This is a genomic window from Kitasatospora phosalacinea, from assembly GCF_000716545.1.
Taxonomy (GTDB): Bacteria; Actinomycetota; Actinomycetes; order Streptomycetales; family Streptomycetaceae; genus Kitasatospora; species Kitasatospora phosalacinea.
The window spans coordinates 57048-114718 of record NZ_JNWZ01000012.1 but is presented as its reverse complement, the minus strand read 5'-3'; the positions used below and the strand labels follow the sequence as shown (position 1 = coordinate 114718).

Sequence of the window (57671 nt, the reverse complement as noted above, 5' to 3'; positions counted from 1 at the left end):
GCCGGCCGCCCCGCCCCACGACCCCGAGGAGTCCCCGTGCCGTCCCCCGTCTACGCCCCGGTCACCGCCCGGGTGGCCGCCCAGGCCCGGCTGACGCCGGACCGGGAGGCCGTGGTCTTCCGCGACGAGCGGATGACCTACCGCGACCTGGACCGCGCCGCCGCCGCGGTGGCGGCCGCGGTGCGCGCCCACGGCCGGGGACCGGACGACCTGGTCGCGGTGTGCCTGCCGCGATCCGCCCGGATGGTCGCGGCGCTCCTCGGGATCCTGCGGGCCGGGGCGGCCTACCTGCCGGTCGACCCCGGCGGCGCGCCCGAGCGCGCGGCCCACCTCCTGGAGACCGGCCGGGTCGGCCTGGCCGTGGTCGCCGGCGGCACCGGGGCGGCCCTGGCCCGCGAGGGCCTGCGCACCCTCGACCTCGACCGGCTCGTCGCCGACGCCGGGCCCGCCGACGCCGGGTTCGTCGATGCGCAGCCCGGCCCGGAGGACCTCGCGTACACGCTGTTCACCTCCGGTTCGACCGGCCGCCCCAAGGGCGTCGCGATGCCGCACCGGGCGCTGTCGAACCTGATCGACCACCAACTCGCCTCCAGCGCCGCCCACCACGGCGGTGCGCCGATGCGCACCCTGCAGTACACGCCGCTCACCTTCGACGTGTCCTTCCTCGACATCTTCGCCACCCTCGCGGCCGGCGGCACCGTCGTCGTCCCCGACGAGGAGCAGCGGCGCGATCCCGGGACCCTGCTCGACCTGATCGCGCGGGAGCGCGTGACGAGCCTGTTCCTGCCGCTGGTCGCCCTCCACGCGATCGCCGACACCGCCGTGCGCACCGGCGCCGCCGCCCCGTCGCTGCGCGAGGTGATGACCGGCGGCGAACAGCTCGTCATCACGCCCGGGGTGACGGCATGGTGGCGCACCATGCCCGACTGCGTGCTGCAGAACATCTACGGCCCCACCGAGGCCCACGTGGTGACCGTGCACGACCTGTCCGGCGATCCGGACGACTGGCCGGTGCTGGTCCCGATCGGCCGGCCCATCGCGGGCGCCGGCATCCACCTGCTGGACGACCGGATGCGGCCGGTGCCGGACGGCGAGCCCGGCGAACTGTGGATCTCCGGGGTGTGCCTGGCCCGCGGCTACCTCGGCCAGCCGGAGCTGACCGCGGACCGCTTCCGCGACACCCCCGAGGGCCGCCGCTACCGGACCGGCGACCTCGCCGTGCGGCTCCCGGACGGCAGCTACCGGTTCACCGGGCGCAGCGACGACCAGCTCAAGATCCAGGGCGTGCTGGTCGAGCCCGCCGAGATCGAGGCCGTGCTGGCCCGGCACCCCGACGTGGCGGCCTGCGCCGTCCTCCCGCAGGCGAGCGCGACCGGCACCGTCCTCGCCGCCTACGTGCAGCCGCGCTCCGGCGGCGGGTCCGCCCCCGTGCGGGACGACGGCCGGGCCTGGCGCGACCACCTGGCGGCCGCCCTGCCGGCGGCCGTGGTGCCGGCGCTGTGGATGCGGATGCCGCGCCTGCCCACCACCAGCAGCGGCAAGGTGGACCGCAAGGCGCTGCCGCCCGTCCCCGCGTCGCGGCCGGCCCTGGCCGTGCCGCTGGCCGCGCCGCTCACCGCCACCGAGCGCACCCTCGCGGCGGTCTGGGAGGAGGTGCTGGAGGTCGCGCCGGTCGGCGTCGACGACGGGTTCTTCGAGCTGGGCGGCACCTCGCTGCGGGCCGGTGCGGTGGTGGCCCGGCTGCACGCCGAAGCGGGCGTCCGGATCCGGGTCGTGCAGCTCTTCGAGAACCCGACGGTGCGCGCCCTGGCCGCCGCCCTCGACGCCGCGGCCGGCGCCTGCGGCCCGGCGGACGCCGCCCCGGCGCCGCGCGCCCCGCGCACCGCCCCGGCGGCCACCGGCCGGATCGCCGTGGTCGGCATGGCCTGCCGCTTCCCCGGCGCCGCCGACCCGGCGCAGCTGTGGCGCAACCTGCTGGACGGCGTCGAGTCGGTGACCCGGTTCGCCCCGGACCCGGACGACGACCCGGACTTCGTGCCCGCCGCCTCCGTCCTGCCGGACATCGAGCAGTTCGACGCCGGCCTGTTCGGCCTCTCCCCCCGCGAAGCGGCCCAACTCGACCCGCAGCAGCGCCTGTTCCTGGAGTGCGCCTGGCAGGCCCTGGAGGACGCGGCGGTCGACCCGCGCCGCTTCCCCGGCCGGGTCGGCGTCTTCGGCGGGGGAGGCCCCAGCACCTACCTGATCAACAACGTGCACCCGTCCCAGGACTGGCGCCCCGACCGGAACTTCCTCGACTCCGCCGCCGACGTGGCCCTGCTGGTCGCCAACGACAAGGACTTCCTGACCGGCCGCACCGCCTACACCCTCGACCTGCGCGGCCCCGCCGTCACCCTCAACGCCGCCTGCGCGACCTCGCTGTTCGCCGTGCACGCCGCCCGCCGCGCCCTGCTGGACGGCGAGGCCGACCTCGCCCTCGCCGGCGCCGCGTGCGTCCCGGTGCCGCAGCTCTCCGGCCACCTGCGCCAGCCCGGCATGCCGTTCTCGCCGGACGGGCACTGCCGCGCCTTCGACGCGGACGCCGCGGGCACCGTCTTCGGCAGCGGCGTCGGCATGGTCGCCCTCAAGCGACTGGAGGACGCGCTCGCCGACGGCGACGACATCCACGCCGTCCTGCTGGGCAGCGCGATCAACAACGACGGCGCGGCGAAGGTCGGCATGACCGCTCCGGGCGTCGACGGGCAGGCCCGCGCCGTGGCCGACGCCCTGCACGCCGCCGGGGTGGCGGCCGCCGACATCCGCTTCGTCGAGGCGCACGGCACCGCCACACCCGTCGGCGACCCGATCGAGGTGGCGGCGTTGCGGCGGGTGTTCGGCACCGGCGACCCCGGCCGGTGCGCCCTCGGCTCCGTCAAGACCAACCTCGGCCACCTCGGGTGGGCCGCCGGTATGGCCGGGCTGATCAAGACCGTCCTCGCGCTGCGGCACCGGGTCATCCCGCCGACCCTGCACTTCACCCGGCCGAATCCCGAACTGGACCTGGAGAAGGGCCCGTTCTACGTCAACACCGAGCCCGTCCCGTTCCCCGCGGCGCCCGGGACGCCGCGTCGGGCCGGCGTCAGCGCCTTCGGCCTGGGCGGCTCCAACGCGCACCTGGTCCTGGAGGAGCCCCCCGCCCCGCAGCCCCCGCGCGCCACGCCGCCCGGCGAGGCGGCCGGCGGCGCGGCCGACGGGACCGACGCCGCACCGCTGGTGCTGCCGCTCAGCGCCCGCACCCCCGCCGCGCTGGCCGCGCTGGCCGCCCGGCACCGCGACGCCCTCGCCGCCGACCCGGACGCCGACCCGGCCGACCTCGCGCACACCCTGCGCACCGGACGGACGGCCCTCGACGTGCGCCGCGCCCTGGTCGCCACCGACCGGGCGGAGGCGATCGCCCGACTCGACGCCCTGGCCGCCGGCCCCGCCCCGGCGGCCGCGCCCGGCAGCCGCCGGGTGGTGGCGCTGTTCACCGGCCACGGACCGGAACACCTCGGAATGGGCCGCGGCCTCTACCTCCACTCCGCGGCGTTCCGGGACGCCCTCGACGCCTTCGACGGGCAGGCCGTCCCGCTGCTCGGCCGCGGTCTCGGCGAGGTGCTCTACGGGCCCGGCACGGCCCCCGGCGCCCCCGTCACCGGGGTGCTGGAGGCCCACGTGCTGGTCTACTCCGTGCAGGTCGCGCTGGCCGCGTTCTGGGCCGCGGCCGGCGTCCGGTTCGACGCCGTGCTCGGCCACAGCCTCGGCGAGTACGCCGCCGCCGCCACCGCCGGCGTCCTCGACCCGCAGGACGGCTTCCGCCTGGTGGTCACCCGCGCCCGGCTGATGCTCGACCGGCCCGAGGACGGCGGCATGGCCGCGGTGCACGCCGACGAACCGACCGTCCGCGAGGCACTCGCCCGCACCGGCGCCGACCTCGACGTCGCCGTCCTCAACTCGCCGACGAACACCGTGGTCTCCGGCCCCCGCGCCGAGGTGGCGAGGTTCTGCGCCGACGCCGCCGCGCTCGGACTGCCCGTCAGGGCGCTGCGCACGCTCCGGGCCGGCCACTCCCGGATGATGGCGCCGCTGTCCGCCCCGATGACCGCGGCCGCCGCCGGCGTCGACCTGCACCCGCCGACCCTGCCGTTCTTCTCCGGCCTCACCGGCGGCCCCGACGACACCCGGATCGGCACCCCCGCGTACTGGGGCGACCAGATGCGGGCCACCGTCCGGTTCGCCGAAGCCCTGCGGGCCGCGGCCCGCCCCGGGGCCGCCGCGTTCGTCGAACTCGGCGCCTCGCCGACCCTGCTGACGATCGGCCAGGACCTGCTGCCGGACCTCCCGGCCCGCTGGCTCCCGACCCTCGACCGGCACCGGGACGCCGCCGCCACCGCCGCGGCCGCCCTCGGCGGCCTCTGGGAGGCCGGCGTGGACGTCGACCTGACCGCCGCCGGCCACCGGCCCGGCCGCCCCCGCCACCTGCCCGGCTACCCGTTCCAGCGCGAACGCCACTGGATCGACGCCCCGCAGCGGCCCGCCGCGCCCGGTACGGCCCCCGCCCGCCGGCGCACCGCGCTGCGCCACTGGTCGCAGCTGCGGCACGAGCAGGTGTGGCGCCCCGTCACGCCCGCGGGCCCGCCCCGCGCGGCGGCCGGCTGGATCGTGGTGGCGCCCGACGACCTGGCCGCCCGCCTGGCCGCCGCCGGCCTGCCGTGCCGGGCGGCCACCGCCGCCGAAGCGCCCGCGCTGCTCGCCGCGCTCCCGGGCCACGGCCTGCTGCACACCGCCGCCACCGAGGGCGACGACCCGCTGGACGCCGTCCGTCCCGGCCTGCGCGACGCCCTCGACCTGGCCCGGGCCGCGGCCCGGCACGGCGCGCCGCTGTGCCTGGTCACCCGGGCCGCCCAGGCCGTCCGCCCCGGCGACCCGGTCACCCCCGCGCAGGCCCCGCCGTGGGGCCTGGGCCGGGTGGTGGCCGTCGAACACCCCGAACTCGCCTGCACCCTGGTCGACCTGGCGGCCGAACCGGCCCCCGACGAGGCCGCCCGGCTGGCCGCCGTGCTCGCCGCCGCCGGCCCGGAACGGCAGCTGGCCCTGCGCGACGGCGGCTGGTACGCGCCCCGCCTGGTCCCGGCCCCCCGCTCCGGCACCGCCCCGGCGCCCGCGCCCCGCCCGGACGCCGGCTACCTGATCGTCGGCGGCCTCACCGGACTCGGCCTGTGGGCCGCCCGCCGCCTCGCCGAGCGCGGCGCCCGCCACCTGGTCCTGGCCGGCCGCCGGCCGCCGTCACCCGAGACCCTGGCCGTCCTCGACGAGCTGCGCGGGCGCGGCGTCCACGTCACCGTGCACGCCGCCGACGTCACCGACCCGGCCCAGGTCGACGCCCTGCTCGACGCCTGCGCCCCCGCGCTCGCCGGCGTGCTGCACTGCGCGGGCGCCCTGGACGACGCGCTCCTCGCCGACCAGGACTGGGACCGCTTCGAAGCGGTGCTCGCGCCGAAGGTGCGCGGCGCCTGGCTGCTGCACCGCGCCGTGCAGGACCGCGGCCTGGCCCTGGACTGGTTCGCCACCTACTCCTCCGCCACCTCGGTGCTCGGCAACTTCGGCCAGGCCAACTACGCCGCGGCCAACGCCTTCCTGGACGCCCTCGCCTGGCACCGCCGGGCCGCCGGCCTGCCCTCGCTGACGGTCAACTGGGGCGCCTGGACCGGCGTCGGCGAACTCGCCAACCGCCCCGAGCTGCTCGCCCAGGTGCTGCGCCGCGGCATGGGGCGGTTCTCCGCCGAGGACGGGGCCGAGCTGCTGGAGCACGCCCTCGGCGACGGCAGCACCCAGGTCTGCGCCCTGCCCAACGACTGGCCGGTGTTCCTGCCCCGGCACAACCTGGCCGACGACCCGCGGTTCGCCGAACTGCTGCCCGCCGAACCGGCCCGCCCCGCCCGCCGCAGCCTCGACCCGGCCGAGCTGGCCGCCGCCGACCCGGCGCGCCGCCGCGACCTGCTCACCGCCGAGGTCACCGAGGTCCTCGGCCTGGTGACCGGCGTCGCGGCCGACGCCCTCGACACCGCGAGCCCGTTCGCCGGCCTCGGCGTGGACTCGCTGAGCGCCGTCCAGGTGCGCAACGAGCTGCAGCGGCGGCTGCGCTGCACGCTGGAGGCGAAGCTGCTGTTCGTCCACCCCACCGTGGAGCAGCTCACCGCCCACCTGGACACCGTCCTCGACGAGGACTGGGCCCGCACGGTCGCACCCGACGCCCCGGCCGCCGACGCCGCCGACGCCGCGCAGCCCGCCGCGCCCGCGCAGCCCGTCGCGGACGCCCCCGCGCCCGCGCCCACCGTCCAGCAGCGCCGCTGGCTCCGGCTGGTCCGCGACGTCCGCTACGGGCAGCGCGCCGTCCCGGTGATCTTCCACGCGCCGCTGGACCGGGCGGCGTTCCGCCGCGCCCTGGAGACCGTCGTCGGCCGCCACGAGCTGCTCCGCTACCGGTACCCCGGGGGCCGCGTCGAACTGCTGCCGCCCGCCCGGGTGCTGCCCGGCGACGACGAGCTGTTCGGCGACCTCCGGGCGCTGGCGGCCGGGGAACGGGCGGCCGCGGTCGCCGCCGAGGTGGACCGCTGCCGCGACCGGATGCCCGACCCGTACCTCGCACCGTCCTGGACGGTGCGGGCGATCGCCCTCACCGACGACCGCTTCCTGGTCCTGGTCGGCGCCCAGCACCTGGAGTTCGACGGCTCCGCGCTGTCGTACTTCCTCACCGAGCTCAAGACCGCCTACAGCGGCGGCGACCTGCCCGCGCCGGCCGCCCCGTACCGGGAGTACGCCGAGCAGCAGGCCCGCTACCTGGCGGGCCCGGTGGAGAACGACCGGGCCTGGTTCGGCGGGCTCTTCGCCGGCGTGGAGCGCACCACCGTACTGCCCGGCCACCCCGGCTTCGGCACCACCACCGCCCTGCCGGCCCGCCGCCACTCCGCACCGCTCGCGCCGTTCGACCGGGTGACGGCCGTCGCCGACGCCCTCGACACCTCCCCGTTCGCGCTGGTCCTGGCGTCCTACGCGCGGCTGGTCGGGCAGGTCGCCGACACCGTCGAACCCGTCGTCGCGGTCATCCGCAGCGCCCGCTCGCAGGCCGCGTTCGCCTCCACCATCGGTCCGTTCACCACACCGTTCCCGCTGCCGGTGCGCACCGCCGGCCGCACCGGGCGGCAACTGGTCGAGCAGTGCCGGCGGCTGGTCGAGGCGATGACCACCCGCGCCGACTACCCGCCGACCGACCTGATCGGCACCGCTCCCGCGTTCGCCGGCTTCCCGGAGGACACCTACTTCACCGACACCACCGTCAACTTCCTCAACTACCGCCGCACCGAACGCGACAGCGGCGGCATCCGGGTCGAGGTGCCGGAGATCCTCGGCGAGGTCGTCCACCCGGACCTGGCCGCCGCCGACTTCGGCTCGCTGCGCCGCATCCCGGGCCTGCACCTGGTCGCCGACGTGTCCGACGGCGTGCTCACCGCCAACTACTGGTACCACCGCGACCGGTTCACCCCCGACACCGTGCGCGGCTGGGCCGACGACCACCGTCGCCTGATGGCGGCGCTCCTCGACGAATGCAGCGACGGACGCGGCGACGCAGACACCCCCGGAGACCCCCGATGAGCAGCCCGCACACCCACTACTCCGACCGCGTCGACCGCTACCTGCGCGGCCGCCCCGGCTACCCCGACGCCGTCCTGGACGCGCTGCCCGGCGGCCGGCCGCCGGCCGACGCCGTGATCGCCGACATCGCCGCCGGCACCGGACTGCTGGCCGAGGTCGCGCTGCGCAACGGCAACCGGGTGCTGGCCGTCGAGCCCGACGCCGCGATGCGGGCCGCCGCCCGGGCCAGGTTCGCCGGCCGGCCCGGCTTCCGCTGCACCGCCGGCACCGCCGAGGCCACCGGCCTGCCCGACGCCTGCGCCGACCTGATCACCGTCGGCCAGGCCCTGCACTGGTTCGACCTGCCCGCCGCCCGCGCCGAGTTCGGCCGGATCCTGCGGCCGGGGGGACGGGTGCTGCTGGCCTGGAACGAGCAGGTGCCGGGCCGCTCGCCCCTGCAGAGCGGCATCGACGCGCTGCTGCGCGCCGAACTGCCCGGCTACGGCGCGGCCGCCGACGGCACCCCGTCCGTCACCGAGCTCGCCGCCGCGTTCTTCGGCCGCCCCGTCCCGGGCCGGGTGCTGCCCAACCGGCAGGCCCTCGACGCGGCCGGCCTGCTCGGCCGGGTGCTGTCCAACTCCTACGCGCCCGCGCCCGGCGACCCCGCCCACGACCGGCTCCGGACCGCCCTGCTCGACCTGCACGCCGAGTGCGCCGTCGACGGCCTGGTGCACATCGACTACGACACCTGGGTCTTCCAGGACGCACTGGAGAGGACCCGCGCATGACCGCCCCGCCCGCGACGACCGAGCTGACCGGGTTCGGCCTCGCCGCAGCCCTGGAGCTGACGCCCGACGCCGACCGCGACCCCGCCACCGCCGACCTGGTCCGGCGCGCCCTGGACGACCACGGCGTCCTCGTCCTGCGCGGCCTGCACCTCGACAACGCCCGCTACCGGGACTTCGCCGGGGCCTTCGGCACCCGCGAGGCGGTCTTCCCCGCCGCCCACCGGGACCCGGGCTGGCCGGAGATCCGCCTGCAGTCCAACGTGGCCGGCGAGGGCGTGGCCGCCGGCGGCGAGTACTGGCACGCCGACGGGCCGCTCACCGAGGTGCCCACCGCGCTGACCTTCCTGCTCTGCGAACGCGCCCCCGCCGACGGCGGCGAGACCCTCTTCGCCGACATGCGCCGCGCCCTCGACCTGCTCGACCCGGCCGACCGCGAACGCGCCGGAGGAGCCCTGGGCCGCTACCCGTGCCGGGAGATCGCGGTGCGCGAGATGCGCGACGCGGGCGTCCCGCCCGAGGAGCAGGCCGCCAAGCTCGCCGAACTGCGCGACCTCACCCACCCCGTGGTGCGCACCCACCCGCGCACCGGCCGGCCCGCGCTCTACCTCAACCAGCAGTGGATGACCGCCGTCGTCGGCGAGCCCGACGACGCCCTCCTGCAACGGCTGTACGCCGCCGCCACCGCCCCCGGCAACGTCTACCGGCACCGGTGGCGCCCCGGCGACCTGCTGCTGTGGGACAACGCCGCGGTCATGCACCGGGCGCTGCCGCCCGGCCCCGGCAGCCTCAAGACCACCCGGCGGATCACCATCGCCGGGGCCCCCGTCCCGTCCCCCCGACCCTCGGAAGCGGCCTGACCATGACCGACACCGCCCTCACGGACGTCCCCGGAAGACGCGTGGCGCCCCTGCGCACCGGCTTCCTCGGCCACCCGCGCGCTCTGAGCGCCCTCGCCTTCACCGAGACCTGGGAGCGCTTCTCGTACTACGGGATGCGCGCCATCCTCGTCTACTACCTGTACTACCCGCCGGCCAAGGGCGGTTACGGCGTGCCGAAGGCCTCGGCCGCCGCCCAGGTGTCCGCGTACGCCGCGATGGTGTACATGCTCGGCGTGCTCGGCGGCTGGATCGCCGACCGGCTGGCCGGCACCCGCCGGACGGTGCTGTACGGCGGCGTCGTCATCATGTGCGGCCACATCGTGCTGGCCCTCGCCGCGGGCCTGTCCGTCACCTACGCGGGCCTGATGCTCGTCGTGCTCGGCACCGGCCTGCTGAAGACCAACGTCTCCACCCTGGTCGGCGAGCTGTACGAGCCGTCCGACGAGCGGCGCGACGCCGGCTTCTCGCTGTTCTACGTCGGGCTGAGCCTCGGCGGCTTCGCCGGGCCGCTGGTGGTCGGCTGGATCCAGGACAACGCCGACTTCCACCTGGCGTTCGCCAGCACCGCCCTCGGCATGGCGATCGGCCTGCTGGTGTACGTGCTGTCCGGCCGCGCGTTCGGCTCGGCCGGCCAGCGGCCGCCGAACCCGCTGGGCGCCGGGGAGCGCGGCCGGGTCTGGACGCGGGTCGGCGGCGTCGTCGCGGGCATCGCGGTGTTCGTCGGCGTGCTCGCCGCCACCGACTGGCTGACCGTCGACCGGGTCGTCGACCTGGTCACCTGGGTGAGCTGCGTGCTGCCGGTGCTCTACTTCCTGATGATCGTCCGCAGCCCCCGCACCGCGCCGCAGGAGCGCCGCCGGATGTTCGGCTACATCCCGATCTTCTTCGCCGCGGTGATCTTCGCGCTGCTGTCGAACCAGCAGTTCTCCGTCCTCGCCGTGTACGCGGCCGACCGGGTCGACCTGGACATCCTCGGCTGGTCGTTCCCGCCGTCCTGGTTCGGATCGGTCGACGTGCTCGCCATCGTGCTGCTCGCCCCGGTCGCGGCCGCGGTGTGGGCCCGGCTCGGCCCGCGCCAGCCCAGCCCGTACCGCAAGATGTCCGGCGCGCTGCTGCTGGTCGGCGTCTCCTTCCTGGTGGTCATGCTCGCCAGCGGCGTCTCCGGCCCGCACGGCAAGGTCAACGCCCTCTGGATCATCGGCGTCTACCTGATCATGGCGCTGGGCGAGGTGCTGCTCTCGCCGATCGGCCTGTCCGCGTCCACGAAGCTCGCCCCGGCCGCGTTCATGTCCCAGACCATGAGCCTGTGGTTCCTCAGCGGCGCCGTCGGCAACGGCATCGGCGCCCAGGTGGTCAAGTTCTACGACCCCGCCCACGAGGTCCGCTACTTCGGACTGCTCGGCGCGCTCGCGGTGCTCGGCGCGGTGGCGCTCTACGTCGCCGCCCCCCGCCTGCGCCCCCTCGTGCACGTACTCGACTGACGCTTCCGTCCCACCCGACGGGCCCCCGCACGCACCCAGCGAAAGGAAGCACCGACCAGTGCCCACGTCCACCCGCCGCCCAACCGGATCACGGGGAAACGCATGACCGACCACCTGCCGACCGGCACCGCACCCGGCCTCGACGAACTCGACCGGCTGCTGTCCTCCGCCGACGTCAGCCTGCTGCCGCCGGCCGAGGCCGACGCCTTCCGGCTCGAACACATCCGGGCCGCCGTCGCCTGGCACATCGAACGCAACGAGCGCTACGCCCGGTTCTGCGAACTGCGCGGCTTCGGCGTCGACCGGCTGAAGACCGTCGAGGACCTCGCCGCCGTCCCGCTGCTGCCCGCCGCGCTGTTCAAGCGCGGCGCGCACGTCGTGGCCAGCCGCCCCGCGGACGACGCGGTGCTGCACACCACCTCCAGCGGCACCCAGGGCACCGTCTCGGTGGTCCCGCGCGACGACCGCACCCTCAACCGGTTCTTCGCCACCTGCGGCATCGGCGCGTACGAGGTGCTCGGCCAGCAGCGGTCCGAGCTGCGGCTGTTCAACCTCGGCCCGCTGGAGGCCGGACACCTGTGGATCGCCTACGTGATGTCCGGCATCTCGCTGTTCACCGACGGCGACTGCTACGTCGAGGACGACACGTTCCTGCTCGACGCGCTGCTGCGCGACCTGACCGCCCACACCGGCTCGCCGGTGATGCTGGTCGGGCCGCCGCCGCTGCTGATGGACGCCGCCGAGGCCGCCCGCGAGGCCGGGCTGCGGCTGCACCCCGACTCGCTGGTCGCCACCATCGGCGGCTGGAAGCGGGCGAGCGGCCGGAGCATCCCGCGCGCCGAGTTCGTCGGGCTGATGCTCGACGCCTTCGGCCTCGCCGACGCCGCCCGGGTGCGCGACACCTTCAACATGGTGGAGCTCAACACCGTCATGTTCGAGTGCGCGCACCACCGCCTGCACGTGCCGCCCTGGCTGTACGCCGACGCCAAGGACCCGCGCACCCTCGAACCCGCCGAGCCCGGCGAGACCGGCGTGCTGGGCTTCGTCGACGCCACGCCCACCAGCTACCCCGGCTTCGTGCTGTCCGACGACTTCGGCCGCGTCGACCGGGGCGTGGAGTGCGGCTGCGGCCGCACCGGCGACGTGCTGCACCTGGAACGGCGCATCAACCGAGTGGAAGGGCGCGGCTGCGCCCTCAAGCTGGACCGGAGGACGAACCGATGACCGACCTCACCGCGCTGCGCGGCCGCCACGAACTGGCCGGCCTGGCCGCCCAGTTCGACCTCCCCGAGGGCGAGCCGCGGGGCACCGTGCTGCTCGTGCCGCCGTTCGGCGTCAGTGCCGACAGCCTCTTCATGCCCGCCTACGTGCTGACCGCCAACGGGTTCCGGGTGATCCGCTTCGACCCGCGCAACCACGTCGGCCACAGCGCGGGCGACATGTACGACTTCACCCTCACCTCGTGCGCCGAGGACGTCGCCGCCGTCCTCGCGGCCGCCGACGTCGACGTGATCGTCGGCTTCAGCCTCGCCGCGCCCTCGGTGCTGCGCGCCTGCATCCGCCTGGACGTCGAGACCCCGGTCGTGATGGCGGCCGGCGTCGTCAACATGCGGCACACCCTGCGCGAGGTGCTGGACACCGACTACTTCACCGAGCAGGCCTCCGACCACGTCCTGGTGCTCGGCGAGGACGTCAACGGCGCCGCGTTCATCGACGACTGCCGGGCCTTCGGCGCCGTCGAGTGGAAGGACACCGTCGCCGACGGCGAGAAGGTCCGCTCCCCGCTGACCTGGATCGCCGGCACCGAGGACCCCTGGGTGCTGTTCGACGAGGTCACCGAGTTCGCCCGCGGCCGCACCGCGGGGACGACCGAGGTCGTCCCGGTGCCCGTCGGCACCCACCAGTTCAACCTGAACCCCACCATCGCGTTCACCTACACCAAGGTGATCCTGGACGCCTGCCTGCGACTGACGGGCAGCGAGGAGGAGGGCCGGATGCCCCCGCTGCACGAGGCCATCGCGGCCCGCAAGGCCCAGGCCAAGCTGGAGGCCGCGCAGGCGCGGACCGAGGAGCTGTCCGCATGAGCGAGATCCTCGACCTGCCGCTGATCGTCGCGGGCACCAAGCGCTACGCCGCCGCCGGCGACGACGCGATCACCTTCGCCACCGAGAGCGGCACCACCGTCCGGGTGCCGCGGCTGACCAGGGACGACCTGGCGGCCATCGACGCCCGCCGCGAGGAGGCCGGCGACCGGCTCGCCAAGCTCACCCTGCGCGAGCTGTGCACCTTCCTCTCCGAGGCCGGCCGGCGCTGGATGGACGCCAACTCCGCGGGACGCCGGTTCGTCACCGAGCACGCCGCGAAGTTCGCCCAGCTCGCCCCGAACATGATCGACTACGACTGCTACCTGATGGGCGCCATCCTGGCCGGCCACCACTTCACCTACGACGCGATCGCCAGCGAGTTCGGCAGCGAGCGCTTCCTGGACGAGTGGATGCCCGAGCAGATGTGCTTCCGCCGCGGCTTCCCGCGCGGCCTGGTCCTGCACTACCTGGTCGGCAACATCCCGATGGCCTCCCAGTACAGCCTGATCCGCGGCATCATCACCAAGAACATGAACCTCGCCAAGTGGGCCCGGCGCGATCCGATCACCCCGCTCGGCCTCGCCGAGTCCTTCCTGGAGACGGACCCGCAGCACCCCGTCTCCCAGTGCCTGTCGATGGCCTACTGGAACCACGGCGACCCGATCGGCGACGAAGCCGTGGACGCCGCCGACGCCATCTGCGTGTGGGGCGGCGAGGAGGCCGTGCAGACCGTCAAGCGCAAGGTCCGCGGCGGCGTCCCGATCGCCGAGTACGGCCCCCGCTGGAGCGCCGCCGTCATCGACCTCGACCGGGTCGAGGCCGAGGAGGCCGCCTACCGGCTCGTCGAGGACGTCGCCTACTACGACCAGGAGGCCTGCCTCAACGTGCAGCGCGCCTTCGTCAAGGGCGACGTCAACGACCTGGTGCACCGCCTGCGCCGGCACTTCGAGACCTTCCAGAAGGTCTTCCCGCTCGGCACCAACAGCCAGGACGCCTTCGCCCACCGCGCACTCTCCCTGACCGAGGCCGAGTACCTCGGCTGGGACGTCCGCCGCGGCACCGACTGGGCGGTCGTCGTCGTCGACGACCCGGCCGAGGTGGTCGGCCACCCGCTGGGCCGCACCCTCTACGTGCACCCGGTCAAGGACCTCTCCGAAGTCGCCCGGCACCTCACCCGGCGGACCCAGACCATGAGCGTCTTCCCCTGGGAACTGGCCCAGGAACGCGGCCCGGAGTGGGTGCTGCGCGGCGCCGACCGGCTCACCGACCTCGGCCAGGCCCGCGCCCCGCGCTCGGGCTGGGCCCACGACGGCTCGCTGGCCCTGCACCCGCTGGTCAAGATCGCCACCATCGAACGCCCGATGGAGGAGCACAGCAAGTACTGGTACGGCAACGACCACGAAGCCTGGCTGCGCACCCGCTTCCGGCTCGACCTGGCCATGGAGACCGAGAACGAGACGGCCCCGGCCGGGGCGTGAACCCCGGGCCGGGGGCGGCGGACGCTCCGCCGCCCCCGGCCCGGCCGTCGGGGAGGAACCCGGGAATGACACTGCACATCGAAGGGGTCCACAAGGCGTACGGGGACCGTCCGGTCCTGCGCGGAGTGGACCTGCGGATCGAGCCGGGGGAGGTGACCGGCCTGCTCGGCCTCAACGGCGCCGGCAAGAGCACCCTGGTGACGATCGTCGCCGGACTGCTGCCGCCGGACGCCGGCCGGGTCCTGGTCGGCGGCGTCGACGTCGGCCGCCACCCGCACCGCGCCCGGGCCCACCTCGGGCTCGCGCCCCAGGACCTGGGGATCTACCCCTCGGTGACGGTCCGCGACAACCTGACCCTGTTCGGCCGGCTGGCCGGCCTGCGCGGCGCCCGCCTGCGCGAACGGATCGACAAGGTCGCCGACGCCCTGGAACTGGAGAAGCTCTTCGACCGCCAGGGCCGCGCGCTGTCCGGAGGGGAGCAGCGCCGCCTGCACACCGCGCTCGCGATGCTGCACGAACCCCGGCTCCTGCTGCTGGACGAACCGACGGTCGGCGTCGACGTCGCCACCCGCAGCCGGCTGCTGCAGGCCGTCCGCGACCTCGCCGCCGACGGGGCGGCCATCGGCTACTCCACCCACTACCTGGCCGAACTCGACACCCTCCGCGCCACCGTCGCGATCCTGCACGAGGGAACCATCGTGCGCCGCGGCACCCTCGCCGAACTCGTCGACACCCACGGCCGGGCGGCCGTCGACCTCACCTTCACCGAACGCGTGCCCGACGGACTCGACTTCGGCCCCGACGCGGTGGTCCGCGGCGCCACCGTCCGACTGCCGAGCAGCGACCCCGCCAAGACCGCCGCCGAAGCGCTCGGACTCCTCGGCGCGCACGGCTCCGCGGTCCGCTCCGTCGAACTGGTCCGGCCCGACCTGGAGACGGTCTTCCTGTCGATCACCGGACACCTGCCCCAGGAGGTAGCGGCATGATCACCGCATCGCTCACCCGCGGCGCCGCCCTCGCCCGGCACGAGGTGCGCATCCTCGCCCAGGACCCGTCCCCGCTGGTCGCCCTGGTCGTCATGCCGCTGCTGGTCATCACCTTCCTCCGGCCGGCGTTCCGCTCGATCCTCGTCCAGGAGGGCTACGCCGCCGCCAACGGATCCGAACAGGCGGTGCCCGGACTGACGGTGATGTTCTCCTTCTTCGTCGTCTCCTTCGGCGGCCTGATGCTGTTCCGCGAACACGGCTGGCACACCTGGGCCCGGCTCCAGGTCGCCGGGGTGCGGACGGTGGAGATCGTCGCCGGCAAGACCGCACCGCTGCTCCTGCTGCTGGCCGTCCAGTTCGCTCTGGTCTTCGGCCTCGGATCGGCGCTGTTCGGCTTCCGGCTGCACGGCTCGCCGCCGGCCGCGGCGGCGGTCTTCCTGGCGCTGGCCTGCTGGCTGGTCGCCCTGACCATGCTGATGTTCGCGGTCTGCCGGACCGACCAGCAGATGATCGCCCTGACCAACGTGCTGACCATGCTGTTCGGCGGTCTCGGCGGCGCGCTCGTCCCCGTCGACTCGCTGCCCTCCTGGGCCCGCGCGGTCAGCCCCGCCACCCCCGGCTACTGGGCGATCCGCGGCTTCCGCTCCGTCACCCTGGACGGCGCCGGCCTCTCCGCCGTCGCCACCCCGGTCGCCGTCCTGACCGGCTCCGCCGTCGTGCTCGCCGCCCTGGCCGCCGCACTCCTGCACCGGACGCCCACCAAGTCCGCCAAGGGCACCCGCGGCTACTGACCCCCGGCGCCCGGCGCCGCCCCGGCACGTCCAGGCGGCGCCCGGTGGCCGCCCGCCCCGCGCGCCAGCCCGGCGCACAGGGCGAACAGGCGCTCCCATACCGGGAGTTGACCGCTGCCGAACCCGCCGCATCTAGCGTCCTGTGCACGGCCCGAACAGGTACGGCCCCGTTCCTCCCCGGCCGGGGGGCGCCCCCGGCCCACCGCGTTCGGAGGAAGGGCGGCCCGCCGCGCCCGCCCGCCACCGGACGACCTGGAGGAGGACCCCCCTTGTTCGACGCACTGTCCGAAGCCCTCGCCGACGAGCAGTTCTACGCTCCGCTCGGCACGATGGCCGACCCCGGGCGGCGCTTCGCCCCCGCCCGGGTGCCGGCCGGCTGGCGCGGCACCGACCGGGACATCTGGACGGCGTGGAGCGCCCCCGGGCTCCGCCGCGCCGAACAGGGCTGGAAGATCCACGTGTCGGCCCGGCTGGAGCGGGCGCAGGAGGTGCTCGACACGGTGGCCGGCACCTGCTTCGCCGAGGGCGTGCCGTTCAAGCACGTGTCGGCGCGCTTCTTCTTCCTCGCCCTGCACCACAAGCACGCCTCCCGCTCCCAGGCGGGCAAGTTCTGCGCCGCGTACCCGCCCGACACCGAGACCGCCGGACGGCTGCTCGACCTGCTCGCCGACGCCCTGCGCGACGAGGAGGGCGGGTACGTCCTCAGCGACCGCCGCCACCGCGACTCCCGCACCGTCCACTACCGCTACGGCGCGTTCACCCGCCGCAGCCGGCTGCTGCCCGACGGCACCGCCGAGCCGCTGGTGCTGGACGGCCGCGGGCGCGAGGTGCCGGACGTCCGACGGCCGTACTTCGTCCTGCCCGACGGCGTCGGCGACCCCTTCGTGGCCGAGGAGCCGGCTCCGCACCGGGGCGCCGTCCGCCTCCGCGACTACGAGGTCGTCAAGGTGCTGCAGCCGAGCAACGCCGGCGGCGCCTACCAGGCCCGCGACACCCGCACCGGGCGGCTCGTCCTGATCAAGGAGGCGCGCCCGCACAACGGCTACACCTGGGACGGCACGAGCGCCCGGGAACGGCTGCGCCGGGAGTACGACAACCTCACCGCCGTGCACGCGTCCGCCCCGGGCGCCTGCCCCGAGCCGCTGGCCCACTTCACCGAGTGGGAGCACGACTTCCTCGTCATGGAGCACGTCGAGGGCCGGCCGCTGGTGAAGTGGATCAACCAGAACTCGCCGGTCCTCCAGACCGACCGGCCCGCCGCCGACTTCGACCGGTACCACGCCGACTGCCGCCGCCTGCTCGCCGGACTGGACGCGGCCCTCGGCCGGCTGCACGCGCTGGGGATGCGGTTCGGCGACGTCAGCCCCGGCAACGTCATCGTCACCCCCGAAGGGGAGCCCCGGCTGGTCGACTTCGAGTCGGCGACCCCGCTGGCCGACCGCCCCGCCCGGATGGGCACCCCCGGCTTCGTGCCGCCCCCGGGCCAGGCCGACCCCGCCGACCCGCTCCTCGCCGACCGCTACGGCCTGGCCGCGATCGTGCTCACCCTGCTCGCGCCCTTCCACAACGCGCCCCAGCTGTCCGCCGCCAACCTCGCCCTGCTGCGCCGCGACCTGGCGGCGGCCGCGCCCGTCCCCGCCGACCTGTGGCGGCGCGCCACCGCCTTCCACCGCCCCGGCCCGGGCGCCGGCGCGCCGCTGCCGGACCCGGCGGAGGTCGACGCCGACCCGCTGGGCTGCCTGGCGCGGCTCGCCGACCGCACCGCGACCGGACTGCTCGACCTGGCCGACCCCGACCGGCCCGGCCCGCTCTTCCCGCCCTCGCCCGCCGCGTTCCACACCAACACGGTGTGCCTGGCGTACGGCACCGCCGGCGTGGTGCACGCCCTCCAGCGGGCGGGCCTGCCCGTCCCGGACGACGTCGGCAAGCGGCTGCGCCGCGACGCGCTGGCCGCGGCGGACGAACTGCCGCCCGGGCTGCTGGCCGGCTCCGCCGGGGTCGCCCGGGTGCTGGCCCGCGGCGGGCACCCGGACGAGGCGGCCGACCTGCTGCGCGGCGCGGACGGCCACCCGCTGACGGCGACGACCAGCACCCTGGCCGGCGGGCGCGCCGGGATCGGCCTCGCCTGGCTCGCCCTGCACCGGGACACCGGCGACCCCGACCACCTGGAGCGGGCGGCCGCCGCCGGCGAGGCGCTGCTGCGCACCGCCGACCTGGTGCCGACGCTCGGCGCGCACGACGCCCGCGGCCTGTTCCACGGCCGCTCCGGCCTGGCCCTCTTCCTGCACCACCTGTCCGCCGCGACCGGGGAGCCGCGCTACCGGGCCGCCGGACGGGCGCTGCTCCACCAGGAGCTGGACCGCGCGGTGGAACTGCCCGACGGCTCGCTCTCGTTCGCCGACAACGCGGTGAACCGGCGGGTGATGCCCTACCTCGCCACCGGCTCCGCCGGGATCGGCACCGCCCTGCTGTCCTACGCGGCGGACGAACGCTGCGCCGAGGCCCTGCCCCGGGTGGTCGCCGACGCCCGCAAGGTCTGCGCGGTGCAGTCCGGCCTGCACGACGGCTTCGCCGGACTGGTCCACCTGCTCGCGCAGTACGCCGACTTCACCCGGCACGACACCGACCGCGGGCACGCGGTGCGGATGGCGACCGGGCTCCTCAAGTACGCCGTCCCGCACGGGGACGGCGTCCGCTGGCTCGGAACGGGTTCGCTCCGGTTCAGCGCCGATGTGGCCAGTGGCGGCGCCGGCGTCCTGCTGGCCCTGCACCGTGCCCTCCACGGCCCGGGTGACGACTGGTTCACCCTGGATCCCACCCGTCCACGGTCACGTGAACGGTCAAGCGAAGGGAGTCGTCCATGACCGAGGTGCTCGCCCTGCAGCAGCTGGAGGTCGAGACCGGCGAGGAGGCGGAGGAGGCGGCCTTCCCCTGCTTCAGCATCCACGCCAGCACGATCACCGAGACCTTGTACTGATCCCCGCCCGTCCGCCCGTCCGTCCCGTTCCGACCAGGAAGGAACCGTTCCATGACCGAGATCCTCGCCCTGCAGCAGCTCGACGTCCTCCCGAGCGACGAGGAGGCGGAGGCGTCGGCCTTCCCCTGCTTCAGCATCTACGCCAGCTCGTGGGTCGACACCGACCTGTCCTGAGCGCCTGTCCCGAGCGCCGCCCGTCCCGTCCCGACCCGGCCCGTCCCGTTCCGACCAGGAAGGAACCGTTCCATGACCGAGATCCTCGCCCTGCAGCAGCTGGAGGTCGAGGCCGAGGCCGAGGCCGCGTCCGAAGCGGCCTACCCGTGCTTCAGCGTCTTCGCCAGCCACTACTACGAGACGCTGTAGCCCCGGTCCGGTGAGGTGACGCCGCGCCGCCGACACCCGGTGTCGGCGGCGCGGCGTCCCCCGTTCAGGCGTGCGGGGCGTCCACCAGCAGCCGTTCCAGGCGGCGCACCAGCTCGGCCGCCTCGGTGCGCCGCTCGGGGGCCAGGCCCGGACCGGCAGCCGGTCCGGTGCGCTGCCGGGTGACGATGCGCAGGGCGATCGAGGCCTGCCGGGCGAACAGGAACAGCAGGTCGAGGTCGGAGAGGCTGGAGCGGGACTGCGGGGCCGGGTCCAGCACCTCCAGCACGCCCAGCACCCGGTCGTCGTCCATCAGCGGCGCGGCCATGATCGCGTCGGGCACGTACGCGGTGGACTGCGCCAGCGAGCGGTCGAAGGAGGCGTTGGCCGCCAGGTCGTCCACGATCATGGGTTCGGCGGAGGCCGCCACCCAGCCGGCGATGCCCCGGTCGGCCGGGAAGCGCCGGCCGACCAGGAACTCCTCGCCCCGGCCGGAGACGGCCTGGAAGACCAGCTCGCCGGCCTCCTCGTCGAGGAGGAACACCGAGCTGGCCTGGGCTCCGAAGATGGCCCGGGCCACCTCGACGACCGACTGCAGCAGCTCCCGGGCGGAGGGGTCGTCCGGCGGGCCGGAGGGGTCGGTGACGGATCGGTTCTCGACTGACACAGGGACACCTCTACTGGTGGACGCCGTCGGCGGCGCTCCGCGGACCGCTGCCGACGTGGGGGAGACGGACGTTGGCGGCGGAGAGGTAGAGCGCGCTCTTCAGCTGGAAGGGGGTCATGCGCGGGTACGCCGACAGGATGCGGGCGGCCAGACCGGTGATGAAGGGCGTGGCGAAGCTGTTGCCGGTGGTGCGGATCGTCTTGCCGCCCAGCCAGGCGACCTCGACGTTCTGGCCCGGGGCGAAGAACTCCACCGGCGGCCGCGGGTTGTACAGGTGCAGCCCGGGGTCGTCCTCGTGGTGGCTGCCGACCGAGACCACCGAGGCGAACCGCCACGGGAAGCTCTCCACCGGGGTGTTGTGCGCCGAGGCGACGATCACCGTGCGGTTGAAGTACGCCTCGTCGGCGAGCTCGCGCAGTTCCTGCGCGAACCTGGTCCGGGTGGTCGACAGGCTCAGGTTCACCACGTCGAAGCCCTGCCGGACGGCCCAGCGCAGCCCGCCCATCAGGACCTCGCCGGTGCCGGAGAACCGCTCGCCGAGCACCCGGACGCTGGAGAGCTCGCACTCCGGGGCGACCCGGCGGACGATGCCGGCGCAGGCGGTGCCGTGGCCGCAGGTGTCGCCGGTGTCGGTGGCCTCCACCCGGACCCCGTCGTCGTCCTTGACCACGACCCACGAGCCGTCGATCCGGCCCACGGCGGGATGGTCGCGCTCGACGCCCGAGTCGACGACGCAGACCCGGACGCCCCGGCCCGTCCCCGCCGAGACGGCCGCGTCGGGGTCGGGGAAGGGGTCCGCGGCCACCGGGATGTCCTCGGGACGCCTGTCCCGCAGGCTCCAGGTGAGGGCGCGGTCGTTCGCGGCGGTCGGTGTGCTCATGGGGACTCGTTCCGGTGCGGGCCTACGGGAAGGGTGTCGGGGCGGGCCCCGGCGGCGGGGGAGAGCCCGGCGGCGCGGGAGAGTTCGGCGGCCCACCGCACCCCAGGCCGGTGGCCCTTGGCGCGGAACCGGGCCCCGGCCTCGGCCGCGGACGCCGCGGCCCGGGCGCCGAGGCCGAGCAGCAGGCAGGTGTGCGCGTGGTCCAGGGCGGCCAGGCCCCGCACGACCGGGGAGTCGGTGGTGGCGGCCGCGGCGAGCGCCTGGTCGGCGAGGCGCAGCGCCTCCTCGGAACGGCCCTGCGCGGCGGCGATCCGGCCGCGCAGGCCGTCCAGCTCGACCGCCTCGGCGTGCGGCCGGGCGGTGGCCGCCGCCAGCCGCTCCACCACCGGGGCGGCCCGTTCGAGGTCGCCGGAGTCGACGAGCAGCCGGGCCGACTCCAGGGCGATGCCGTCCAGCAGGGTCCCGGCGCCGTAGCGGCGGCCGTGTTCGGTGGCGGTCGCCAGCAGGGCCAGCGCCCGGTCCCGGCGGCCGGCCAGCGCCTCCACCGTGGAGCCGAAGACCGGCAGGAAGACCCGGGCCTCCGCGTAGCCGAGCTCGGCGGCCAACCGTTCGGCGTCCGCCAGGCTCGCCCGGGCCTCGTCCCAGCGGTCGTCGAGGGCGAGCAGCAGGGCCAGCGGGCAGCTCAGGGTCAGCCGGACGGTGCGGCGCCGCGAGCCGTGCTCGGCGAGCAGCGCCCGGCAGTGGTCGACGGCCTCGGCGGCGGCCCGCGGCCCGCGCCACAGCGAGATGCCCGTCGCGCCCAGCGCGGCGGCCCGCTCCGGCTCGCCGTCGGCCCGCACCGCGTGGGCCAGCGCCCGGGTGAGCAGGGCGGCCGCCTCGCCGTGCCGGCCCTGCGCCTGGTGGCGCTGGCCGAGCCGCAGGCAGGCCCGGGCCTGGCCGAGCTCGTCGCGGGCGGCCTCGAAGACCGGCAGCGCCGCCCGGGCCGCCTCGGCCGGCGTCTCGCCGCCGGGGCGGACCGTCGCCAGCGCCAGCCGCGCGTGGGCCCGCTCCACCGGGTCGGCGGCGGTCGCGAGCACCCGGTGGAGCAGGTCGAGGCCCTCGTCGGTGCGGCCGAGGGCGAGGCGGGTCTCGCCCAGCCGGCGGGCGACGGCCGCGCCCTCCGCCGGGTCGGCGCCGTGCAGGGCCGCCGCGCGGCCCAGCAGGTCCTCGGCCCAGGGCAGGTCGGAGCGGGCCTGGGCCTGCGCGCCGGCCCGGCCGAGCGCGTCGGCGGCGCGTCGGCGCAGGGTGTCGGTGAGGCCGTCGGACAGGCCCAGCGCGGCCCGGTGGCGGTGGGCGTGCTCCAGGTGGCCGCCGACCGCGGCGGGGCCGGCCGTCCGCACGGACGGCAGCTCCGCCGCCCGGGCGTGCCCTTCGGCCCGGGCCCGCTTGGACAGCGACTGGTAGGTGACCTCCTGGACCAGCCCGCTGACGAACCGGAACGTGGCCGGGCCCGGGCGCGGTCCGGGCACCGGCTCCACCAGCCGGTGCCGGGTGAGTCGCAGCAGGGTGGCCCGGACGGCGTCCGGCGTGTCCGGCGCGCCCGCGGGCCCGGACGCGGCGAGCCCGGCCAGTTCGCCGACCGTGAACTCCCGGCCCAGCACCGCGGCGAGGTCCAGGACGCCGCGGTCCGGCGACGCCAGTGCGTCGATGCGCGCCCCGAGCACGGCCTGCACGGTGGGCGGGAGCCCGCCCGGCAGGCCCGACCCGGCGGCGACGGCCAGCAGCTGTTCGAGGTGCAGCGGGTTGCCGCCGGCCCGTTCCAGCAGCGCGGTGGGCGGGTGCTCGGCGTGCGCGCCGAGGTCGGTCAGCTCCGCGGCCAGCAGGGCGGACTCCTGGTCCGACAGCCCGGTCAGCGGCATCGACAGGGCCTGCTCGCCGAGCGGCTCGGCCCGGACGTCCAGCAGTTCCGGCCTGGCCAGGCAGACCAGCAGCACGCCCGCCCCGTCGAGCTCGCCCGCCAGCCGGCCGAGCACGTCCAGCAGCAGCGGCCCCGCCCACTGGGTGTCGTCGACCACCAGGACGACGGGGAGGCGGGCGGCCAGCGCCCGCAGGACGCGCACCAGTGCCGCGCAGGTCTCGTCCAGCGACGGGGTCGGGGTGCCGTCCAGCAGCAGGCCGCCGGAGAGCAGCCGCAGGGCCTCGCCGAGCCCGGGCGCGGTGCCCGCCGGACCGGCCCCGGCCAGCAGTTCGGTCACCGCGTCGGCCAGCGGGCGCAGGCTGCCCTGCTCGCCGTACGGCCGGCAGCGGCCGGCGCCGTGCAGGTGCGGCCGCGGGGTGCGCCGGAGCCACTCGCGCAGCAGCCGGGTCTTGCCCTGCCCGGCCTCGCCGTGCACCAGCACCCGGCGGACCCGGGGGCCCCCGGCGGTGTCGGCCAGCACGGCGTCGAGCGCTTCCAGCTGGCGGCGGCGGCCGACGAAGCGGACGTCGAAGCGGCGCAGCAGTTCGGGGTCGTCCTCGCCGAGCCCGAGCAGCCGGTGCGCGGTGACCGGTTCGGCCTTCCCCTTGAGCAGCAGCGGCCCGACCGGTTCGGCGCGCACGGTGCTGCCCGCGGCGAGCAGGGTGTCCGGGCCGATCAGGATCTGCCCGGCGGCGGCGTTCTGCTCCAGCCGGGCGGCGACGTTGACGGTCTCGCCGGAGACCAGTGCCTGCCGGGCCGAGGTGTCGGCGCCCGCCACCACCTGGCCGGTGTTGATGCCGATCCTGACGTCGAGCCGCACCCCCAGCAGGGCGCTCAGTTCGGCGTTCAGCCCGTCCAGCGCGTCGACCATGTCGAGGGCCGCCGCGAGGGCGCGGCGGGCGTCGTCCTCGTGCACCGCGGGGATGCCGAAGACGGCCATCACGGCGTCGCCGATGAACTTCTCGACCGTGCCGCCGTGGGCCTCGATCTGCTGCCGCATCAGGTCGAAGTAGCGCAGCGTGACGGTGCGCAGGACCTCCGGGTCGAGCGCCCCGGACAGCGCGGTGGAGCCGACCAGGTCGCAGAACAGGACGGTGACCACCTTGCGCCCGTCCGGCGAGCCGGGGCCGGGCGGGGCGCACGCGGCGCCGCAGGACGGGCAGAAGCGGGCGTCGGGCGGCAGCGCGTGCCGGCACGCGGAGCACTCGGCCATGTCAGAACAGCGCCCCGCCCGCGATGTCGACGTGCGCCTGCACTTCGGGGGCGCTCTCGTCCAGCCGGCCCTTGATCTCCACCAGCACGCCGAGTTCGTGCGGTGTCAGGGCGCTCAGCACCTCGCGCTGCTCCTCGCTGAACGCGGTCAGGTCGAAGCCCGCCGCCTGCAGGCGGGCGAGTGCGTCCTGGTGGTCGGTCATGCGGAACCTCCTGGGATGGCTGCCAGCTGGAGAAAGAGGCGGGTGACGCCGTCGGCCGTGTGCAGGGCGCTGACCGCGACGGCCGTCTCCTGACCGGGCGTCAGGGGCAGGTCGTCGAGCAGGGCGTCCAGCGCCGCCAGGTGCCCGGAGTCGAGGTCGGCGTGGTCGCGGACGGTGCGGAAGGCCGCCGCGGGCAGGCCGGTGCGCGCCGCGAGCCGGTCGGCCAGCCCGGGCGCCGGGGCGTGGCCCTCCAGGACCCGGATGTAGCCGAGCAGCGCGACCGGGTGGTGGTGCTCGATCCAGTAGTACTGGGCGCCGGCCAGGCCGGCGACGACGGGCGCGCCGAGCCCGTCGCGGGCCGCCGCCGGGTCGGCGCCGGCCGCGGCCAGGTCGGCCAGCAGCCACTCGTCGTGGCCGCGCTCCTCCTCGATGTGCCGCTCCAGGTACCGGCCGAGCGGCCCGGCCACCGGGTCGCCGGGCGCCAGCTCCGCGCAGCGCCGGGCGGCCCGCTCCATCAGCGGGACCGAGGCCCGGACCAGGGCGTGCATGGCGTACAGGTAGGCGACGTACCGGCGGGCGCGGCCGGACGGCTCCCACAGCGCGGCGGTGGCGGCGTCCAGCACCGGGGCGGCGAGGTCGAGCTTGACGCGCAGCGCGGCCGACCGGCCCGGGCCGCTCACGCCGCTCCGCGACCGGTCGGCGAGCCCAGCGCCACCAGCTCCGCGAACGCCGGGGAGCCGTAGCGCCGGACCAGCCCCACCGGGCCCGCCGCGACCTGCGCCCGGGCCGCCTCCCGGTCCAGCAGGGCGCCCACCGGGCCGGACGCCTCCCGCTCCGCACCGGCCAGCACCCCGGGGCGCCCGGCCAGCCCGCGGCAGGTGCCGCAGTAGTCCAGTTCGCCGCAGACCGGCTCCGCCGCGTGCCGGGCGACCAGGTGGGCGGGGCCGACGGTCCGGACCATCCGCAGCACGGGGGAGTCCAGCAGCCGGCGGCGCACCGCCGGCCAGCCGTCCTCGGCGGCGTGGCCCAGCAGCAGGTGCGCGGGCGCGGGGCGGTGGTCCACGACCCGCTGGTTGCAGCAGGCCAGCACCGCGCCGTCGAACGCCACCACCGGCCAGGCGGCCATCGCGCAGGGCACCGCGCGCCCCGCGTCCACGGGCCGGCGGGCCCGGGCGGCCCAGGCGGCGGCCCGGCCGAGCGGGCGGACCTCGGTGACCAGCATCGGCACCCGGTCGGCGAACTCCCGCCGGACGGCGGCGGTGACCTCGGCCAGGTACGGGTCGTCCGGGCCGCCGCCGGTGAGGTGGAAGCTGGCCGGGACGCCCGCGTCGAGCACCCGGTGCACCGCGCGGAACACGTCGGCGCGGGGGACCTCCCGCTCGTGGTGGACGTCCAGGCTGGCCGAGAAGTGGTCGAGGGCCGAGACCGCCCGGACGACCGGGGCCGGCACCCGCCCGCCCCGGGCGAAGAACATCCCGCTGAGCAGCGCGGTGCGGCACCCGGCGGCCCGGGCCAGCGCCGCGAGCTCCGCCGCCAGGCCGGGCCGCAGCAGCGGCTCCCCGCCGGTGAGCATCAGCACCTCGGGCCGCTCCGCGGGCGTGAACGAGCCGACGAAGCGCCGCAGGTCCGCGGCGCGCGGCTGCTCGCCGGCCATGGACGAGGAGGTCGAGCAGTGCGCGCAGCTGAGCGGGCAGCGGCGGGTCAGGGTGAGCAGCAGTCCCGCTCCCGGAACCGGTCGCAGTCCGATGAGTTCGGCCAGTTCCACGCGCCGCCCCCGGTTCGTCGGTGTGCCGCCCCCGCGCGGCCGTGTCGCCAGCAGCGTCCCCGGGGCGGGTTTCGATCCGGTCGACGCGCGGTTGCGGACCGGTATGTGCGCTGGTGGCGGGCGGGCCGGGGGCGCCCGGGCGGTGGCCGGGGGCCCGGGGGCGGCCGCTCCGAGCGGCCGTGGCGTGCGCCTTAGCCGGTAGTTAAGCGGTTGCCGACCGCTTCCGAACCGGCGCCGCCGATGTTGGTGCCGTGCCGGTGCGGCGTCCGCCGCGCAGCCGATGCGGAGGAACCAGATGGTCGAGAAGTTCGAAGGCGGGAGCCACGTCGACTGCCCGCTGTACTACATGACCGAGTTCGGCGTCCCGGAGGACGACGAGGTCCTGGCCCACGGCGCCGTAGTGCCCGAGCCGGCCGCCGTGCCGGACGGCACCCCCGCCGGGGACCGGGCCTGACGGTCCGTCCGCCGGCAGCGCCGGGGCACCGGCGAGGCACACCCGGAACACCCGCTTCTACCTCCCTGGAGAGAGCCATGTCCGAGAAGTCCGAGAAGTTCGACGCCCCCAAGGTCATCTGCGGCGTCTACGACAAGGAGGCGGCCAACTTCGTCGACGACGAGGTCACCGCGCACAGCGCCGAGACGTACGCGGACACCGAGGTGATCTGCGGCGTCTACGACAAGGAAGCGGCCAACTAGTCCCGCGCGGCCGGGTGGCCGGTCCCGCGGGCCCGCGCCCCGGGTCCGGCCACCCGCCTCCGCTCCCGGCGGGAGCCCCGTCCGACTCGTCACAGGAAGCACAGGCCTACCGTGAGAATCATCGAAGGCAAGTCCGGCGTCTGGCACCTGGGTCCCGGAGGGACCGTCCTCCTGCCCCACCGCTACTACCGGGGCGGTCGGCTGACCGAGGAGGGCGCGCGGGAACTGGAGCAGGCGGACATCGCGCAGGGCTCGCCGAGGGACCGCTACAACCTGACCGTGGTCACCTCGACGGCCTGCAACCTCGGCTGCCCGTACTGCTTCCAGAACACCGACGCCGCGCAGCCGGGCCGGTTCGACCCGCCGCGGATCGACAAGCAGGTGCTCGACGGCCCGACCATCGACCGCATCGTGGAGTTCACCCGGCCCCGGATGGAACAGGCGGCCGTCCGGCGGCTGTTCGTGCTGCTGTTCGGCGGCGAGCCGCTGCTCAACCCGTGGGCCTGCCGCGAACTCCTGGTCCGCCTGGCCGCGTTGGGGCCGGTCACCGCCTCGATGGTCAGCAACGGGGTGCTGCTGACCCCCCGCAAGGCCGAGCGGCTGGAGGAGGCCGGGCTGCGCTCGGTGCAGATCACCCTGGACGGCCCCAAGGACCTGCACGACTCGCTGCGCGCCACCCGCGCCGGGCGCGGCACCTACGAGTCGATCCTGGACAACATCACGGCCGTCCAGGCCGCCACCCGCCTGCGGTTCGGCCTGCGGCTCAACACCACCGCCGAGGGCCTGCCGCACCTGGAGGGCCTGGTCCGGTCGCTGGCCGAACGGGTGGACCCGTCCCGCTGCACCCTGGACATCGCCCCCGTGCTCAACTACGCGGGCATGTTCGACGGCGTGCTGGACCGCTCCGGCGGCGAGGTGGAGACCATCCTGGCCGCCTACACCGCCGCGCTGGAGGCCGGCTTCACCGTGGGCTGGCCCGGCGGCGGCTCGTGCGGCTTCTGCGGCGAGCAGGACGGCGCGTCCGGCGCGGTCATCAACGCCGACGGGACGCTGTACAGCTGCTGGGAGACGATCGGCAAGCCCGGGTACGAGGTCGGGGACATCGACACCGGCTACCGCGCCTACCCGCAGGACCGCTGGGTCAGCTGCGGCGAGTTCGCCAAGCGGTCGACGACCCGGGCGGCCTCGCAGGCGTTCGAGGACGCGCTCTCGGTGGGCTTGCTGGAGCTGCTGCGCGCGCACAAGCGCCGCGCCGAGGCGGTGGCGGCCGGGTGAGGGCGCGGCTCTGCCCGCTGACCAGCCCCGGGTACAGCCACCCGGCCACCGCCGCGGCGCTGGAGCCGCACCGGCGCGGGCACGAGGTCGCCTTCTGCTCCGGCGCCGCCGCCCTCGCGCCCGCCGCGGCCGCCGGCCTCGACGTCCGGCCCGGGGCCGCCGAGAGCGCCTTCGACGTGAGCCGCTGGCTCCAGGCCGGGGAAGTCCGGTACCGCACCGTGCTGGAGGCCGCGCGCGGTCCGCGCGGACGTCGTGGTCACCTCCGTGCTGTGCCCGGGCGCGCTGCTCGCCGCCACGGCGCCGGCCCCGACCGGTCCGCCGCCTACGCGCACCCGGGCCGGACGTTCGGCGGCAGCGCCCTGCGGCCGTGGATCGAGCGCGCGTTCACCGGCACCGGCCGCCGGGCGGTGGTGGAGCTCGGCCGCACCGAGGAGCACCGTCCCGCTCCCGGAGCCGACGTGCCGGCGGTGCGCCACCGCTGGACGGGCCCGCTGCTCGACCGGGTCGACCTGGTCGCCGTCGACGGCACCAGCGCCCCGGTGCCGGGCGCGCTGCTGCACGACCGACCGCTGCTGCGGCCCGACGGCGGCGAGCAGCCGGTCGTCGGCGGGGCCGCCCTGGCGGCGGGCGTCGCCGCCGAGTCGACCGAGTCGACCGAGCCGACCGAGCCGACCGAGCCGACCGCGGACCCGGGGCCGTTCGCGCGGGTGCTGGGCGACCACGCACCGCGCTCCCGGGTCCGGCGGCCGGGCGAGTCCCTGCGGCAGGCCAAGAGCGCCGCCCTGGCCGCGCAGGCGGTCGAGGAAGCCAGTCGCTGAACCGCCACCGGGCGCCGCGCCCGCCCCGCACAGGACCCGCACAGGACCCGAACAGGAGTCGCTCATGAGCACCGTCCCCACCGACCACGCCGCCGTCGCCTACGACGCCACCGCGCCGTTCTACGACGCGCTGACCCGGCAGGACGACTACACCGTCTTCGGTGACCTGCTGGAGCAGCTGATCAAGCGGGCCGACCCGCCCGGCGACCGGCTGCTGGACGCGGGCTGCGGCACCGGGCGCAGCACCGCGGCGTTCGCGCGGCGCGGCTTCCGGCCCACCGGGACGGACATCAGCCCCGCCATGATCGAGATCGCCCGGACCACGCACGCGGACACCGGCATCGACTTCCACGTCCACGACATCCGGCTGCCGTTCGAGCACGGCGGCCCCTACGACGTGGTGCTGTGCATGAGCGACATCGTCAACTACCTGGCCGACACCGCCCACCTGGCCGAGGCGCTGGTCAGCCTGGGGCGGGTGATGAGCCCCGGCGGCGTGCTGGTCTTCGACGCCAACACCCGGCGCGGCTACCGGTTGATGCACGAGCCGCACGTCTTCGAGTCGGAGGGCCTGCACGTCGCGCTGCGCGGCCGCTTCCTGCCCGAGGAGGGCGACCCGGAGCGGTTCCGGCTGAACATGACCGCCTTCCGGCGGTCCGCCCAGGCCCCCGGCGCCCCCGACGCCCCCGGGGCGCCCGAGACGTGGACCCGGGAGAGCATCGACCACCTCCAGCGGCACCACTCCGTCGACGAGTTCACCCGGTTCCTGGACGCGGCCGGGCTGGACCTGGTCGCCGCGCACGGCCTGAACCGCGACGGCAGCCTCGCCGACTCGGTGGACGAGGACAGCCACACCAAGGGCCTCTACGTCGCCGTTCGCCGCACCGCGCGCTGACCGGGCACCGCCGTGATCACCAAGAACTTCACGCTGATCTGGACCAGTCAGGCGCTCTCCGACATGGCGAGCGAGATGACCTCGCTCGCCCTGCCGCTGGCGGTGCTGGCCTCCACCAGGTCGCCGGTGGACGCGGCCATGGTGGCCACGGCCGTGGGGATCGCCCAGCTGGTCGCCAAACTGCCCAGCGGCCTGATCGCCGACACGGTCGACCGCAAGTCGCTGATGCTGCTCTGCGACGCCGGCCGGGCCGTGATCGCCCTGCTGCTCGTGCTCACCCTGGTGACGGGGCACCTGACCACGGTCGTCGCGGTGACCGCGGCGGCGGCGACGGCCGTGGTGTCGACGCTGTTCTCGTCGGCCGAGGCGGGCGTGCTGCGGCAGTCCGTGCCCCCCGAGCGGCGGCAGGACGCCCTCACCCGCACCGTCGTCCGCGTCAACATCGCCATCGCGATCGGCCCGCCGCTCGGCGGCCTGCTGCTCACGCTCGGCGCGCCGATCGCCTTCCTCGTGGACGCCGTCTCCTACCTGCTCTCCCTGGCCCTGCTGTCCCAGGTGGTGTACGAGCACCTGCCGCGCCCGGTCGAGGCGCCCGCCCGGGCGGGCGCCGGGCCGCTGCGCCACACCGCCGGCGAGCTCACCCGCGGCTTCGGCTGGGTGGTGCGGCGGCGGCCGCTGCTGTTCCTGGTGGGCGTCGTCGCCTACATCAACCTGCTGGGGCGCGCGGTCGAACTGCTCGCCGCCATCGGCGCGTCGGACGTGGGCCGGCACCCGGTCTCGGCCGGCTGGGTGCTGACCGCCGCCGGCTGCGGCGGGATCGTCGGCGGCGTCTGCACCGGCTGGATCCTGCGCCGGTTCCGGCCGGCCACCGTGCTGCTGACCGTGCTGGCGGTGTGGTTACTGGCCACACCACTGGTGGCGCTCGGCGTGATCGGGCTCACCATCGGGGCGGTGGGCGTGATCGTCTTCTTCCTGCCGCCGATCGGCTCGCTGGTCTTCGTGCAGGTGAGCCTGGACTCGCCGGTCCACCTGCAGGGGCGGATCTCGGCGGCCGTCACCCTGCTGGCCGGCAGCATCGCCTGGGTCGGGCCCGCCGTCACCGGCTTCCTGATCTCCGGCGCCGGCGGCCGGACCGCCTCGATCGTGCTGGTCGCCCCGCTGCTGCTGCCGCTGGCCGCCCTCGGCGCCAGCCCGCGGCTGCGCGCCGCCGTCAACACGCGGCCCGAGCCGGTGGCCGACCCGGTCGGCACCCAGAAGCTCGCGCCCGCCGCACCGAACTGACCACGGGGCCCGGGGGCGCGCCCGCACCGCTCGCGCGCCCCCGGCGCGCCGCCCGGCTCACGCGGTCCCGGCGCGCCGCCCGCCTCACGCGGTCCCCCAGCCCGCGTGCTCGCCGTACACCGTCCACGCCGCCTGCTCCCGGGCGAGCAGCCGGGTGAGGTGCGGCAGGGCGTACACCGCCGCGTGCGCGGTCACCTCGCTGTCCGGACAGAGAACCACCCCGGCCTCGATCAGCCGCTCGATCTGCCGGCGCGCCGCGTCCGGGGCGCAGCCCAGCGCGACCGCCGCGCCCTCCGCGGTGAACAGCGAGGAGTCCGGCAGCCGGCCGAGGCGCAGCAGCACGAAGCGGTGGGCGTCGTCCAGGCGCCGCCACTCGTCGGCGAGCAGCGCGCGCACGTCGAGGTCGCCGACGGCGAGTTCGTCGAGCACGGTGCGCGGGTCGGCCAGCCGGGCCGCGTACTCGGCCATCGGCAGGTGGCGCAGGACGGTGAGCTTCAGGCCGGCCACCCGGACCGCGAGCGGCAGCAGGCCGCAGGCCCGGACCAGGCGTTCGGCCGCCGCCCGGTCGCAGCCCACCCGGTCGGTGATCCGGTCGAGCAGCTCCAGCGCCTCCTCGACCGAGTACGGCGGCAGGTCCACCCGGCGGGTGCCGACCAGTCCGGCGAGCCGGGTGCGGGCGGTGACCACGGCGGTGCTCGCGCCGGTGCCGGGCAGCAGCGGGCGCACGCTCGCCTCGTCGGGCGCGTCGTCCAGCACGAGCAGCACCCGGCGGTCGGCCAGCCAGGCGCGCCAGGACGCGGCGGCCAGGTCGGGGTGCTCGGGCACGCGCGCGCCGTGGCCGGTGTACCGGGCGAGTTCGGCCGCCAGCGACGCGGGCGAGCGCCGGGAGCCGTCCGGTTCGCGCAGGCTCAGGTGGATGCGCCCGTCGGGGAAGTGCTCCGCCAGGCGGTGCGCGGCGTGCACCGCCAGCGCCGTCTTGCCCACCCCGGCCGGGCCGGTGACCAGCACCACGCCCCCGCCGTCCGAGGCCGCCGCCACCAGCTCGGCGACCTGCCCGCGGCGCCCGGTGAAGTCGGGGAGGTCGGGGGGCAGCGCGTGCGGCGCCCGCCGCCCGGCCCCGCCGGGCCGCGCGGCGCCCGCGGCGGGGGCGCCGTCCGCCAGGATCGACTCGTACAGGCCGGTCAGCGCGGGGCTCGGCGACAGGCCCAGCTCCCGGGACAGGCGCTGGCGCACCTCCTCGTACGCGGCCAGCGCCTCCGCCCGCCGCCCGCAGCGGTGCAGCGCCGTCATGTGGGCCGCCCGCAGGCGCTCGCGCAGCGGGTGCTGTTCGAGGAGCTCCGCCGTCACCTCGGCGACCTCGCCCGACAGCCCCGACTCCAGGGCGGCCTCGGCCCAGTCCTCGCTGACCGCGAGGTAGCGTCCGACCAACTGGTCGGCCTGGGCCCGCACCGGCTCGGAGCAGAGCAGTTCGGGCAGCGGCGGGCCGGTCCACAGCCGCCGGGCGCTGTCGAACAGGGCGGCGGCCGCCTCGAAGCGGCCGTTCGCGGCGGTCGCGCGCGCCGTCCGGGCGAGGGCCTGGAACCTGAGCGCGTCCAGCTCGGGCTCGGCCACCCGGATCAGGTAGCCCCCCAGCCCGTGGTGGATCCGGTCGCCGGCCGGCTCCAGCGTCCGGCGCAGGGCGGAGACGTACACCTGGATGTTCTTGCGCGCGGTGCGGGGCGGTTCGTCGGCCCACAGGGCCTCGGTCAGCCGGTCCACCGAGACGAACCGGTTGGCCTCGCCCAGCAGCACGGCCAGCACGAGCCGCTGTTTGAGCGGACCGAGCGGGAGCAGGTCGTCCCCGACCCGGACGGACAGCGGACCGAGGAGGGAGAACCGGACGATCATGGTCACGGGTGCCTTTCGATCGTGGCGGGGGCCTCGCGGGCGGCAGATCCAGCGCCTCAGCCCGGGCCGGTCCGCGGACCGTGCTCCGCGCGACCGAACACTCGGACGACTGTCAGGGGCATGGAGGGAGGCTAACGGACGGTAACCGGTCAACCACCCGGTTGTCCGCCGGTTACGTAGCCGATTACGTGGTTCCACTTAGGCCCGGGCACGGGCCCGGGCGCGGGCGCGGCCGCACGCGACCGTGGGCCGGCCGGCTCCCGGCCGGCCCGGGCGCCGGGTGCGGGTGGGCTGAGGGCCCGGTCCCGGAGCGGCGAGGATCCCGCGGCCGCCGGTACGGTGTGACTTCGATCAGGGGAGGACGATTGTCCGGACGTTTCGCCGCGGCCCTCGCCGTGGCAGCCTTCGCCGTCACCGGCTGCACCACCGCCACCGAGCCGCAGGCCGGCGGGCCCGCTTCCGCTTCCGTCTCCGGTTCCCCCGGGCCCGCGTGCAGCGCCGCGCCGAGCCCCACCGAGAGCTACGAGGACAACTGGCAGGGACCGCTCCCGGAGGAGATCCGCTGCCTGCCGCACGTCGCCGAAGGCTCCCTCTCCTTCATGGCGAGTGGCCCGACCCCCGGCGGATGGAAGGCCCTCGACGTCCGGGTCACCCCCGACACCGACCCGGACCAGGCCCGGGCACTGTGCCACCGCATCACCGAAATCGGATGGGGCAGCGGCGGATCGCACGGCATCACCCTGCTCCTGGTCAGCGGAGCGGGCCACTTCACATCGACGCCCGACCTGCCCGTCTGCTTCGACGGGGACCACTCGACCGACCCGCCGACCACGCCGTAGCGGTCCTGCCCGAGGCGGCCGAGCGGGGAGCCGCCGCCGCGGGAACGGGGGTTGGTGGCGGACCGCGAGCCGTCGCCGCATCCCGGAGGAACACCGCGCCGTTCTGCCGGCGGCAGAACGGCGTCCCGACCGGACTCGCCGGTCACTACTGTCCAGTCGCATGACGACGATCACCACGCGCACGGTCGAGTACCCGGCCGACGGTCTGACGATGATCGGGCACCTCGCGCTCCCGGCCGGAGCCGATCGCCGGCCCGCGGTGCTGCTCGGGCCGGAGGGCATGGGGCTCAGCGACGTCGAGCGCCGCCGGGCCGACGCGCTCGCCGAACTGGGGTACGTGGCGCTGGCCTTCGACCTTCACGGCGGGCGCTACCTGGCCGACCCCGAGGAGATGCTGGCCCGTTGCATGCCGCTGCTCGCCGACCCCGACCGGATGCGGGGCATCGGTCATGCGGCGCTCGACGTGCTGCGCGCCGAGCCGCGGACCGACCCCGACCGGATCGCCGCCGTCGGCTACGGCACCGGGGGCGCCGTCGGGCTGGAACTCGGGCGCGACGGCGCCGACCTGCGCGCGATCGGGACGGTCAACGCGCTGACCACGGGCCGACCGGGCGAGGCGGCGCGCATCCGCTGCCCGGTGTGGGCCGGGGTCGGGTCGGAAGACCCGATCATGCCGCCCGCGCAACGGGACGCGTTCACCGCCGAGATGCAGGCCGCGGGCGTCGACTGGCGCCTCGTGGTCTACGGCGGCGCCTTGCACGCCTTCCACCACCCGCCGGTCGACCACCCCACGGTCCCCGGCGTCGGCCACCACCCGCGGCACGCCCGGCGAGCCTGGCACGACGTCGTCGACCTGCTCGCCGAGTGCCTGACCGCGGCGGAGTGATCCGGTCGACCGCCGAGACTCCGCCGCTCGTCCGGCAGTTGCCGACCTCGTGGACGGTCGCGCACCAGCCGTGGTGGGGGAACGCGGGTTCCCCTCAAAGCGTCACGGATAGCCGAACGGCTGCAGGATCGGCCCGCAGACGTGCCACTCGTCGCCGCCTTCGCTCGCGTGGTGGTCCAGGTGGGCGCACCACCAGAGCACCACGTCCTTGCCGTCGATGTTCTCGCCGTTGACCTGCGTGGCGATCTGGTCGTCGCTGGGCGTTCCCAGCCGCCCTCGCAGATCCTCGGGTCCCCGGTAGGCGGTGACCGCCGCGTCGAGTCGGCCGAAGGCGTCGGCGGCGCCGTCGAACGGTCCCGGGGCGATCGTGTACCCCTGGAGGTGCCCGAAGGGGTTCGACTTGTTCAGCACCGCGTAGGTGTTGCGCGGCGAGTGGGCGGCTTGGGCCTCCACCGTGTAGGGCAGCCAGCCGGGGCCCCAGCCCCAGTCCGTGCCCACCGGGAGGTGCTCCAGCGCCAGGTTGTTGGCCGCCCCGACGACGTCGAAGTCGAACCGCCAGTAGGCGTGGTGCCGGTGGTTGTACGGAGCCTGCAGGCCGGCGCTGTAGAGCTGCGGCAGGATGATGCCGTCGTTGCGGAAGATCCACCGGTTGGTCAGCCGGTAATGGCCGATCTCGTGGTAGCTCTCGACCACCAGGAACCGGAAGGTCGGACTGGGGCTCCCCTCGTGGACAGTGACCGATCCGCGCATGTTCCCGGTGCTGAGCTGGTCCTTGTACGGGCCGGCCGGGCCGTCGTACTGCACGCGGATCATCGGCAGGCTGGCCTTGTGCAGGACCAGCCGGTCCTTGAAGTAGAGGTCGTAGAAGGCGATGGCCTCGCTGTCGCCGTCGACCATCTGCCAGCTGAACTTCCACACCGGCGCCTCGGGAGGCCATTGCACGTTGCCGGCGACGGTCATGACACACCTCCGTGGACGTCGGGGACCGGTCCCGCGCGGACGACGTCGCGGTCCGTCAGGTCCACGACGGCGAAGGCGATCGGGAGCCTCCTGGTCCTCGGGCCGAAGCGCAGGTCGACCAACCGGTGCCCGTGGCGCGGGCTGCGGAAATCGACGTCCTCCACCAGGATGCCGGCTCCGGATCCCAGCTGGTCCTCGTACTCGGACAGCCGCCCTCCCTGCCGCACCAGTTCGATGGCCTGGCGCTCCTCGGACGCCGACAGCTGCGGTTGGTAGCGGCGTCTGCGCACCTCGCGGACCCGGCCCGTTCCGAGATCGACCGCGGCCTCCACGGCGACGTTCTCCGTGTAGTCGAAGATGATCACGAGCGGGTACTGGGTCTCCCGGTCGGCCGCTTCGGAGCCCACGCCGATGACCTCGTGGCGTCGCCCGGCGAGTTCCCCGGAGACGTCTTCGGATCGCAGTGCCAGCTCCACCGCCCGCCGGCTCCCCGCCTCGTCGATGATCGGCTCGGCGTCCTGGACGGTGACCGGCGTGGTGGTCACCGACTGCACGTGGGCGCGGAAGTCCGGAGCGTCGGAGAACGGTGGATCGAGAACGGGTCCGAGATTGATCCCTCCCGCGTCGGACAGTCCTGGCGGGGGCAACGCGTATTCGCCAGACATGACGAACCCTTCGGGCGGTGCGGAATTCCAGCATGGAAGAGGCCGCACGGTACCGACGGGCTCGGCCCCCGGTGTGCGATCCTCGGCGACGCGCCGTCCCGCCGTCCCGGTGGAACTGGCACGACTTCACCCGCGATCGGTCCCCGCGGAGCGGGAACCCTTTCCTCAGGATCTCACCTCGCCCGACCGGCGCAACTCCCGGGGGCGGGCATCGGCCTGGTCGTCAACTCCTTTCCCCCTCTTGTGAATTCACGGCTCACCCGTGGTGTCGCGCCGCCGGTGGGCCGCGCGGACGAAGGCGGGCGCGTCGCCGGCCCGGCCCGTGGCCGGAGCCGAGGCCGGTGGTCGGCACCGGCCACCACGCCCGAGGAAGGACCGGGCCCGCACCGCACCTGCCGCACTCCGTCCCCGAGTTGCTACGGTCGCGGACGAACGGACGCCTGGGAGAGGAACAGGACCACATGACGACCCGCATCGAACTGGACGCACTCGACAAGCTCCTGATCCGGCTGCTCCAGCAGGACGGCCGCGCCTCGTACACCGACCTGGGCAAGGAGGCGGGCCTGTCCGCGCCGGCCGTGCGCGCCCGGGTGCAGCGCCTGATCGAGCGCGGCCTGCTGGAGTTCGCCGCGGTCACCGACCCGATGAAGCTCGGACTGCCCGTCATGGCGCTGCTGGCCATCAAGGTCGACGGCGGGCTCCCGGAGATCATCGCCGCCCTGGAGGACATCGACAGCGTGATCTACCTGGTCTCCACGGCCGGCTCGCACGACCTGTTCGCGGAGGTGGTCTGCCGGACCATGGACGAGCTGTCCACGGTCATCAACGACCGGATCCGCACCGTCCCGGGGGTGCGCACCGTCGAGTCCTTCCCGTACTTCGGCATCCACGTGCACCGGTTCACCTGGGACATCCCCGACTGAACGGATCGCCGGGCGATATCCGTACGTTGAAATCGACGCCGCAGCGGGTACGCAGCTTCAGAAACGGAAGTCGAACAGGGGTGCTGCCCGTCGGTATGGTTCTCCCGTCAGCGCCCCGCGAGGGAGGGAAGGCGCTCATGGCCGCAGTGCCCGCACCGGCTGTCGACGAGCGCCTCACCGGGCGCCTCGTCGGGCGGGAGCGCGAACTCTCCTCGCTCGCCGGCGCCCTGGACGCGTGGGAGCGCGGCCGCGGCGCGGTCGTCGAGATCCCCGGGGATCCGGGCATCGGCAAGACCCGGCTGGCCGAGGCGCTCGGCGCGCTCGCCGCGCGGCGCGGCCACCCGGTCGCCCGCGCCCACGCCCTGCGCGACGGCGGCGTCCCGTTCCAGGTCTTCCGCGACGCCTGGCCGGCGCGCAAGCCGGCCGGCGGACCGCCGCCGCGCTTCGACGAGACAGCCGACTGGGCCGGGACCGTCCTGGTCCTGGACGACGTCCAACTGTGCGACCCGGCTTCGGCGGCGCTGCTCGCCCGGCTGGTGCGCGCCGCCGGACCCGCCCCGTTCCTGCTCGCCCTCGCCCACCGTCCCGCCCGCACCGCCCCCGAGTTACGCCGGGCGCTGGCGGACGGCGCCCGCTCCGGCCGGGTCACCCGGGTCGAACCCCGCCCGCTCGGCCCGGAGGCGGTGGCCGCGCTGCTGGCCCGCCGGGCCGCCCCCGCCGTCCCCGCGCCGCGCACCCCGGTCGCGTCCGACACGTACGCCGCCCGGCTGTGCGCCGCCGCCGAGGGCAACCCGCGCTACCTGCACCTGCTCCTCGCCGCCCGTTGGCAGCCCGAGCACTGGCCCGACCGCGCGGGCACCGACACCGCCGGGCTGCTGCGCGCGGCCAAACCGCTGGCCGCCGAGTTCGACGCGCTCTCGCCGCAGACGGTGAGCGCCGCCTCGGCCGCCGCCGTGGTCGGCAGCCCGTTCCGCCCCGAGGACGTCGCCCGGCTCTCCGGCCTCGGCCTGGACGCCACCCTCGACGCGCTCGCCGAACTCGAGGAGGCGGACCTGGTCCGCCAGGCCGACTGGAAGGGCGGCCTGGCCTTCCGCCACCCCGTCGTCGGCCACGTCGCGCAGGAGCGGGCCGGTCTCTCCTTCCGGCTGCGCGCCCACCGCCGGGCCCTGGAACTCCTCGCCGGACACCCCGGCCGGGCCCGCGACCGGGCCCGGCACGCCGAGCACCTGCTGGGCAGCGACGCCGCGCTCGCCGCGCGCACCCTGGCCGACAGCGCCGCGGAACTCGCCCTCCACGAACCGGAGACCGCCGCGCGCTGGCTGCGCCTGGCCCTGGAGGCGCTGCCCGACGGCACCGCCCGCAACGAGCTGGAACTCGCCTGCTGCCGCGCACTGATCGCCTCGGGCCGGCCGGACGAGGCCCGCACCCGCGCGCACGACCTGCTCGGACACCGGGCCGCGGCGCTCACCTCGAGACAGCTGCTCCAGGCCCACGCCGTCTGCGTCGGCGCCGAACGCCGGCTCGGCCGCTACGCGGAGGCCGCCGCCATCGCCGACGCCGCCCTCGGCCTGCTGCCCCGCCCGCTGCCCTCCCCGCTGCCCGCCGAAGCCACCGAACTGGTCATCGAGCACGGGCTGGTGCACGTCCTGCGCGGCACCCACGACCAGGCCCGCGACCTGCTCGGACAGGCCGTCCGGACCCCCGGCGACACGGATGCCAACGAGGCGGACCGCACCGTGCTCCGGGTCCTCGACGCGCTCTGCGTCACCCACTCGGGCGACCTGGCCGAGGCGATCGGCGAAGTCGCCCGGTGCGCCCGGCTGGTGGACGCCCTGCCGGACCCGCTCGCCGGGCGCACGCCGGAGACCCTGGCGCTGCTCGGCAGCGCCGAGCTCTACCTGGAGCGGTTCACCGACGCGACCCGCCACCTGAGCCGCAGCCTGAGCGCCTGCCCCCGCGGCCCCCAGCAGCCCATCCTGCTGCACTGCCTCCTCGGGCTCGCCACCGCCGACCAGTGGACCGGCCGGCTGGGCGCCTCCGAACGGCACGCCCGGGACGCCGAACGGCTCGCCCGCTCGCTCGGGGCGCCGCCCGCCGTCGCCCTCGCCCAGGCGATCCGGGCGACCACGCTGCTCTGGGCCCGCGGCCAGGCGTCCGTCGAGGAGGTCCTCGCCCTGGTCGACGAGGCGGCCGGCGCCGTGCCGCCCGACCACGACTGGTGGAGCGCCTCGGCGACCGGCCTGCTCGCCCACGCCCGGCTGCTCGCCGGCGACGCCGCGGGCTGCCGGCGACTGCTGCTGGACACCGCGCGCGGCCGGCGGCTCCCGCGGGTCCGCCCGTTCTCCCGGCCCTTCCTGCTCTCCGTGCTGGCCACCGCCACCCTGGAGTGCGGGGACCACGCGGAGGCCCGGCGCCTGGTCGGGGCCGCCGAGGCGGAGGCCGAACGGCTCGGGCTGCCCGTCCAACTGGCCTACGCCCGCAGCGCCCGCGCCGGGCTGCACCAGGCCGCCGACGAACACGACGCGGCGGCCGGGCTCTTCGCCGCCGCCGCAGGGGCGTTCCAGGCCGCCGGGATGCCCGTGCAGTACGCCTGGACGCTCGCGCTCGGCGCCCCCTCCTTCCACGCGGCGCACGGCCCGGCGGAGGCCCGCGACCGGCTCGACGCCGCCGAGGCGGTCGCCCGCACCCGCGCGGCCCTGCTGGTGGGGGAGCGCATCGCCCGGGCGCGCGCCGAGCTGGCGGACGGCTCCCGCCCCGGACACCCGCTCGCCCTGCTCAGCGGCCGCGAGCGGGAGGTCGCCGAACAGGCCGCGGCGGGGATGCGCTCCCGCGAGATCGCGGACCGCCTGTTCCTCAGCCCGCGCACGGTGGAGACCCACCTGTCCCGGATCTACCGCAAGCTCGGGGTCTCCTCCCGCCGCGCGCTGGCCGACCTGCTGCGCAGCCACGGCCTGCGCATCCAGCGGCTCCCGGCGCCGTAGCCGCGCCAGCGGCACCGGCTGAGGCCCGGGGCGGGCGGCGGGGTGCGGCTGTCGCCCACGGCGGGCCGGCCCCGTCGCCCCGGCGGGCGGGTCAGGTGTCGGCGGCGGGTTGCCGGCCGTGCCGGGAGGAACGCAGCTGCTCGTTGATGCGCAGGGCTTCGTCGAGTTGGTCTTCGAGGATGACGATGCGGCAGGCGGCGTCGATGGGGGTGCCCTGGTCGACGAGGTCGCGGGCGCGCATCGCGATCCGCAGTTGGTAGCGGGAGAAGCGGCGGTGCCCGCCCTCCGAGCGCAGGGGGGTGATGAGGCCCTGGTCGCCGAGGGAGCGCAGGAAGCCCGGGGTGGTGCCGGTCATTTCGGCGGCGCGGCCCATGGTGTAGGCCGGGTAGTCGTCGTCGTCGAGGGAGTCGGGGACGCGGGGTCGGACGGCTGTCGTGGTCACTGCACCTCTTCTTGTCGTGCCGGAACGCGCCGAGGGGCCCCGGGGCCGTTGTGGCTCCCGGGGCCCCGAAGGGTTTTACACCATCCACCGGCTCTCGGGCCGGGTTCCTTGTGTCCGCGCGGCCCCGTGGAAGGGGGCGTGCGGGGATCGCGTATGCGTGACCGGAAACCACCGTCCTTACCTTGGGGGTCTTCGGATTCCGCCCGGGTGACTGCCTCACGGGCCGGGCGATCCTGATGGCGCTCCGTCCCCTCCGTTCGTCCTCCGTACTGGCCGGGTACTGCGACTGCCAGTACTGCTCGACTCGACTCGACTTCACTTGCCGGTAGTGCACTTGCCAACTGCGGTACCGCTGGGTGGCGGCCCCTGATGCCTGCGGGCCGCCCAGCCCGGCCGCCGGCCCTGTCGCCCGTGCTGAACATCCGTGGCTTCAAGACCCTGCAACCGTGCCGACCTGCGAACTTCTCTCCTACTGCCCGCCAGTTCGTGTCTGGCGGGTACCGCTCGACCTCGTCTACGGGAGAAACACTAACCACGGCGTGTAGCAATGTCTACTCCAGCGGGCATAGATTTTCCGATGCCAGTCGGGGAGGTAATCTGCGCCTCCGCGCAGGATCGAACGGGGAGGCGAACGGTGGGAGAACCGCAGGCTCTGGGGGCGGGGGCGCACCTTCGGCCCCACACCCAGGCGTCGCTGGCGGCGGCGATCGGCGAAGCGGTGCGAGACCGGGACGAGAAGGTCCTGCGCAGGCTCCTGGCCCGCTTCGCCGAACAGGCCGTCATCGCGGACCTACCCGCTCTGCGCGACGCCATCGACGCCGCCCCGCACCACGGCGACCGCCCGCCGGCCCCCCGATAGGCCCGGTCGCCGGGGCAGGGGACCGCGGGTTCGAAGCCTGCCGTCCTGACCGTGAAGTCGGCTGTGGGAGCCGGCACTTGGGAAACCGGGTGCCGGCTCCTTCCGTTGTCGGGCCGGCTGGTGGTCGCCCGGCGGCCGCCGGGCCGCCGGACCGTCGCGTGCGGAGGGCTCCGCACGGTCTCCGGCCGGTCCCCGGGGGGTGAAAGTCCGCCTCGCGGGGTCAGGTTCTCCTGCCTTCGTGCCGAAGGGGTTCGTAGGCAGAAGGAGGGGGTCGGCATGGGGTACGTGCTGCTGGGTTTCGGACTCGTCTGTTCCGTGGCGGCGCTGGTGGTGTTCCTGGCCGCGGCGCGGGCGGGCAGCCGCAGCGAGGAGGACGCGGAGGACGGTTCCGGCTGAGCCGGCCGCAGAGGCCCGGGTGCCGGGTGCCGGGTGCCGGGTTCCGGGTTCCGTGTTCCGTGCCCCGGCCGGGCGGGCTCACCATGCGGGGCGGACGGCTCCGGGGTTTCAGGAACGGGGAGACGACGGATCGGTGACGGTTCGGCGGCGGGCGTGGACCTCCGGGCCGTCGGGCGGGACGATCTCGTGCACCGTCGCAGCCGCTCGGAGGGAGCGCACCCGTGGTGCCGGCGCAGGAGGACCTGCACATCAGTGCGATCGAACTGCCGGGCCGCGCCCGGGTGGTGCGGTTGGAGGGCGAGACGGACGTGGCCCAGCAGGCGCGGTTGCGCGCGGCCCTGTCGGCGGCGGTGCGCAGCGGGGTGGCGGGGGTGGTGATCGACCTGTCCCGGTTGCGGTTCTGCGATTCCTCCGGGCTGCGGGAGCTGGTCCTGGCCCACGGCAATCCCGAGGGCGTCGTGGTGGTGCTGGCCGCGCCGACGGCGCAGTTCCTGCGGTTGGCGGAGGTCACCGGTGCCGACCAGGTGCTGGCGATCCGGCCCACGGTCGCGGCGGCGCTGACGACCGCCGCGCGATCCGCGCCCCGGTGAGGCCCGGGGCCCCGCCGCAGTGAGCTCCGTGGTCGGCCGTCCCGGTCCCGGAGGCGCGGCACGTCGGAGGTCCGGGCCCCGAATCCTGGTCCCGGGCCGCCCGGCACGCGGCCGCCCGGCACGCGGCCGCCCGGCACGCGGCCGCCCGGCACGCGGCCGCCCGGCACGCGGCCGTTCGAACCCGGGCGGCAGCTCCGGCGGGCCGGGCGCGCGGTGGGCCCGCCTCAGCGCTCGGGGCGTTCGGGGTGCTCGGGGCGTTCGGGGTGCCCGGGGCGCTCGGGGCCGCCGAAGTCGGCGGCGTGCTCGGCGGCCCAGGCGGCGAAGGTCAGGGCCGGGCGGCCGAGCAGGCGGGCGACGGTGTCCGTGGTGGGGCCCGGGTCCCGAAGGCAGGCGGCGGAGTAGCCGATCAGCCGGTCCGGCACGTCTTCGGGCAGGCCCTGGGCGAGCATCGCGCGGCGCAGGGCCTCGGGCGGCACCTCCTCGAAGGGGACCTCCCGGCCGAGGGCGGCGCCGATCAGACGGGCCCGCTCCCGCTGGGTGAGCGACTGCGGTCCGGTGAGGGCGTGGGCCCGACCTTCGTGGCCGGGGTCGAGGAGGGTGCGGACCGCCGCCTCGGCGACGTCCCGTTCGTGGACGGGGGAGGTGGCCGCCTCGGGGTGCACGCCGCGGACGGCCCCGGCGGCCCGGATCTGCGGGGCCCAGGCGAGCGCGTTCGCGGCGAAGTCGGCGCACCGCAGGAACGTCCAGGCCGGTCCGGCGTCCCGGGCGGCCCGCTCCACCCGCTCGAACTCCTCGGCGAACCGCCGGTACCCGCCGCCGTACTCGACGGTGACGGCCGACAGCACCACGACCCGCCGCACCCCGTGCCGGGCGGCGAGCGCCAGGAGTTCGGCACTCGCGCGGCCGGTCGCGCGCGGGCTCAGCAGCAGTGCCTCGACACCGCCGGCGCGTTCGAGCGCCGGTGCCAGCGTGGTCGGCCGCGACGGGTCGCCGACGGCCCGCCGCACGCCCGGGGGGAGGTCCGCGGCGGGGTCGCGGGTGACGGCCAGCGTCTCCACGCCCCGGGCCGCGAGCAGGCGCGTCACCTCGCGCCCGATCGTTCCGGTCGCTCCGGTCACCATGATCATGTCCTGTCCTTCCGTTCCACGGTCGATTGCGGTCCGTTCCGTTCCGGTCGGCGCGGGCCCGGGCGGTGGTCCGCTGCCTGGGCCCGCGCCGTGCGCAGGGTGTCCTCAGGCCGCCTTGGTTGGGGTCAACTCCCTTTCCAGGAAGGCGATCTGGGCCCGCACGGCCGGTTCGTGCGCCGCCAGGAACGGGGCGTAGTGGCTGCCGGGCAGGCGGAGGACCTCGGCGTGCGGCACGGCCCGGGCCGCGCGGAGGGCCGGCCCGGGCAGGGCGCTGCTGTCCTGGTCGCAGACGACGACCAGCAGGGGGCAGCGGATCCGGTCGGCCGCCCGGCCGGGCCGGTAGCCGCCGATCTGCAGGGCGATCCGGGCGGCGACGGTGCGCTCCCAGTCGGTGTGGCGGCCGTCGGGGTCCAGGGCCCGGTCGCCGTCCGCCGCGTCGGCCGTGGTCAGCGAGGCGACCGTGCCGCGCGGCCCGGCGGTCGGGACGAGCAGCGGCGGCCGCCCGGCGAGCCCGCCGAGCAGGTCCGCGACGGCCAGGCCGAGCAGGCGCAGGGCGGCGAGCGGGGTCATCGAGCGCAGGGCGTGCGGGGCGACCGCCCGGGCGTCGGCCAGCGGGGTCTGGGCGATCGCCGCGCCCAGCCCCGGATGGTCGGCCGCGACGCGCAGGACGTGGCCGCCCGCGAGCGAGAAGCCCCAGACCGCGATCCGGTCCGGGTCGACCTCGGGCAGCCGGGCCGCATGGGCGACGGCGGCGTCCCAGTCCGCGAGCTGCTCGTCGACGCGGACGACCTGGCGGGGCGTCCCCCCGCTGGCGCCGAAGCGCCGGTGGTCGAAGGCGAGCACCGAGGAGCCGGCCGCGTGGAACCTGGCGGCGAACAGGTCGGTGGCCGGTTCCTTGGTCACCGAGGTGCCGCCGGCCATGACCACGCAGCCGCCGTTGGTCCCCGGGTAGTGCCAGGCGGCGCACGTGGTGTCGCCGCTGGTGAAGCGCGCTGCTGTCCGTTGTCCGAGAGCGGGCACGGTTGCCTCCTGGGCGGATCGGAGCCGGACGGGCCGGGGCGGGTGCCTCGGTCCGGCCCGTCGGGCGCCCGGGCGGGGCGGTGCGGCGGGACGGGTTCCATCGTTCGGCCCCGGCGCCGGGAACGGGCCCCGCCGGACTCCGGAATGGGCGAAACTCTTCCCCATGGCACGTGGATCGACGGATTCGGTACTGGGCGCCACCGACCAGCGGCTGGTGGCGGCGCTGCAGTGCGACGGCCGGGTGACCGCGGAGCGGGCGGCCGGGGTGCTCGGGCTGGGCGCCGCGGCCGTCCGCCGCCGGCTGCACGCGCTCACCGCGGACGGCACCCTGCGGGTGGTGGTCTCCCCGGTGGCGCGTCCGCGCCGGGGCGGCTCCGCCGGGGCGCTGTTCCTGCGGATCCGGGTGCTGCGCGGCCGGCTGGACCAGATCGTGGCCGCGCTCGCCGCCCGCGAGGACATCCCGTTCATCGACGTCACCACCGCGGGCGACGAGGTCTTCGCGGTCGCCCGCACCGAGCCGGGGTCGCGGGACCGGCTGGTGTTCCGTCAACTGCCCGCCACCAGCGCGGTGGAGTCCTGGGAGAGCGCGACGATCCTGCACGTGTTCCGGCTCACCTCGGAGTGGCGCCACCAGGTGCTCGACCCGGCCGAACGGGCGGCGCTCACCCCGCTCGACCCGGCACCGGCGGCCGCGCCCTCCCCGGGCCCGTACGGGATCGAGGCCGACGCGCTGGAGCAGTGCCTGCTGGACGCCCTCGCCCCCGACGCCCGGATGCCCGCGGCGGCCCTCGCCGCCCGGTGCGGCCACCCCGAGAGCACGGTGCGCCGACGGCTGGCCCGGATGGCGGCCGAGGGGCGGCTGGTCACCCAGGTCGTGGTCGACCCCCGCCGGCTCGGGCTGCCGATCGAGGCCAAGTTCCTGCTCCGGGTGGCCCCGGACCACCTGGACGCCACCGGCCGGGCACTGGCCGCCCACCCGGCGGTGCACGGCGCCTTCGCCACCTCCGGGCCGTCGAACCTGCACGCCGCCGCGTACTTCCCGGACCTGGAGGCGCTCTACGGCTTCCTCTCCCGGGACTTGACGGGTCTGGGCATCACCCACGTCGAGACGGCCGTCGTCGGCCACGCCGCGAAGCGGACCCCGGGACCGGTCCCCCTACCTGGACGGCGCCCTCCCGAGGTAGCGGCCGAGCGGTGACGGCCCCGGGGCCGAGGCACCCGGCCGGTCCGCGTCGTCGGTACGGTCGGTGGCGGCGGCAGGCGCGGGGCCCGGTCGGTGGTCCGCGGGCGGAACACCCCGGCCGTGCCGGGAGTTGACGGAGGGACGGAGCGGTACCGGCGGAGCGGGGAAGGCGGTAGGACGAATGGTGCGCGCGGTGTGGAACGGTGCGGTGCTGGCCGAGTCCGAGCACACGGTGGTGGTGGAGGGCAACCACTACTTCCCGCCGGAGGCACTGAACCGGGAGTTCTTCGTTCCCAGCGACACCACGACGGTCTGCTCCTGGAAGGGCACCGCCCGTTACTGGACGGTCTCGGTGGGGGGCGCCGAGAACCCGGACGCCGCCTGGTACTACCCGGAGCCGAAGCCGGAAGCCGAGCACGTCCGCGACCGGGTCGCCTTCTGGCGCGGGGTGGACGTCATCGCGGCCGACTAGGCGGTTCCGTCCGGATCTCCTGCCCGTCGGCCCGGGTGGGTCGTTGCCCGGCGCATGCGAACGCCGTGCCCCCGCGGTCGCACGACGCGGCCGGGCGGCCGGGTATACGCTCGCCGCCACTGCGGGTCCCCTCCCGGAAGGAAGCACTCGATGGACGCCGAGCGGCTCGCCAGGCACTTGGCCGCGGTGGTCGGCCCGACGCACGTCCTGGCGGACGCCGGCCTGCGGGCCCCCTACGAAACCGACTTCACCGGCCGCTACACCGGCCGGGCCCGGCTGGTGGTCCGGCCCGCCGACACCGCCCAGGTCGTCGAGGTGCTCCGGATCTGCCGGGAGGCCGAGGCCCCGGTCCTCCCCCAGGGCGGCAACACCGGCCTGGTCGGCGGTTCGGTGCCCACCGCCGCGGGCGACCAGGTCGTGCTGTCGCTGCGGCGGCTCGACGGCGCCGGCCCGATCGACCCCGACGCCCGGAGGATCACCGTCGGCGCCGGCCTGACGCTCTCCGCCCTGCAGGGTCGACTCCGGCCCCGGGGTTGGGAGTTCGGCGTCGACCTGGCGTCCCGGGACTCGGCCACCCTGGGCGGCATGATCGCCACCAACGCGGGCGGCGAACGCGTCCTGCGGTACGGGACCACCCGGGCCAACGTGGCGGGCCTGGAGGCGGTGCTGGCCGACGGCACCGTCCTGGACCGGCTGGCCGGCCTGCCCAAGGACAACACCGGCTACGACCTCACCGGCCTGCTGGTCGGCAGCGAGGGCACCCTCGCCGTGCTCACCGCGGCCCGGCTGCGCCTGGTGCCGCGACCCGGGCACCGGGTGGCCGCACTGCTGGCCGTCGACTCGCTCGCGGCGGCCACCGCCCTGGTGACCCGGCTGCGCCGGATCGACTCGCTGGAACTGGCCGAGTTCTTCACCGCCGAGGGCCTGGCCCTGGTGCTGGAGCACACCGGGCTGCCCGCCCCCTTCCGCGCCGCGCACCCGGTGTACCTGCTGGTCGAGTGCGCGGCCCGGCACGACCCGGCGGACGAGCTCGCCGAGGCGCTGGAGGGCGCGGACGTGCGGGACGCCGCCGTCGCCCTGGACGCCGTGGACCGGCACCGCCTGGCCGCGTACCGGGAGCGGCACACCGAGGCGCTCAACGCGGCCGGGACGCCGCTGAAGCTCGACGTCACCCTCCCGCTCGCCGAACTGCCCGGCTTCGCCGCCGCCCTGCCGGGGCTGCTCGACGGCCGCGCCCGCCCGTACCTGTTCGGGCACCTGGCCGAGGGCAACGTGCACGTCAACCTGCTCGGTACGGCCCCGGAGGACGAGGACGCCGTCTCCCTGGCGGTCCTGCGCCGGGTCGCCGACGCGGGCGGCAGCATCAGCGCCGAGCACGGGATCGGCCGCGCCAAGGCCCGTTACCTGCACCTCGGCCGGTCCGCCGCCGAGATCGCCGCCATGCGCGCCGTGAAGACGGCGCTGGACCCCGCCTGGCTGCTCAGCCCGGGCACCCTGCTGGCCGACCGGGGCTGACGGGGGCGGCCCCGGTTCAGTCGTGGTGGGACTCCAGGGCTTCGACGGAGTCGCCCAGCAGGCCGAGCTCGATCGCCTTCACCCCGGCCTGGAAGCGGCTCTCGGCGCCGAGCTTCTCCATCATCTCGGAGGTGACCCGGCGCAGGGTCCGCGCGGACACCCCGAGCGAGCGGGCGACCGCCGCGTCCTTCAGCCCGCTGGCGTACATCCGCAGGATCACCAGCTCTCGCTTGGACAGGGTGACCTCGTCCGGCGCGGCGACCGTGCTGGTCGGACTCACGGCGGTGATCCAGCAGTAGTCGAAGAGCGCGTGCAGGCTCGCGCACAGGTCCCGGTCGGTGATCTCCAGCGCGGCGATCTCGTTGTCGCGCGAGGTGGTGGAGAGGAACGCCACGAACCGGTCGACCAGGATCATCCGGAACGGCAGGATCGCCGCCAACCGGACCTCCAGGCCCGCGTCCTGGAGGCTGCGCAGGTGGATCACCCCGTGCGCGACCCGCTCCATCGCCTCGATGTGGATGGCGCGCATCTGCACCCCGCGGGCGATCGCCCGGCGGTTGCGCTCCATGCTGTCCTCCAACTGCTGGGGACGCAGCGGCACGCCGGGGTGCATGGAGAGGATCTCCTGGTGCGCGGTCAGCGAGACCCGGTCGAGCGCCTCCGCGATGGTGCTCTCGCCGACCAGGGTCCTGACCCGCGCGTCACCGTCGCACCGGCGCGGGGCGGACACCAGCGACTCCAGGGTGAGGTGGAGCTCGCGCAGCTGGTCGACCCGCTCCAGGACGCCGTCGAGCTGCACGGCGGCCAGCCGGGCGGCGGCGACGTCCGCGGAGACCGCGGCGGGGAACCGCCCGGGTTCGCGCGGGGGCACCAGCAGGCCGGCGTCGACCAGCCAGTCGACGGCGCGGTCGAACTCGCCGTCCGTCAGCTTGAGACGGCTGAGGGCCGAGGGCCTCGACCGCACGTCCCCGGAAGCAATCGCGCGGAAGAGCGCGTACGCGGTGCCTTCCTCCGTCTTCATGCATACCCCCCTCGTGCCTGGCGGCGGAGGGCGCGACGACACTGGCGCACCACGGGCCGTCAGATTCGGCGGCATCTCCGGATCCACCGAGGGTAGGAGGGCGAACTACCTTGCGTCAACCGGAAGATGGGGCATCAGTTCAGTGTCCGGACCGGGTCCGCGGCGGGCTCCGGGGCACGGTCCAGATCTCGTGCCAACAGGGCGGTCACCGCGGTGACGCCGCCCAGCACCGCGATGTACCAGGGGAAGGCGTCCGTCCTCCCGGCGGCCTTGAACCACGTCCCGACGTACGGCGCGGTCCCGCCGAACAGCGCCACCGCGGCCGCGTACGGGAGGCCGGTGCCCCGGGCCCGGTAGTCGGCGGGGAAGAGCTCCGCGACGGCGGCCCCGGCGACCGCGGTGTACGGGGTGACCGCCAGCATGCCGAGGCTCTGGACCAGCACCAGGTTCCAGAAGCTCCCCGAGAGCATCCCGAGCAGCGGGACGGTGCCGAACACCGACAGCACGCCGAAGGCCACCAGCATGGGGCGCCGGCCGATCCGGTCCGAGAGCGCTCCGGCGAAGGGCTGCAGCACTCCGAACACGACCAGGGACAGCGTCCCGGACAGGACCGCGTCGGCCTTGTCGGCGTGCACGGTCAGCTGGGCGTAGACCGGGAGGAAGGAGGTCCACACGTAGTAGCCGACCGTGCCGCCGACGGTGAGCCCGAAGACCAGCAGGGACGCGACGGGGTAGCGGCGGACGCCGGCGAACATCCCGCCGGGGGCCGGGCGCCGGGCCTCCGGCACCGCCCGGTGGGTCTCCCGCGCGCCCCGGCGCAGCCAGAGCCCGACCGCGCTGAGCAGCGCCCCGGCGATCAGCGGGAGCCGCCAGCCCCACGTCCCCATCGAGTCGTCGGTGGCGTGGGCGGCGGCCACCACCAGCAGCCCGGCGACGATGTGCCCGGCCGTCGCGGCGACGTACTGGAAGCTGGTGAACAGGGCGCGGCGGTCCGGCCGGGCGGACTCCAGCAGGAAGACCGAGGCGGCGGCGTACTCGCCGCCCAGCGAGAAGCCCTGGAGCAGCCGGCCGACCACCACCAGCAGCGGGGCGAGCAGCCCGGCCGACCGGTAGTCCGGGGCCAGGCCCATCAGCAGACTGCCCAGTCCCATCAGGGAGATGGTCACGGTGAGGGTGGCCCGCCGGCCCGACCGGTCGGCGTACCGGCCCATCACCAGCGCCCCGATCGGGCGGGCCGCGAAGGCCAGCGCGAAGACCGCGAAGCTGTCCAGCAGCGGCACCAGCGAGTCGCCGCTGGAGGAGGGGAACACCCGGGCGGCGAAGTAGACCGCCAAGTAGCCGTACAGGTACCAGTCGTACGCCTCGACGAAGTGGCCGGCGCCGGCGGCCAGCAGCTGCCGCACCGGCCGGGCGGGCGGTCCGGGTTCGGCCGGGGGCGCCGCGTCCCGGGCCGCCGGTGCTTCGGGCGTGGGTCCGCTCATGGGGTCGCTCGATCCGGTGCGGGCGCGGCCGGGCCGCGGCGGGGGACGGGGAAGGTGGAGAGGACCGCGGCGAGCACCCGGTCGGGGCGGTCGAAGGGGTGGAAGTGGCTGCCGGGGAACTCCCGCAGCCGGAACCCGCCCGCCGCGACGGCCTCCCAGGACGCCATCGCCGCGGGCGGGCAGGCCGGGTCGTCCAGGCCCGCGCAGGCGAGCACCGGCACGTGGACCCGCGCCGGGGGCACGGGCCTGGGGTGCGACTCCAGCAGCCGGCAGTCGTCCCGCAGCACCGGCAGCAGGATCTCCCGCAGCTCGGGGTCCCGGTACGCCTCGGCGTAGGGCTGCACGCCCATCCGGGCGGTCCGGCCGACCAGGTCGTCGTCGGACAGCAGGTGCAGCCCGGCGGGCGGCCCGCCGCCGGGGCCGTCCCCGGCCGAGAGCACCAGCCCGTGCAACTGCCCGGCCCCGGCCGCCTCCAGCCGCAGCGCGACCTCGTACGCCAGCACCGCCCCCATGCTGTGGCCGAACAGCACGAGCGGGACGTCCGTGAGGGTGGCCGCCGCGCCGGCCGCGTGGTCGGCGAGCTCGGCGAGGTCGGTGGCGAAGGGCTCGGCCAACCGGTCCTCGCGGCCCGGGTAGCGCACCGCCCACAGCTCGGTGCGGTCCGGGCAGAGCCGCCCCCACGGCTGGAAGACCCCCGCGCCCGCGCCCGCGTGCGGGAAGCACAGCAGGCGCAGGGCGGGTCGGTCGTCCCGGCGCAGGCGGCGCAGCCACCGGCCGGGGTTCACCGCGGGCCCCCGGCCGCGGCCAGCGCCAGCCCGCGCACCCACGCGGCGGGCTCGTCGCCCTCCCGGAGGAAGAAGTGGCCGCCGGGGAAGGTCCGGGCGGTGAACTCCCCGTCGGGGCCGACGTGTTCGCTCCACTCCCGGACGGCGGCGAGCGGGACGTACAGGTCGTCCGCCCCGACCACCGCGTGGACCGGTATCCCCAACGGTTCCTCCTCGACGTAGCGGTAGCGTTCGAAGGCCGCGAAGTCGGCCCGCAGGACGGGCAGCAGCAGCTCGAAGAGCTCGTCGTCGGCGAGCGCCACCGGGGGGACCCCGCCGACCTCGTACAGCCGCCGCTTCAACTCGGCCGCCGGGGCGTCGTGGTAGGGGCGTTCGGTGCGGATGCGGTGCGGGGCCGGGTAGGACGCGACCACCAGCGCCGCCGGGGCCGGGGCGCCGGAGCGGCGGAGCGCGCGGGCGGTCTCGAAGGCGACCAGCGCGCCCATGCAGTCGCCGAACAGGACGTAGGGCAGCGGCTCCAGGGCGGTGACCGCCGCGGCGACCTGCCCGGCGATCTCCGGCAGGTCGCCGACCGGGGGCTCGGTGAACCGGTCCAGGCGGCCGGGGAGTTGGACGGCCGCCGTCTCGACCAGCGGCCCGAGGACCGCCCGCCAGCCGTCGAAGTCCCGGGCGCTGCCGCCCGCCCGGCCGGCGCACACCACCCGGGCCACCGCGTCCGGGGCGCCGGTCCGCTGGATCCACCGGCTCACGTCCGCTCCTCCGCTCCGGCGGCCCGGGCCAGGAACGCCCCGGCGGCCGCCACCGCCGCGCGGCCCTCCGGCAGCACCGGGTGGTACCAGTGCCAGACGTGGAACATCCCCGCCCACTCCTCGAACCGGACGTCCACCCCGGCGGCGAGCGCGGCCCGCTCCAGGGCGCGGGCGTCGTCCCAGAGCACCTCCTCGCTGCCGACCTGGATCAGCATCGGCGGCAGCCCGGTGAGGTCGGCGAAGGCCGGGGAGGCCAGCGGATCGCGCGGGTCGGTGCCGTCCAGGTACAGGCCGGCCATCCGCCGCAGGTCGGCGCTGTCCAGCAGCGGGTCGCGCCCCGCGCGTTCGCGGTGCGCGGGGAAGGTGCAGCCGAGGTCGGCCCACGGGGAGAAGCAGGCCACCGCCGCAGGCAGCGGCTCGCCCGCCGCCCGCAGCCGCAGCAGCGCCGCCACCGCCAGGCCGGCCCCGGCCGAGTCGCCCGCGAAGGTGATCCGCCCGCTCGGGAAGCCCCGGGCCAGCAGCCACCGGTAGGCGTTCGCGGCGTCCTCGACCGCCGCCGGGAACGGCGACTCCGGGGGCCGGCGGTAGTGCAGGGCGAGCACGCCCGCCCCGGCCGCGGCGCCGAGCGCCGCGGACAGGTGCCGGTGCGAGGCGATGGAGCCGAGCGCGTAGGAGCCGCCGTGCAGGTAGAGCAGCACCGGGCCGCCGGGGTCCGCCGGACGGACCCACTCGGCCGGGCAGCCCCCCGCGTCGACCGGCTCGCCGGGCGGTGCCCCGAGGTCGCCGAACGCCTGCTGCGCCAGGTCGTAGGAGAGCCGCCGCTCCTCGACCCCGCCCCGGCGGGTGTGCCCGTTGAGGGCTATCAGTTCGTGCACCAGTGCCAGTTCGGCCGAGGTCACGGGGCCTCCGTCGACAGGTCGGCGAGGGGGGTGATCGGGCCCGGCGCGTCCTCGTCCAGGACGAAGCGGCGCTGCCAGAAGCCGATGTCGTGCCAGCCGCCGAGCTTGTGGCCCGCCGCGTGGATGCGTCCGACGGACTCGAAGCCGAACGCCTCGTGCAGCGCGACGCTGCCCTCGTTGGGCAGCGACACGACGGCCATCGCGCTCCGGTAGCCCTGCGCCTCCAGGGTCTTGAGCAACCGCTCGTACAGCGCCGAGCCGAGGCCCCGGCCGCGGTGCCGGTCGCTCACGTAGACCGTGGTCTCGGTGGTCCAGTCGTAGGCGTTGCGGGCCTTCCAGGGGGCCGCGTAGGCGATCCCGGCGACCTCGCCGCCGACCAGCGCGACGTACCAGGGGTAGCGCTCGCGGTGCGCGGCCCAGTCCTGTTCCCACTCCTCGGGGAGCTGCGGGCTGGTGCGGAAGTTCACCGTGCTGGTGCGGATGTAGAAGTTGACGATCTCGCAGACCGCGGGGAGGTCCTCGGCCCGGGCGAGCCGGACTCCTTCGCGCTGCTCGGGGGTGCTCACCGTGCTGTTCCTCTTTCCGTTTCTGGGCTCACTGCCCGGTTCCCGCGCCGGGGCCCGTGCGGACCGCGGCGGCCAGGTCCCGTACCGTCGGCGTCTCGAAGATCGCCGCCAGGCGCAGCGGGACGCCGAACTCCTGGCGGATCCGCGAGACCACGCGCAGGGCCGAGATCGAGGTACCGCCGAGCGAGAAGAAGTCCTCGCCCTCGGCCACCCGCGCGAGGCCCAGGATCTCGCACCAGACCGCCGCGATCCGCCCTTCCACGTCATCCGCCCCGGCCGCGTCGCCCACCGGCGCGGCCGGACCGGGCGCGACCTGAGCGGCGGCGGGGGCGGCGGCGGGCGCGACCGGGGCGGGCAGCGCGCCGCGGTCGACCTTGCCGTTGCCCGTCCTGGGCATCTCCGCCAGCAGCACCACCGCGGTCGGCACCAGGGCGGCCGGCAGCAGGGCCGCCAGCTCCCCGCGCAGCGCCGCGGCGTCGAGCGCCCGGTCCTTGGGGACGGCGTACAGCGCGAGTTCGGTCTCGCCGCCGTCCGCCGCGTACGGGACGACCGCCGCCTCGGAGACGCCCGGCACGGCGGCCGCGGCGGCCTCCACCTCGGAGACCTCCACCCGGTAGCCGCGGACCTTCACCATGGCGTCGCCGCGCCCCAGGTGGACCAGTTGCCCGGTGGCGTCCATCCGCCCCCGGTCGCCGGTCCGGAACTCGCGGACGCCGGGCCGGCCCGGGACGGCCGTGGTCAGGTCGACCGGGCCGTCCTCGCCGAGCAGCACCGGCCGCACGTGCGGGCTGCGGACGGTGATCCCGCCGGGGACGCCCGCCGGGACGGTCCCGCCGTCCTCGTCCACCACCACCGTCTCGACCCCGGGCACCGGGCCGCCGACCGGCACCGGGTCGGGCACCGGCCGGTCGGGCGGGATCAGGGTCAGCCGGGTGAGGCCGGTCTCGGTGGAGTTCAGCCCGATCGCCGCGGTCGCCGCCGGGAAGACCCGGCGCAGCGTCAGGACGTCGTCCCGGTGCACCGGTTCGCCGCCGAGGTAGCCGAGCCTGACCCGTTCGGCCCGGCCCGCGGCGACCGTCGCGGCCTGGCGCAGGAAGGACGGGAAGGAGTAGTAGACGGTGACGCCGAGGCGGTCCAGCCGGGGCACCAGGTCGTGCACGCCGTCGTGCTGGAAGGAGTGCGGCACCAGCGCGGCGCCGTTGAGCAGCGCCGTGAACGGGTTGGACACCGCCGCCACGAAGCCGTCGGCGTTGATCAGGGTGACCCGGTCCTCGGGGCCGACGCCGAGCTCCCGGTGCCGTTCGACGTTCTGCCACATGTCGGAGCGGCGCTGCATGATCCCCTTGGGGCGGCCGGTGGAGCCCGAGGTGTAGAGCACGTACGCCCAGTCGTCGGGGTCCGCGGCGAGGGCGGTGAAGCCCTCCCGGCCGGGCCGCAGGGCGCCGGTGCCGACCCAGGCCACCCCGGCGGGGTCGGCGGGCGGGCCGTCCTGGTCGGTGACGGCGGTCCGCGCGCCGACGCGCCCCAGCAACTCCCGGTTGCGGGCGGCCGGGTGGGCCGGGTTCAGCGGCACGTAGTGGCCGCCGGCGCGGAGCACCCCGAGCGCGGACGCGAGCATCCAGGCCGGGTCCCGGACCAGCAGCGGCACGGCGCCCGGCCGGCCCCCGGCCCGTTCGGTGAGCGCGGCCGCGACCGCGTCGGCCCGGGCCGAGAGCTCCGCGAAGCCCACCGTGCCGTGGTCGAGCACCAGGGCGGGCCGCTCGCCGCGGTCCGCCGCCTGCCGGTCGAAGGCGGCCACCACCGGGCAGGTGCCGCCGGGCGCCGCGGTCGTTCCGTTCCGTTCCACCTCATGCTCCGTTCGGGGCCGCCGAGAGGGCCAGGGCCACCAGCGGTTCGAGTTCGCTCCAGTCGACGGCCGAGACCCGGCCGGCCTCCCACTGCCCGTCCAGCCACGCCTGGACCGGGGCCAGCCGGGGGTCGTTCTTCTCCAGGGCCAGGCCGAGCCGCTTGTTCAGGACGAACAGCAGGCCCGCCTGGCCGGAGTCCTTGGTCAGCGCCACGTCCAGCTCGCGGCCGGTCAGCAGGGGCGCGTTGAAGGGGGCGTACATCCACCAGAACTTGTTGAGGCCGTCGGCGTGGATGCCGGCCCTGGTGACGTAGGCGTCCCGGCCGAAGATCGGGTACTTCGGCGAGGGGCCGACCCCGATCTCGTCGTACAGTTCGACCAGCTTGTTGACCGCGGTGAGGTCGACCCCGCCGTCGGGCCAGTAGCCCATGCCGAGCAGGTGGACGAGCACCGCCTCCAGAGGGGCGTTGCCGGTGCGCTCGCCCGTGCCCAGGGTGCAGCCGCTGATGACGCCGCAGCCTTCGCGGATCGCCGCGACGCAGTTGGCGACCACCATCCAGGTGTCGTTGTGCGGGTGCAGCTCGATCTGGTGCGGGGCCAGTCCGAGTCCGCGCAGCAGCCGGATCCAGCGCGGGACGGAGCGGGGGGCCGCCACGTCGGTGAAGGGCAGGCCGATGCCGAGGGTGTCGCAGATCCGGAACCGCGGGGCCAGTTCGGCCGGGTAGCGGTCGGCGAGCCGCAGCACGTCCTCCACCAGGCGCTGGACGAAGGCCGGGTCGGAGCGGGTGGTGTCCTCCAGGTGGACCCGCGGGCGGATGCCGTGGTCCAGCGCGACCCGCACGGCCTCCAGGTACATCGCGGCCGCGCCCTCGCGGCCGCCGTCGCCGAACTTGTGGAAGGTGTGGTAGTCCGAGGAGGAGCTGAGCAGGCCGGTCTCGGTGACGCCGAGCTTCTGGATCAGCTCCACGTCCTCGCGGCGGGCCCGGATCCAGGTGGTGGGCTCCACCGGGGCGCCGTCGCGGTGCCGGTCCAGGGCGTACAGCAGGGCCTTGCGGTCCGAGTCCCGGTACGGGAAGAACTCGGCGTGCCGGATCGCCCCGGAGCCGCCGGTGACCTCGCAGAGGATGTCGTAGATCCGGCAGCTGCGTTCGGCGTTCAGCGGGAGGCCGCCCTGCTGGCCGTCGCGGTGGGTGGTCTCCGAGAGCCACACCTCGTGCGGGAGTTCGGCCGGCCGGTCGCCCTCGGCCCACACGTAGCGGGGGAAGGCGTCCCGGGGGAACGCCTCGGGGAAGTACTCCGGCTGCTCGGCCCGGGGCTCGGTCATCGTTGTCCTCCTGCGTCGTAGCGGGCGGGCTCCAGGTGGAGGCCGCCGACGAAACTGCGGAACCGGGCTTCGGCCCGGGCGGCCGCTTCCGGGCCGGAGCGGGCGACGTTGGCCGTCGTGAGCGGCTTCGCCAGGGCCAGGAACTCGACGACCTGTTCGCGGCTCATGCCCTTGCCGAGCAGGTAGGGCACGCCCCAGAAGTCCAGGCCGTTGACCGGCATCCAGGAGGCCGCGTGCACCGAGTCGAAGATCTCGTCGGCCGCCTCCAGGGCCTGCCGGGAGTCCATGGTGCGGTGCGACCAGGTGAACCCGTTGCCGGTCAGGTCGAACTGCGGCGCCCGGACGTGGATCGGCGTGGAGTGCAGGTAGTACCAGTGGTTGACCGCGAAGGTGTCGGGGCCCGCGTTGTTGATGAAGTCGATCGTGTTGCGCACGGTCCGCGGGCTCTCGCCCGGGAAGCCCACCACGAACGAGGCGTGGGTGAAGATGCCGCGGGCCTTGAGCTGCTCGATGCCGTAGCGGTAGTGCTCGGTGGTGGCGCGCTTGTCCATGTTGAGCAGCACCTGGTCGTCGCCGGACTCGATGCCGAGCAGGACGCCCCGGCAGCCGGAGTCGTACATCAGGTCGTAGACGCCGGGTTCGCGGGCGTGGCCGCAGCGGAAGTAGGAGAACCACTCGATGCCGAAGTCGCGGCGCACCATCATCCGGCACAGGTCCTTGAAGCGGCGCATCGGCACGTTGAAGGTGTCGTCGATGAAGGCCACCCGCTTCACCCCGCGCTCGGCCAGCTCCTCCAACTCCCGTTCGACCGTGGACAGGTCGGCCAGGGTGAGGGCGCCGGCCCGCTCCGGGTAGTCGCAGAAGGCGCAGTTGAAGGCGCAGCTGCGCGCGGTGCGGGTGGAGACGGTGCGGCCGAGCACGTCCGCCCCGAAGCGGTGCCAGCGCACCGAGGCGCGGTTGAGGTCGTTGTTCTCCGGCCGCTTCCGGCCGAGCTTCCACTCGCCGTCGGCCCGGGCGAAGACGTTCGGCACCGCGGCGGGCGAGGCGCCCTCGACCAGGGCGCCGACCAGGCCCGCCAGGGCCTCCTCGCCCTGCGACTCCCAGACGTAGAAGTCGGCGCCGACCCGGTCGAAGAAGCGCGAGAGCTTCTCGCCGCG

48 protein-coding genes (1 of these 48 only partly in view) are annotated in these 57671 nt (G+C 75.8%); 27 read left to right on the top strand and 21 right to left on the bottom strand.

Annotated features, from left to right (window positions below; translation table 11 throughout):
* The first annotated feature begins 36 nt into the window (after nucleotides 1-36).
* The 12 genes from OO48_RS34955 (at nucleotide 37) to OO48_RS40595 (ending at nucleotide 19284) form a co-directional block, all read left to right on the top strand.
* On the top strand, nucleotides 37-7668 hold the full coding sequence (locus OO48_RS34955; RefSeq protein WP_051731893.1) for a hybrid non-ribosomal peptide synthetase/type I polyketide synthase: 7632 nt from the start codon (nucleotides 37-39) through the stop codon (nucleotides 7666-7668).
* On the top strand, nucleotides 7665-8435 hold the full coding sequence (locus tag OO48_RS08255) for a class I SAM-dependent methyltransferase (RefSeq protein WP_033213720.1): 771 nt from the start codon (nucleotides 7665-7667) through the stop codon (nucleotides 8433-8435). Before OO48_RS34955 ends, OO48_RS08255 begins: the two co-directional genes overlap by 4 nt.
* On the top strand, nucleotides 8432-9292 hold the full coding sequence (locus OO48_RS34950) for a TauD/TfdA dioxygenase family protein (protein ID WP_051731892.1): 861 nt from the start codon (nucleotides 8432-8434) through the stop codon (nucleotides 9290-9292). The genes OO48_RS08255 and OO48_RS34950 overlap by 4 nt, the downstream gene beginning before the upstream one ends.
* Nucleotides 9293-9294: 2 nt before the next feature.
* Complete coding sequence (locus OO48_RS08245; protein ID WP_033213719.1) at nucleotides 9295-10794, top strand: peptide MFS transporter; 1500 nt, start codon at nucleotides 9295-9297, stop codon at nucleotides 10792-10794.
* A gap of 102 nt (nucleotides 10795-10896) precedes the next feature.
* Nucleotides 10897-12018 (top strand): LuxE/PaaK family acyltransferase, encoded by a 1122-nt coding sequence (locus OO48_RS08240; RefSeq protein ID WP_033213718.1) that lies wholly within the window; start codon nucleotides 10897-10899, stop codon nucleotides 12016-12018.
* Entirely contained in the window at nucleotides 12015-12878 is an 864-nt protein-coding gene (locus tag OO48_RS34945) for an alpha/beta fold hydrolase (RefSeq protein WP_051731891.1), read from the top strand. Before OO48_RS08240 ends, OO48_RS34945 begins: the two co-directional genes overlap by 4 nt.
* Nucleotides 12875-14356 (top strand): acyl-CoA reductase, encoded by a 1482-nt coding sequence (locus OO48_RS08225; protein ID WP_033213715.1) that lies wholly within the window; start codon nucleotides 12875-12877, stop codon nucleotides 14354-14356. The genes OO48_RS34945 and OO48_RS08225 overlap by 4 nt, the downstream gene beginning before the upstream one ends.
* 65 nt (nucleotides 14357-14421) lie before the next feature.
* A complete protein-coding gene (locus tag OO48_RS08220) occupies nucleotides 14422-15342 on the top strand; it encodes an ABC transporter ATP-binding protein (protein ID WP_033213714.1) in 921 nt (306 codons plus the stop codon).
* Entirely contained in the window at nucleotides 15339-16133 is a 795-nt protein-coding gene (locus OO48_RS08215; RefSeq protein WP_051731890.1) for an ABC transporter permease, read from the top strand. The genes OO48_RS08220 and OO48_RS08215 overlap by 4 nt, the downstream gene beginning before the upstream one ends.
* Nucleotides 16134-16402: 269 nt before the next feature.
* Entirely contained in the window at nucleotides 16403-18997 is a 2595-nt protein-coding gene (lanKC, locus tag OO48_RS08210) for a class III lanthionine synthetase LanKC (protein ID WP_051731889.1), read from the top strand.
* Entirely contained in the window at nucleotides 18994-19110 is a 117-nt protein-coding gene (locus OO48_RS39175) for a class III lanthipeptide (RefSeq protein WP_209439450.1), read from the top strand. The genes lanKC and OO48_RS39175 overlap by 4 nt, the downstream gene beginning before the upstream one ends.
* A 51-nt stretch (nucleotides 19111-19161) precedes the next feature.
* The gene (locus OO48_RS40595) at nucleotides 19162-19284 is read left to right on the top strand and encodes a hypothetical protein (RefSeq protein WP_280842393.1); all 123 of its coding nucleotides are present in this window, start codon (nucleotides 19162-19164) and stop codon (nucleotides 19282-19284) included.
* Nucleotides 19285-19537: 253 nt separating this feature from the next.
* On the opposite strand, the gene OO48_RS08205 is transcribed toward OO48_RS40595, so the two are convergent.
* From OO48_RS08205 to OO48_RS08180, 6 genes are read right to left on the bottom strand one after another with little or no spacing between them, the layout of a single operon-like run.
* On the bottom strand, nucleotides 19538-20137 hold the full coding sequence (locus tag OO48_RS08205) for a GAF domain-containing protein (protein ID WP_033213713.1): 600 nt from the start codon (nucleotides 20135-20137) through the stop codon (nucleotides 19538-19540).
* A gap of 10 nt (nucleotides 20138-20147) precedes the next feature.
* Entirely contained in the window at nucleotides 20148-21017 is an 870-nt protein-coding gene (locus tag OO48_RS08200; RefSeq protein WP_033213712.1) for a S8 family peptidase, read from the bottom strand.
* Nucleotides 21014-24166: an adenylate/guanylate cyclase domain-containing protein gene (locus OO48_RS40590; RefSeq protein WP_051731888.1), complete on the bottom strand. Its 3153-nt coding sequence runs from the start codon at nucleotides 24164-24166 to the stop codon at nucleotides 21014-21016. The genes OO48_RS08200 and OO48_RS40590 overlap by 4 nt, the downstream gene beginning before the upstream one ends.
* 1 nt (nucleotide 24167) lies before the next feature.
* A complete protein-coding gene (locus OO48_RS08190; protein WP_033213711.1) occupies nucleotides 24168-24368 on the bottom strand; it encodes an aroma-sacti cluster domain-containing protein in 201 nt (66 codons plus the stop codon).
* Nucleotides 24365-25048 carry an iron-containing redox enzyme family protein gene (locus OO48_RS08185; RefSeq protein WP_033213710.1) on the bottom strand — a complete coding sequence of 228 codons (684 nt, stop codon included), beginning with the start codon at nucleotides 25046-25048 and terminating at the stop codon, nucleotides 24365-24367. The genes OO48_RS08190 and OO48_RS08185 overlap by 4 nt, the downstream gene beginning before the upstream one ends.
* Nucleotides 25045-26133, bottom strand: a complete 1089-nt coding sequence (locus tag OO48_RS08180) for a radical SAM family protein (protein WP_033213709.1) — start codon at nucleotides 26131-26133, stop codon at nucleotides 25045-25047. The genes OO48_RS08185 and OO48_RS08180 overlap by 4 nt, the downstream gene beginning before the upstream one ends.
* Before the next feature lie 295 nt (nucleotides 26134-26428).
* On the opposite strand from OO48_RS08180, the gene OO48_RS38135 reads away from it, so the two are divergent.
* The 6 genes from OO48_RS38135 (at nucleotide 26429) to OO48_RS08160 (ending at nucleotide 31098) form a co-directional block, all read left to right on the top strand.
* The gene (locus OO48_RS38135) at nucleotides 26429-26587 is read left to right on the top strand and encodes a hypothetical protein (protein WP_157845401.1); all 159 of its coding nucleotides are present in this window, start codon (nucleotides 26429-26431) and stop codon (nucleotides 26585-26587) included.
* A gap of 77 nt (nucleotides 26588-26664) precedes the next feature.
* On the top strand, nucleotides 26665-26829 hold the full coding sequence (locus OO48_RS38130; protein WP_157845400.1) for a hypothetical protein: 165 nt from the start codon (nucleotides 26665-26667) through the stop codon (nucleotides 26827-26829).
* A gap of 111 nt (nucleotides 26830-26940) precedes the next feature.
* On the top strand, nucleotides 26941-28104 hold the full coding sequence (locus OO48_RS08175; RefSeq protein WP_051731887.1) for a radical SAM protein: 1164 nt from the start codon (nucleotides 26941-26943) through the stop codon (nucleotides 28102-28104).
* The gene (locus tag OO48_RS08170; RefSeq protein ID WP_033213708.1) at nucleotides 28101-28922 is read left to right on the top strand and encodes a hypothetical protein; all 822 of its coding nucleotides are present in this window, start codon (nucleotides 28101-28103) and stop codon (nucleotides 28920-28922) included. The genes OO48_RS08175 and OO48_RS08170 overlap by 4 nt, the downstream gene beginning before the upstream one ends.
* 64 nt (nucleotides 28923-28986) lie before the next feature.
* Complete coding sequence (locus OO48_RS34940; RefSeq protein ID WP_051731886.1) at nucleotides 28987-29817, top strand: class I SAM-dependent DNA methyltransferase; 831 nt, start codon at nucleotides 28987-28989, stop codon at nucleotides 29815-29817.
* A gap of 12 nt (nucleotides 29818-29829) precedes the next feature.
* Nucleotides 29830-31098: an MFS transporter gene (locus tag OO48_RS08160; RefSeq protein WP_033213707.1), complete on the top strand. Its 1269-nt coding sequence runs from the start codon at nucleotides 29830-29832 to the stop codon at nucleotides 31096-31098.
* 84 nt (nucleotides 31099-31182) lie between these two features.
* On the opposite strand, the gene OO48_RS08155 is transcribed toward OO48_RS08160, so the two are convergent.
* Complete coding sequence (locus OO48_RS08155) at nucleotides 31183-32985, bottom strand: AfsR/SARP family transcriptional regulator (protein WP_063830640.1); 1803 nt, start codon at nucleotides 32983-32985, stop codon at nucleotides 31183-31185.
* Nucleotides 32986-33350: 365 nt separating this feature from the next.
* Between OO48_RS08155 and OO48_RS08150 the strand changes: the two genes are divergently transcribed.
* Together OO48_RS08150 and OO48_RS08145 are read left to right on the top strand one after the other, a co-directional pair.
* On the top strand, nucleotides 33351-33824 hold the full coding sequence (locus OO48_RS08150; protein WP_033213706.1) for a hypothetical protein: 474 nt from the start codon (nucleotides 33351-33353) through the stop codon (nucleotides 33822-33824).
* 160 nt (nucleotides 33825-33984) lie between these two features.
* Nucleotides 33985-34710: a dienelactone hydrolase family protein gene (locus OO48_RS08145; protein ID WP_033213705.1), complete on the top strand. Its 726-nt coding sequence runs from the start codon at nucleotides 33985-33987 to the stop codon at nucleotides 34708-34710.
* A gap of 102 nt (nucleotides 34711-34812) precedes the next feature.
* Here the strand turns inward: OO48_RS08145 and OO48_RS08140 are convergent, their stop codons facing one another.
* Nucleotides 34813-35670 carry a hypothetical protein gene (locus OO48_RS08140; RefSeq protein ID WP_033213704.1) on the bottom strand — a complete coding sequence of 286 codons (858 nt, stop codon included), beginning with the start codon at nucleotides 35668-35670 and terminating at the stop codon, nucleotides 34813-34815.
* The gene (locus tag OO48_RS08135; RefSeq protein ID WP_157845399.1) at nucleotides 35667-36215 is read right to left on the bottom strand and encodes a hypothetical protein; all 549 of its coding nucleotides are present in this window, start codon (nucleotides 36213-36215) and stop codon (nucleotides 35667-35669) included. Before OO48_RS08135 ends, OO48_RS08140 begins: the two co-directional genes overlap by 4 nt.
* Nucleotides 36216-36796: 581 nt before the next feature.
* On the opposite strand from OO48_RS08135, the gene OO48_RS08130 reads away from it, so the two are divergent.
* Both OO48_RS08130 and OO48_RS08125 read left to right on the top strand, forming a co-directional pair.
* Entirely contained in the window at nucleotides 36797-37258 is a 462-nt protein-coding gene (locus OO48_RS08130; RefSeq protein ID WP_051731884.1) for an Lrp/AsnC family transcriptional regulator, read from the top strand.
* 137 nt (nucleotides 37259-37395) lie between these two features.
* Complete coding sequence (locus OO48_RS08125; RefSeq protein WP_033213702.1) at nucleotides 37396-40239, top strand: helix-turn-helix transcriptional regulator; 2844 nt, start codon at nucleotides 37396-37398, stop codon at nucleotides 40237-40239.
* A gap of 91 nt (nucleotides 40240-40330) precedes the next feature.
* Here the strand turns inward: OO48_RS08125 and OO48_RS08120 are convergent, their stop codons facing one another.
* On the bottom strand, nucleotides 40331-40681 hold the full coding sequence (locus OO48_RS08120) for a MerR family transcriptional regulator (protein ID WP_033213701.1): 351 nt from the start codon (nucleotides 40679-40681) through the stop codon (nucleotides 40331-40333).
* Between the two features lie 634 nt (nucleotides 40682-41315).
* Here OO48_RS08120 and OO48_RS08115 point away from each other — a divergent pair.
* Nucleotides 41316-41540, top strand: coding sequence for a hypothetical protein (locus OO48_RS08115; protein WP_033213700.1), 225 nt, complete (start codon nucleotides 41316-41318; stop codon nucleotides 41538-41540).
* A gap of 617 nt (nucleotides 41541-42157) precedes the next feature.
* Nucleotides 42158-42526, top strand: coding sequence for an STAS domain-containing protein (locus OO48_RS08110; RefSeq protein WP_051731883.1), 369 nt, complete (start codon nucleotides 42158-42160; stop codon nucleotides 42524-42526).
* Between the two features lie 224 nt (nucleotides 42527-42750).
* Here OO48_RS08110 and OO48_RS08105 read toward each other — a convergent pair whose 3' ends face one another.
* On the bottom strand, nucleotides 42751-43653 hold the full coding sequence (locus tag OO48_RS08105) for an NAD(P)H-binding protein (RefSeq protein ID WP_051731882.1): 903 nt from the start codon (nucleotides 43651-43653) through the stop codon (nucleotides 42751-42753).
* Between the two features lie 105 nt (nucleotides 43654-43758).
* Nucleotides 43759-44838: an alpha/beta hydrolase gene (locus OO48_RS08100; protein WP_081951988.1), complete on the bottom strand. Its 1080-nt coding sequence runs from the start codon at nucleotides 44836-44838 to the stop codon at nucleotides 43759-43761.
* Here OO48_RS08100 and OO48_RS08095 point away from each other — a divergent pair.
* The 3 genes from OO48_RS08095 (at nucleotide 44837) to OO48_RS08085 (ending at nucleotide 47843) form a co-directional block, all read left to right on the top strand.
* On the top strand, nucleotides 44837-45871 hold the full coding sequence (locus OO48_RS08095; RefSeq protein WP_051731881.1) for an Lrp/AsnC family transcriptional regulator: 1035 nt from the start codon (nucleotides 44837-44839) through the stop codon (nucleotides 45869-45871). The two genes, OO48_RS08100 and OO48_RS08095, sit on opposite strands and share 2 nt — an antisense overlap.
* 166 nt (nucleotides 45872-46037) lie before the next feature.
* Nucleotides 46038-46328 carry a DUF427 domain-containing protein gene (locus OO48_RS08090; protein WP_033213698.1) on the top strand — a complete coding sequence of 97 codons (291 nt, stop codon included), beginning with the start codon at nucleotides 46038-46040 and terminating at the stop codon, nucleotides 46326-46328.
* 150 nt (nucleotides 46329-46478) lie between these two features.
* Nucleotides 46479-47843, top strand: coding sequence for an FAD-binding oxidoreductase (locus OO48_RS08085; RefSeq protein WP_033213697.1), 1365 nt, complete (start codon nucleotides 46479-46481; stop codon nucleotides 47841-47843).
* A gap of 16 nt (nucleotides 47844-47859) precedes the next feature.
* Here the strand turns inward: OO48_RS08085 and OO48_RS08080 are convergent, their stop codons facing one another.
* The 9 genes from OO48_RS08080 to OO48_RS08040 form a co-directional block, all read right to left on the bottom strand.
* A complete protein-coding gene (locus tag OO48_RS08080) occupies nucleotides 47860-48864 on the bottom strand; it encodes a helix-turn-helix transcriptional regulator (protein WP_051731880.1) in 1005 nt (334 codons plus the stop codon).
* 134 nt (nucleotides 48865-48998) lie between these two features.
* Nucleotides 48999-50345, bottom strand: coding sequence for an MFS transporter (locus OO48_RS08075; protein ID WP_051731879.1), 1347 nt, complete (start codon nucleotides 50343-50345; stop codon nucleotides 48999-49001).
* Nucleotides 50342-51130 carry a thioesterase II family protein gene (locus tag OO48_RS08070; RefSeq protein WP_157845398.1) on the bottom strand — a complete coding sequence of 263 codons (789 nt, stop codon included), beginning with the start codon at nucleotides 51128-51130 and terminating at the stop codon, nucleotides 50342-50344. Before OO48_RS08070 ends, OO48_RS08075 begins: the two co-directional genes overlap by 4 nt.
* Nucleotides 51127-51879: a thioesterase II family protein gene (locus OO48_RS08065; RefSeq protein WP_033213696.1), complete on the bottom strand. Its 753-nt coding sequence runs from the start codon at nucleotides 51877-51879 to the stop codon at nucleotides 51127-51129. Before OO48_RS08065 ends, OO48_RS08070 begins: the two co-directional genes overlap by 4 nt.
* Nucleotides 51876-52778 (bottom strand): alpha/beta hydrolase fold domain-containing protein, encoded by a 903-nt coding sequence (locus OO48_RS08060; RefSeq protein ID WP_033213695.1) that lies wholly within the window; start codon nucleotides 52776-52778, stop codon nucleotides 51876-51878. Before OO48_RS08060 ends, OO48_RS08065 begins: the two co-directional genes overlap by 4 nt.
* Nucleotides 52775-53344 (bottom strand): phosphinothricin N-acetyltransferase, encoded by a 570-nt coding sequence (pat, locus tag OO48_RS08055; RefSeq protein WP_033213694.1) that lies wholly within the window; start codon nucleotides 53342-53344, stop codon nucleotides 52775-52777. Before pat ends, OO48_RS08060 begins: the two co-directional genes overlap by 4 nt.
* Before the next feature lie 28 nt (nucleotides 53345-53372).
* Nucleotides 53373-55190 carry an AMP-binding protein gene (locus OO48_RS08050; RefSeq protein ID WP_051731877.1) on the bottom strand — a complete coding sequence of 606 codons (1818 nt, stop codon included), beginning with the start codon at nucleotides 55188-55190 and terminating at the stop codon, nucleotides 53373-53375.
* Between the two features lies 1 nt (nucleotide 55191).
* On the bottom strand, nucleotides 55192-56514 hold the full coding sequence (locus OO48_RS08045) for a beta/alpha barrel domain-containing protein (protein ID WP_051731876.1): 1323 nt from the start codon (nucleotides 56512-56514) through the stop codon (nucleotides 55192-55194).
* Nucleotides 56511-57671, bottom strand: partial view of a PhpK family radical SAM P-methyltransferase gene (locus OO48_RS08040; RefSeq protein WP_033213693.1) — the 3' portion only. The gene runs 480 nt beyond the window's last position; 1161 of the gene's 1641 nt are visible here — the last part of the coding sequence; its start codon lies off the right edge, out of view — the gene reads right to left on this strand; it ends in the stop codon at nucleotides 56511-56513. Before OO48_RS08040 ends, OO48_RS08045 begins: the two co-directional genes overlap by 4 nt.

Excerpts from the sequence above, each read along its gene's own strand:
- OO48_RS08090 (WP_033213698.1), top strand. The coding sequence starts at position 46,038 with ATGGTGCGCGCGGTGTGGAACGGTGCGGTGCTGGCCGAGTCCGAGCAC.
- OO48_RS08080 (WP_051731880.1), bottom strand. The coding sequence starts at position 48,864 with ATGAAGACGGAGGAAGGCACCGCGTACGCGCTCTTCCGCGCGATTGCT.
- OO48_RS08255 (WP_033213720.1), top strand. The coding sequence starts at position 7,665 with ATGAGCAGCCCGCACACCCACTACTCCGACCGCGTCGACCGCTACCTG.
- OO48_RS34945 (WP_051731891.1), top strand. The coding sequence starts at position 12,015 with ATGACCGACCTCACCGCGCTGCGCGGCCGCCACGAACTGGCCGGCCTG.
- OO48_RS38135 (WP_157845401.1), top strand. The coding sequence starts at position 26,429 with ATGGTCGAGAAGTTCGAAGGCGGGAGCCACGTCGACTGCCCGCTGTAC.
- OO48_RS08045 (WP_051731876.1), bottom strand. The coding sequence starts at position 56,514 with ATGACCGAGCCCCGGGCCGAGCAGCCGGAGTACTTCCCCGAGGCGTTC.
- OO48_RS08220 (WP_033213714.1), top strand. The coding sequence starts at position 14,422 with ATGACACTGCACATCGAAGGGGTCCACAAGGCGTACGGGGACCGTCCG.
- OO48_RS08245 (WP_033213719.1), top strand. The coding sequence starts at position 9,295 with ATGACCGACACCGCCCTCACGGACGTCCCCGGAAGACGCGTGGCGCCC.
- OO48_RS08145 (WP_033213705.1), top strand. The coding sequence starts at position 33,985 with ATGACGACGATCACCACGCGCACGGTCGAGTACCCGGCCGACGGTCTG.
- OO48_RS34940 (WP_051731886.1), top strand. The coding sequence starts at position 28,987 with ATGAGCACCGTCCCCACCGACCACGCCGCCGTCGCCTACGACGCCACC.
- OO48_RS08215 (WP_051731890.1), top strand. The coding sequence starts at position 15,339 with ATGATCACCGCATCGCTCACCCGCGGCGCCGCCCTCGCCCGGCACGAG.
- OO48_RS38130 (WP_157845400.1), top strand. The coding sequence starts at position 26,665 with ATGTCCGAGAAGTCCGAGAAGTTCGACGCCCCCAAGGTCATCTGCGGC.
- OO48_RS08130 (WP_051731884.1), top strand. The coding sequence starts at position 36,797 with ATGACGACCCGCATCGAACTGGACGCACTCGACAAGCTCCTGATCCGG.
- OO48_RS08240 (WP_033213718.1), top strand. The coding sequence starts at position 10,897 with ATGACCGACCACCTGCCGACCGGCACCGCACCCGGCCTCGACGAACTC.
- OO48_RS34950 (WP_051731892.1), top strand. The coding sequence starts at position 8,432 with ATGACCGCCCCGCCCGCGACGACCGAGCTGACCGGGTTCGGCCTCGCC.
- OO48_RS40595 (WP_280842393.1), top strand. The coding sequence starts at position 19,162 with ATGACCGAGATCCTCGCCCTGCAGCAGCTCGACGTCCTCCCGAGCGAC.
- OO48_RS39175 (WP_209439450.1), top strand. The coding sequence starts at position 18,994 with ATGACCGAGGTGCTCGCCCTGCAGCAGCTGGAGGTCGAGACCGGCGAG.
- OO48_RS08105 (WP_051731882.1), bottom strand. The coding sequence starts at position 43,653 with ATGATCATGGTGACCGGAGCGACCGGAACGATCGGGCGCGAGGTGACG.
- OO48_RS40590 (WP_051731888.1), bottom strand. The coding sequence starts at position 24,166 with ATGGCCGAGTGCTCCGCGTGCCGGCACGCGCTGCCGCCCGACGCCCGC.
- OO48_RS08190 (WP_033213711.1), bottom strand. The coding sequence starts at position 24,368 with ATGACCGACCACCAGGACGCACTCGCCCGCCTGCAGGCGGCGGGCTTC.
- OO48_RS08085 (WP_033213697.1), top strand. The coding sequence starts at position 46,479 with ATGGACGCCGAGCGGCTCGCCAGGCACTTGGCCGCGGTGGTCGGCCCG.
- OO48_RS08140 (WP_033213704.1), bottom strand. The coding sequence starts at position 35,670 with ATGACCGTCGCCGGCAACGTGCAATGGCCTCCCGAGGCGCCGGTGTGG.
- OO48_RS08100 (WP_081951988.1), bottom strand. The coding sequence starts at position 44,838 with ATGGGGAAGAGTTTCGCCCATTCCGGAGTCCGGCGGGGCCCGTTCCCG.
- OO48_RS08075 (WP_051731879.1), bottom strand. The coding sequence starts at position 50,345 with ATGAGCGGACCCACGCCCGAAGCACCGGCGGCCCGGGACGCGGCGCCC.
- OO48_RS08225 (WP_033213715.1), top strand. The coding sequence starts at position 12,875 with ATGAGCGAGATCCTCGACCTGCCGCTGATCGTCGCGGGCACCAAGCGC.
- OO48_RS08200 (WP_033213712.1), bottom strand. The coding sequence starts at position 21,017 with ATGAGCACACCGACCGCCGCGAACGACCGCGCCCTCACCTGGAGCCTG.
- OO48_RS08125 (WP_033213702.1), top strand. The coding sequence starts at position 37,396 with ATGGCCGCAGTGCCCGCACCGGCTGTCGACGAGCGCCTCACCGGGCGC.
- OO48_RS08095 (WP_051731881.1), top strand. The coding sequence starts at position 44,837 with ATGGCACGTGGATCGACGGATTCGGTACTGGGCGCCACCGACCAGCGG.
- OO48_RS08155 (WP_063830640.1), bottom strand. The coding sequence starts at position 32,985 with ATGATCGTCCGGTTCTCCCTCCTCGGTCCGCTGTCCGTCCGGGTCGGG.